At 70.2% G+C, this 51,632-nt stretch carries 41 protein-coding genes; 18 read left to right on the top strand and 23 right to left on the bottom strand.

The window, feature by feature from the left end:
• On the top strand, window positions 1-715 hold a 715-nt coding region (locus tag VGL30_RS06575; protein ID WP_331538047.1), incomplete at its 5' end, for a transposase.
• Between the two features lie 326 nt (window positions 716-1,041).
• Here the strand turns inward: VGL30_RS06575 and VGL30_RS06570 are convergent.
• Both VGL30_RS06570 and VGL30_RS06565 read right to left on the bottom strand, forming a co-directional pair.
• Entirely contained in the window at window positions 1,042-2,001 is a 960-nt protein-coding gene (locus VGL30_RS06570) for an aldo/keto reductase (RefSeq protein WP_331538045.1), read from the bottom strand.
• Window positions 1,998-3,554 carry a GMC family oxidoreductase gene (locus VGL30_RS06565; RefSeq protein ID WP_331538043.1) on the bottom strand — a complete coding sequence of 519 codons (1,557 nt, stop codon included), beginning with the start codon at window positions 3,552-3,554 and terminating at the stop codon, window positions 1,998-2,000. The genes VGL30_RS06570 and VGL30_RS06565 overlap by 4 nt, the downstream gene beginning before the upstream one ends.
• A 401-nt stretch (window positions 3,555-3,955) precedes the next feature.
• On the opposite strand from VGL30_RS06565, the gene VGL30_RS06560 reads away from it, so the two are divergent.
• The 4 genes from VGL30_RS06560 to VGL30_RS06545 all read left to right on the top strand — a co-directional run bounded on the left by VGL30_RS06560 (window position 3,956) and on the right by VGL30_RS06545 (window position 9,085).
• Complete coding sequence (locus tag VGL30_RS06560; protein ID WP_331538041.1) at window positions 3,956-5,008, top strand: glycosyltransferase family 2 protein; 1,053 nt, start codon at window positions 3,956-3,958, stop codon at window positions 5,006-5,008.
• A gap of 181 nt (window positions 5,009-5,189) precedes the next feature.
• Complete coding sequence (locus tag VGL30_RS06555) at window positions 5,190-6,305, top strand: glycosyltransferase (protein ID WP_331538039.1); 1,116 nt, start codon at window positions 5,190-5,192, stop codon at window positions 6,303-6,305.
• 127 nt (window positions 6,306-6,432) lie between these two features.
• Complete coding sequence (locus tag VGL30_RS06550; protein WP_331538037.1) at window positions 6,433-7,524, top strand: glycosyltransferase family 4 protein; 1,092 nt, start codon at window positions 6,433-6,435, stop codon at window positions 7,522-7,524.
• A gap of 55 nt (window positions 7,525-7,579) precedes the next feature.
• Window positions 7,580-9,085, top strand: coding sequence for a lipopolysaccharide biosynthesis protein (locus tag VGL30_RS06545; protein ID WP_331538035.1), 1,506 nt, complete (start codon window positions 7,580-7,582; stop codon window positions 9,083-9,085).
• Window positions 9,086-9,087: 2 nt separating this feature from the next.
• Here the strand turns inward: VGL30_RS06545 and VGL30_RS06540 are convergent, their stop codons facing one another.
• The 11 genes from VGL30_RS06540 to VGL30_RS06490 form a co-directional block, all read right to left on the bottom strand.
• Window positions 9,088-10,899, bottom strand: a complete 1,812-nt coding sequence (locus tag VGL30_RS06540) for an NTP transferase domain-containing protein (protein WP_331538033.1) — start codon at window positions 10,897-10,899, stop codon at window positions 9,088-9,090.
• Between the two features lie 144 nt (window positions 10,900-11,043).
• Complete coding sequence (locus VGL30_RS06535) at window positions 11,044-14,118, bottom strand: efflux RND transporter permease subunit (protein WP_331538031.1); 3,075 nt, start codon at window positions 14,116-14,118, stop codon at window positions 11,044-11,046.
• A 2-nt stretch (window positions 14,119-14,120) separates the two neighbouring features.
• The gene (locus VGL30_RS06530) at window positions 14,121-15,032 is read right to left on the bottom strand and encodes a hypothetical protein (protein ID WP_331538029.1); all 912 of its coding nucleotides are present in this window, start codon (window positions 15,030-15,032) and stop codon (window positions 14,121-14,123) included.
• Entirely contained in the window at window positions 15,029-16,432 is a 1,404-nt protein-coding gene (locus VGL30_RS06525; RefSeq protein ID WP_331538026.1) for a TolC family protein, read from the bottom strand. Before VGL30_RS06525 ends, VGL30_RS06530 begins: the two co-directional genes overlap by 4 nt.
• Window positions 16,433-16,563: 131 nt before the next feature.
• Entirely contained in the window at window positions 16,564-17,886 is a 1,323-nt protein-coding gene (locus VGL30_RS06520) for a HAMP domain-containing sensor histidine kinase (RefSeq protein WP_331538024.1), read from the bottom strand.
• Window positions 17,887-18,564 (bottom strand): response regulator transcription factor, encoded by a 678-nt coding sequence (locus tag VGL30_RS06515; RefSeq protein ID WP_331538022.1) that lies wholly within the window; start codon window positions 18,562-18,564, stop codon window positions 17,887-17,889.
• A gap of 60 nt (window positions 18,565-18,624) precedes the next feature.
• A complete protein-coding gene (locus tag VGL30_RS06510) occupies window positions 18,625-18,939 on the bottom strand; it encodes a PepSY domain-containing protein (protein ID WP_331538020.1) in 315 nt (104 codons plus the stop codon).
• A gap of 105 nt (window positions 18,940-19,044) precedes the next feature.
• Window positions 19,045-19,746: a phosphatase PAP2 family protein gene (locus tag VGL30_RS06505; protein WP_331538018.1), complete on the bottom strand. Its 702-nt coding sequence runs from the start codon at window positions 19,744-19,746 to the stop codon at window positions 19,045-19,047.
• 20 nt (window positions 19,747-19,766) lie between these two features.
• On the bottom strand, window positions 19,767-21,992 hold the full coding sequence (locus VGL30_RS06500; protein WP_331538016.1) for a TonB-dependent receptor: 2,226 nt from the start codon (window positions 21,990-21,992) through the stop codon (window positions 19,767-19,769).
• 316 nt (window positions 21,993-22,308) lie between these two features.
• A complete protein-coding gene (locus VGL30_RS06495; RefSeq protein WP_331538014.1) occupies window positions 22,309-23,592 on the bottom strand; it encodes an Nramp family divalent metal transporter in 1,284 nt (427 codons plus the stop codon).
• Window positions 23,593-23,759: 167 nt separating this feature from the next.
• On the bottom strand, window positions 23,760-24,251 hold the full coding sequence (locus VGL30_RS06490; RefSeq protein ID WP_331538012.1) for a DUF7700 domain-containing protein: 492 nt from the start codon (window positions 24,249-24,251) through the stop codon (window positions 23,760-23,762).
• A gap of 364 nt (window positions 24,252-24,615) precedes the next feature.
• Between VGL30_RS06490 and VGL30_RS06485 the strand changes: the two genes are divergently transcribed.
• The 3 genes from VGL30_RS06485 to VGL30_RS06475 all read left to right on the top strand — a co-directional run bounded on the left by VGL30_RS06485 (window position 24,616) and on the right by VGL30_RS06475 (window position 28,017).
• Complete coding sequence (locus VGL30_RS06485; protein ID WP_331538009.1) at window positions 24,616-26,931, top strand: TonB-dependent receptor; 2,316 nt, start codon at window positions 24,616-24,618, stop codon at window positions 26,929-26,931.
• 85 nt (window positions 26,932-27,016) lie between these two features.
• On the top strand, window positions 27,017-27,469 hold the full coding sequence (locus VGL30_RS06480; protein ID WP_331538053.1) for a YaiI/YqxD family protein: 453 nt from the start codon (window positions 27,017-27,019) through the stop codon (window positions 27,467-27,469).
• Between the two features lie 77 nt (window positions 27,470-27,546).
• On the top strand, window positions 27,547-28,017 hold the full coding sequence (locus VGL30_RS06475) for a cytochrome c family protein (RefSeq protein WP_331538007.1): 471 nt from the start codon (window positions 27,547-27,549) through the stop codon (window positions 28,015-28,017).
• A gap of 14 nt (window positions 28,018-28,031) precedes the next feature.
• Here VGL30_RS06475 and VGL30_RS06470 read toward each other — a convergent pair whose 3' ends face one another.
• Window positions 28,032-31,211: an efflux RND transporter permease subunit gene (locus VGL30_RS06470; RefSeq protein WP_331538051.1), complete on the bottom strand. Its 3,180-nt coding sequence runs from the start codon at window positions 31,209-31,211 to the stop codon at window positions 28,032-28,034.
• A complete protein-coding gene (locus VGL30_RS06465; protein WP_331538005.1) occupies window positions 31,211-32,290 on the bottom strand; it encodes an efflux RND transporter periplasmic adaptor subunit in 1,080 nt (359 codons plus the stop codon). The genes VGL30_RS06470 and VGL30_RS06465 overlap by 1 nt, the downstream gene beginning before the upstream one ends.
• Before the next feature lie 249 nt (window positions 32,291-32,539).
• Between VGL30_RS06465 and VGL30_RS06460 the strand changes: the two genes are divergently transcribed.
• From VGL30_RS06460 to VGL30_RS06450, 3 genes are read left to right on the top strand one after another with little or no spacing between them, the layout of a single operon-like run.
• The gene (locus tag VGL30_RS06460) at window positions 32,540-33,655 is read left to right on the top strand and encodes a DUF2336 domain-containing protein (RefSeq protein ID WP_331538003.1); all 1,116 of its coding nucleotides are present in this window, start codon (window positions 32,540-32,542) and stop codon (window positions 33,653-33,655) included.
• Window positions 33,656-33,689: 34 nt separating this feature from the next.
• Window positions 33,690-34,472: an NAD kinase gene (locus tag VGL30_RS06455; RefSeq protein ID WP_331538001.1), complete on the top strand. Its 783-nt coding sequence runs from the start codon at window positions 33,690-33,692 to the stop codon at window positions 34,470-34,472.
• A gap of 51 nt (window positions 34,473-34,523) precedes the next feature.
• On the top strand, window positions 34,524-35,018 hold the full coding sequence (locus VGL30_RS06450; protein ID WP_414694963.1) for an Hpt domain-containing protein: 495 nt from the start codon (window positions 34,524-34,526) through the stop codon (window positions 35,016-35,018).
• 5 nt (window positions 35,019-35,023) lie between these two features.
• Here VGL30_RS06450 and VGL30_RS06445 read toward each other — a convergent pair whose 3' ends face one another.
• On the bottom strand, window positions 35,024-35,809 hold the full coding sequence (locus VGL30_RS06445; RefSeq protein ID WP_331537997.1) for an NUDIX hydrolase: 786 nt from the start codon (window positions 35,807-35,809) through the stop codon (window positions 35,024-35,026).
• 56 nt (window positions 35,810-35,865) lie between these two features.
• Complete coding sequence (locus VGL30_RS06440) at window positions 35,866-37,014, bottom strand: DUF2336 domain-containing protein (RefSeq protein ID WP_331537995.1); 1,149 nt, start codon at window positions 37,012-37,014, stop codon at window positions 35,866-35,868.
• 141 nt (window positions 37,015-37,155) lie between these two features.
• Between VGL30_RS06440 and VGL30_RS06435 the strand changes: the two genes are divergently transcribed.
• The 6 genes from VGL30_RS06435 (at window position 37,156) to VGL30_RS06410 (ending at window position 44,183) form a co-directional block, all read left to right on the top strand.
• Window positions 37,156-38,103, top strand: coding sequence for a LysR family transcriptional regulator (locus tag VGL30_RS06435; RefSeq protein ID WP_331537993.1), 948 nt, complete (start codon window positions 37,156-37,158; stop codon window positions 38,101-38,103).
• Window positions 38,104-38,252: 149 nt separating this feature from the next.
• Window positions 38,253-39,233, top strand: coding sequence for a Rieske 2Fe-2S domain-containing protein (locus VGL30_RS06430; RefSeq protein WP_331537991.1), 981 nt, complete (start codon window positions 38,253-38,255; stop codon window positions 39,231-39,233).
• Window positions 39,234-39,295: 62 nt separating this feature from the next.
• Entirely contained in the window at window positions 39,296-40,486 is a 1,191-nt protein-coding gene (locus tag VGL30_RS06425; protein WP_331537989.1) for an amidohydrolase family protein, read from the top strand.
• A gap of 38 nt (window positions 40,487-40,524) precedes the next feature.
• Window positions 40,525-41,355 (top strand): acetoacetate decarboxylase family protein, encoded by an 831-nt coding sequence (locus tag VGL30_RS06420; protein WP_331537987.1) that lies wholly within the window; start codon window positions 40,525-40,527, stop codon window positions 41,353-41,355.
• A gap of 19 nt (window positions 41,356-41,374) precedes the next feature.
• A complete protein-coding gene (locus VGL30_RS06415; RefSeq protein WP_331538049.1) occupies window positions 41,375-42,190 on the top strand; it encodes an SDR family NAD(P)-dependent oxidoreductase in 816 nt (271 codons plus the stop codon).
• A 190-nt stretch (window positions 42,191-42,380) separates the two neighbouring features.
• Window positions 42,381-44,183, top strand: coding sequence for a hybrid sensor histidine kinase/response regulator (locus VGL30_RS06410; protein WP_331537985.1), 1,803 nt, complete (start codon window positions 42,381-42,383; stop codon window positions 44,181-44,183).
• Window positions 44,184-44,385: 202 nt separating this feature from the next.
• Here VGL30_RS06410 and VGL30_RS06405 read toward each other — a convergent pair whose 3' ends face one another.
• Window positions 44,386-45,228 (bottom strand): transglycosylase SLT domain-containing protein, encoded by an 843-nt coding sequence (locus VGL30_RS06405; RefSeq protein WP_331537983.1) that lies wholly within the window; start codon window positions 45,226-45,228, stop codon window positions 44,386-44,388.
• Window positions 45,229-45,334: 106 nt separating this feature from the next.
• On the opposite strand from VGL30_RS06405, the gene VGL30_RS06400 reads away from it, so the two are divergent.
• On the top strand, window positions 45,335-45,484 hold the full coding sequence (locus VGL30_RS06400; protein ID WP_331537981.1) for an energy transducer TonB: 150 nt from the start codon (window positions 45,335-45,337) through the stop codon (window positions 45,482-45,484).
• On the opposite strand, the gene VGL30_RS06395 is transcribed toward VGL30_RS06400, so the two are convergent.
• The 5 genes from VGL30_RS06395 to VGL30_RS06375 form a co-directional block, all read right to left on the bottom strand.
• Window positions 45,468-46,499 (bottom strand): FAD-dependent oxidoreductase, encoded by a 1,032-nt coding sequence (locus tag VGL30_RS06395; protein WP_331537979.1) that lies wholly within the window; start codon window positions 46,497-46,499, stop codon window positions 45,468-45,470. The two genes, VGL30_RS06400 and VGL30_RS06395, sit on opposite strands and share 17 nt — an antisense overlap.
• Before the next feature lie 47 nt (window positions 46,500-46,546).
• Entirely contained in the window at window positions 46,547-47,362 is an 816-nt protein-coding gene (locus tag VGL30_RS06390) for an RNA methyltransferase (RefSeq protein WP_331537977.1), read from the bottom strand.
• Window positions 47,359-49,467 carry a M13 family metallopeptidase gene (locus tag VGL30_RS06385; RefSeq protein ID WP_331537975.1) on the bottom strand — a complete coding sequence of 703 codons (2,109 nt, stop codon included), beginning with the start codon at window positions 49,465-49,467 and terminating at the stop codon, window positions 47,359-47,361. The genes VGL30_RS06390 and VGL30_RS06385 overlap by 4 nt, the downstream gene beginning before the upstream one ends.
• 73 nt (window positions 49,468-49,540) lie before the next feature.
• Window positions 49,541-50,209, bottom strand: coding sequence for a bifunctional 4-hydroxy-2-oxoglutarate aldolase/2-dehydro-3-deoxy-phosphogluconate aldolase (locus VGL30_RS06380; RefSeq protein WP_331537973.1), 669 nt, complete (start codon window positions 50,207-50,209; stop codon window positions 49,541-49,543).
• A gap of 241 nt (window positions 50,210-50,450) precedes the next feature.
• Window positions 50,451-51,098: a hypothetical protein gene (locus tag VGL30_RS06375; RefSeq protein WP_331537971.1), complete on the bottom strand. Its 648-nt coding sequence runs from the start codon at window positions 51,096-51,098 to the stop codon at window positions 50,451-50,453.
• Between the last annotated feature and the right edge of the window lie 534 nt (window positions 51,099-51,632).

Below are 51,632 nucleotides of genomic sequence, written 5' to 3'. Positions count from 1 at the left end.
CGGCAGCGGGATCGTCGGCTACAACGTCCAGAGCGCCGTCGACGCCGAGCACCATCTGATCGTCGCCCACGACGTCGTCATGGCGCCGACGGACCGCAATCAACTCACCTCGATCAGCGCCAAGGCGAAGGACGCCATGGGCGTCGAGCGGCTCGATGTACTGGCGGACCGGGGCTACTTCGCCGGCGAGGAGATCCTGGCGTGCGAAGCCATCGGCGTGACGCCGTACGTGCCCAAGCCGCTGACCGGCAACGCCCGGGCTGAAGGCCGCTTCGGCAAGCAGGACTTTAGCTACGTCGCCGACCAGAACGCCTACCGCTGTCCAGCCGGGAACCTGCTCCCGTACCATATGACGACGGTGGAGAAGGGGCTCACGCTGCACCGGTACTGGGATCTGGAGAGCTGCCGCGCGTGTGCGATCAAACCTCAATGCACGACCAGCCTCAACCGGCGGATTATGCGCTGGGAACATGAGGAGATCGTCGAAGCCATGCAGCGCCGGACGGACCTGGCGCCCTACGCCATGCGCGCCCGACGGCGGATCGTCGAACACCCCTTCGGGACGATCAAAAGCTGGATGGGCAACCCGCACCTGCTGATGAGGCGGCTGAAGAACGTGAAGACCGAGATCGGCCTCCACGTCCTGGCCTACAATATGAAGCGGGTGATGCGGATCCTCGGGACCGGCCCGCTGATAAAGACGATGAGGACCTGAGCCTCGCCGCGCCTACGTCTGGCCTAGCGGGCGCCAGCGCAGAGTTTTTACACGGCTTCCGTCACCTGCGGCCCAAGCCTAAAGGCCGAGAAGCGCCAGAGTCGGCCTTAGCGGATTGCCGCGGCTATCTCGTCGCACCAGCCGAAACCGGAACAGCCTGGATTGCCCTTTACCGCAAGGGCATTTGGGAATCGAACCGGCACAGCCAATCTTATTGGGGGTATTACCTAACGGCATCTCAGGTATTTTTATATAATTATTTCAATATCATATTTGCCTTAAATCGGTGCTGCAGCCGGCGCCGTCCGCCCATCTCGTGAAATATTTCACGGCGGTCCGTCTGCAGTAAGGAGCTTCTTGAACTCGATTGCCGCTCGCTGGTGCCGGCCGCTGTCCGCCGCGGCGACGTTGGCGAGGATGTGCTCCTCGTTACTGGAATAGACCAACGTCATGCCCCGGGGATTTTCGCTCAAGGCCCCTGCCAGGAGCACGCCCGACAAATCATGGAGGCTCGTCAAATCCACACCGGTCGCATCGCTCCAACGCGTGGCCAGGGCGGCGTCGCGGAGGAACTTGCCATGCAGCCCCTTCAGGTCCCGGGTAAGCACCCAGAACAGGATCTCGAAGGCGTCGTTGATACGCGGGCCGTCGGAGACGAAATCCCAATCGTATTGCACGACGTCGCAGAACTCCGGCTTGCGAAGGTGAACCTGCCTCGCTCTCTCGGCCGCGCCCCCGATGCCGAAAGCTCCGATGCGCCCCGCCTGAACTTCGCTGCGCAGCAGGTCCAGCAATCCGTCGCGCTCAAGGTCGCTCGCGTCCGCCTCGTGCATCAGGAACATCTCGACGTGCGAGCGCCCAAGGAGCCGGAGACTGTTTTCCAATGACTGGCGAGCGTCCTCCGACCGGAACGACGCCTTGGCGGTGACGCCCCCGGAGTCGGGCGCGGTCGTTCGCCCGCGCATCATCTTGCGGACGCGCCGCACCGTCGGCCCAAGCAGAGCGCGCGCAACCTGGATGTGGAGGGGGCGAGCGGACGGCGGAAGCAAGCCGTACTTCGTCGTCACCGTCGCATCGGGCCGCAGCTTGAGAAAATCGCCGAGGAAGCGCTCGGCCGCGCCGTCGAGATAGAATGGCGCCACGTCGAAATGGCGTATTCCCGCGTCATAGGCGGCGGCCAGCAGCCTGGCGATCTGCTGCTCGGTCATCCCGGGCCAGAACGCGCAGCCATAGCCGAGCTGGGAGGTGAGCCGCGACGACCACGGCAAGGCGATCTGCCTGGTCAACGCCCCGCTCCGGAAGTCAGAGCGCTATCGAGATGATCGCTCAGCCGCACGGCCAGGGCGATAATGGTGTGCGTCGGATTGGTGAACCCCGAGCTGGGAAACACGGCGGAACTACAGAGGAACGCGTTCTCGATCCCGTGCAGGCGAAGGTCGGCGTCGACCACGCCGTCTCGAGCATTTTCAGCCATGCGGGCGCCGCCACAATGGTGGAACTGGTCCGTGCACTTTTCGACAATCCTGTCCGTGAACAGGTCTGGGTCGAGAACCACCTCGCCGGCGCCGCTGCGGGCGAACGCCTCCTGGGCGACCTTGGCATACACGCGAATGGTCTGGAGCTCCTGCTCCGAAATCTGCCAATCTATGTTGGCCCGCCGCAGGCCCAGCTTGTCCCGCTTGTTTGAGAGCGTGATCCTGCTTTCCGACTTCGGCGACTGCTCGCAATAGACCGAGAGCTTCGGTCTGGCCCACGGCAGCGCGTAATTGGGATCCTTTTTTATCTGAAAGTGGTGCCAGATGGCGCCTGGCGCGCGCGGAGCCATCTGCAGAAATTCGCCGATCCCCACGGCCGCGGCAGGTCCGCCCAGCACCTTGATCCCCGTCCTCAGCGTCGGATAGACGCCGTCCTGGAACTCGATCATCCCGTTCACATTCAGCACCTCGTACTTGCGCTGAGCCTCCGCCGTCAGCTTGACCTTGGGAAGATATTTCTCGGCCAGCCGGTACGGACCGAACGGCCAATTCGGCTGACTGAGGTCGGCGCCTTTGAGGTCGCCCGCAAAGCACTGGATGTGATCCTGGAAATGCCGTCCGACGAAGCCTGATGCATTCCACGGGCAAAACGCCTGGTTGAGCAGAAGCCGGGAAGTCTCAATGCCGCCGAGGCAGAGGATCACGTACTTCGCGTTGAGGCTTGCCTCTTTCCCTTTCAGGGAGCGGAACCTGAGTTCCGCTATGCTGCGTTCGTCCTCGGAGGGAAGCATGGTCACAAGGTTCGCGTGCAGGACCACCGTCAGCCGTGGCCCGCGGATCATTTCCGAGAACAGGCGAGCGAACTTCTTCTCAGGCGTGTACCGCGAGAACGACATGTGGAGGTCCTCGCCCAGGGGCGGAGGTTCCAGCCCCACGCTTGCCCAGACCGCCTCGTCTTCCTGCAGTTGGCCTGCGACCCCCTCGATCTCCATGGCCCGTCGATAGTAGGGCTGCAGATCGGACTTGCGGATGGGCCAGCCACTGCCCTCGACCCATTCACGCGGGCTAAAGTCGAGCTCGTCAAACTCCATGATCTGGCCGGCCCAGGCCGAGGTGCTCCCCCCCAGCGCGCGAAAACGGCCGGAGTGGGCGCCGGCGAACTTATTTCCCCGAATATAGCTTCGATTCAGCGCCTGAGACCGGCGTTCCCAGCGACTTTCCCCGCCGCCTTCGACAAGCAGCACGTCATGCCCGCGCCGCGTGAGTTCGTGGGCCAGCACAAGGCCAGCCGCCCCCGCACCGACGATGCAGACCTCGAAGCGCCGACCCGCCGGGAAGTCGTCCTTGTCGAAATCGAACAGCATTCTCTACCCCCGGCGCCGCGAACCGCTGTCGAGGCGACTCCTGTCCGCGGCCATCCTTGCCCAGCCCTATCTGCAACGCCAGGGTTCCTGCAACCATTGCGAAAGGGCCCCACGCCTGCCGGCAACCTCTTGATTTGTCGGACGCCGGTCGTCGCAGCGGGGGTGCGGCGCGTCCCCAGGCGACGCCTTTTCAATGAAGACGCGAATGTGTTGGCGCCGGGCGACCGTACATTCTAGCTCTGCGGCTCCTCGTCCGAGAGGTCCCAATGTCCGGCTGCCTGCACCTTGGCCCTGGCCCTCGTTCACTCGATCGACCCCATGTCACGGACAATGGTCCCTGCGGAGCAGGACGGGCCGCGCTTGGGCCGCCCGCAGATGAATTTGCCGTCCGGACGCGCGCCATGAGCCACCCGACCGATATGCCTGCGCCGGCCGTTTCGGTGGTCATCCCGGTCCACAACTGCGAGCGCTACGTTGCGGAGGCTGTCCGCAGCGTCCTGCGGCAAACGAGGACTGACTTCGAGCTGATCGTCGTCGATGACGGCTCCACGGACGGCACCGCCGAAATCGTGTCGTCGTTCGCCGATCCCCGCATCCGGCTGATCCGCACGCCCCGGGGCGGCATTTCCTCGGCGATCAACGCAGGGATCTCGGCAAGCCGGGCAGACCTGATCGCCCGGCTGGACGGAGACGACGCCATGGAGCCCGAGCGGCTGCAGCGACAGGTCGACTTCCTGGAGGCCCGGCCTTGGCTGGGGGGCGGCGCCTCCTACTACTGGGTAATGGATGAGAAGGGAACGCTGCGGGGATCCGAAGAACCGCCGCTGGTGACCGTCGCCGATCTCGAGCTTCAACTCAGCCACCGCGGGCGGCTGATCTATCCGCACCCGACCGTAATGATGCGGCGACACGTGCTCGCGCGAGTTGGCGGCTACGATTCCCGGTACGACAAGTGCGAGGATGTAGAGCTGTTCATGAGGATGTACGAAGCCGGCTGGCCTATGCTGGTGCAGCCCGAACGACTGACCCGCTTCCGCGTACACGCGAGCTCGACGACCGCCTCCAGCGTCCGGGTTCAGTATTTCCTGAACGAGGCCATATTCGCCAATTTCCGCCGCCGAAGGCGGGGCGACGCGGACCTCCCCGTCGAACATTACATGGCCGCCGCGCACGCCTCGCCTTGGCGCTGGCTCATAACCGAAGGACGCATCCTTTCGCGCCGCCTCCAGCGCATGAGGACGGTCGCGCTCATGGCCGACCGCCGTTTGGCGGGGACCCTGGCCCTGGTCGCCGCCGCCGCCGTCGACCCCATCTCCACCACCGGGGCCCTTCGGAGGAAGCTGAAGCGGATAGAGCGCCAGAGCCTTTCCCCGTGGCGAGCCGAAGCGCCCGCGCCGATCGCGTCCGGCGTCGCCGGCCCGGCCGTCACCGGGCCTGAGACAACGTCGGTCTGAAGCCGGGTCCCACGACCCATGTCATTCCTGGTCTGAGCATGATCGCGGTGAGCCGAAGGCGCCGGGCCTCTCTGGTCCCTGTCTTGCAGATCGCCCTCCGCAAACGGCAGTCGAGACAAGAATGGCGCGCCCCAACTCCGACTCGGACGCCCGGCCGCCAGCCGCCCGGCGACTGAGGATATTGTATCTTACCCAGGTCGACTGCTCCCGGCCCTACAATGGCTCGACGTCGCGCATCCATGACACCCTGGGCTTTCTGACGGCGAGGCACGAAGTTCACTTGGCCTATGTCGGGATTCCGCTGGGCCAGGTGGGTTCGGAAGTGCCCCCGCAGTTGCCGAGCGGCCTCGCGAGCGCCGTGGAGGCGACCCGCGGAGGATTCGTCTCGAAATTCTTCAACATCAGGCTGTTTCGAGCTGCGCAGCGCCTGGTCAGAAGCAAGAGGTTCGACCTGGCCATTGTGGAATTCGGCGAGGCGGGCGTCTACGGCCTGGCGCTCCGGGCGTTGCACGGGCTTCCGTTCGTCTACATGTCGCAGAACGTGGAGTGTCAGCTCCACCTCCAGCGCGCTCGCCCGACCTTGTTGCGGCGGGCGTTCGCCACGTTCCTGGCCCTTATCGAACGACTTAGCGCACGATACGCCGAGCTGGTCACCACGGTGACGGCGGCCGACGCCGCGGTGTTCCGGAAGTGGGCGCGGAGCGGCGGCCAGGTGCAGGTCGTGCCGGTGGGTTTTCGGGCGTCTCGCTTCAATCCGGCGAACGCCCGGGCCGAGGATCCGCCGAAGCTGGTTTTCGTTGGCAACATGGACTATTCGCCCAACCTCGACGCCGTCCGCTTCATCGTGGATGAAGTCATGGAGGGCGTGCTGAAGCGGCGCCCGGACGCGGTTTTTCAGTTCGTCGGCACGCATCCGCCGGGGCTCGAAGACACGGCCCCCCGGGCGGAGTTCACAGGCTTTGTCGACGACCTGGCCGGGCATCTGAAGCAGGCGCGTCTGGTCCTCGTCCCGGTCATGGTCGGCGGCGGAATGAGGATGAAGACGGTCGAGGCGCTCGCCTGCGGAAAGATGGTGATCGCCAGCGGACGCGGGGCGGATGGGATCGATCTGCGTCGCGTTCGCCGCATCCGGCTGGTCGAGCCCGAGGTCTTCGGGAGGACGATCCTTGAGGAACTGGAGCAGGGCGTGGCCGACGACGACATCGACTTTCCCTATCTGCGCGCAGAGTTCTCGACCGAGGCGACGCTCGATCGCTTCGACAACGAACTGAGGAAAATCGCCGCCTCGCGGGCCTGAACCCGTACCGGCTCCCCTCGCTGACGCTTCGCCGGCCGCCTCATTTTGCCGACCGAAGACCTGAGGGCTGGCCTTGCCTGCGGCGTCGGTGCAGAAGGACGCAAGCCAGCGGGGCGGTGGCGAACCCATGCGGATCGCTTACATCATCAACTCGCTGGAAGGCGGCGGCGCGGCGGCGCCGGTGCCGGCGGTCGTGCGGGTCATGGCGGCCAGCGGCGCCACGGTCGAGGTTTTCGCCCTTTCACGCCGGGACGGCCGCGCGATCCCCGGCTTCGACGCCGCGGACGTCCGCTGGTCGGTTTCGCCCGCGGGCAAGTCGCAGCACCTGAGGGCGGCCAGCTGGCTGTGGGGCGAGCTTCGCCGCTTCCGGCCGACCTGCCTGTGGACCTCGCTCACCCAGGCCACCCTGATCGGCCAGGCCATCGGCCGGATGCTGGGCCTGCCCGTGGCGAGCTGGCAGCACAACGCCTTCCTCAGGCCCGGCAACCTGGCCTTGCTGCGCCGGACGCGCGCCCTCACCGCGCTCTGGGTGGCCGATTCCGAATCGGTTGCGGAGCTGAGCTCCGCACGGCTGGGCGTTCCGGCCGGGCGAATGGCGGTGTGGCCGCTGTTCGAAGCCAGACCCGACGCGCCCCAGGCCGCACCCTGGCGACCCGGTGAGACCTTCCGCCTCGGCAGCCTCGGGCGCCTGCACCCGAACAAGGGGTACGACGTGCTGATCGACGCCCTGGCGCGCCTGCAGGCCATGACGGACACCGATCTTCCGCCTTTCGAAGTGCTCGTCGGCGGTGAAGGCGGGCAACGCGCGCAGCTGGAGGCGAAGGCCGCGGCGCACGGGGTGACGCGCTTCCGCCTGGCGGGGTTCCAGCGCGATCCGGGCGCGTTCCTGGCCGGCCTGCACGGCTACTTGCAGCCCTCGAGGGCGGAAGGGTTGTGCATCGCCGCGCATGAGGCCATGCAGGCGGGGCTGCCGGTGATCGCCGCCGATGTCGGGGAGATGCCCCGCAGCATCCACAACCGTGAGGAAGGGTTCGTGACGCCGTCGGAAGACGCCCCTGCGCTGGCCGACGCCATCGTGGCGATCCTCAAGGATCCCGGCCGCAGCCGTCAGATGGGACAGGCGGCCCGGCAGCGCGTGCTCGAGCGGTTCGGCCAGGACCGGTTCGCCGCCGCCGGCGGCGAGGCGGTCGCCCGCCTCGCCGCCATGAGCAAGGCCTAGGCGCCCTCGCCGGCGGCATGGCGCCGCGCCGCGCTGGAGAACGTAGGACGATGGTTTGAGCGACGCGGTGACCTCGCCCGGCGATTCTCAAGTCGACAGAAAGGCGATCTTCCGCGGCGCAGGCCTCGCGATGACCGGCTTCCTGATTCGGCCGCTGTCGCGGGTGCCGTTCCTGCTGATCGTCGGCCGGATCTATGGCGAGTCGCAGTACGGCCGGTACGTGTTCGCCCTGGGCCTCTTCGAGGCGCTGGCCGCCTTCTGCCGCCTGGGGCTGAAGGACAACCTGTTCCGCTTCCTTTCCGAATATCCTCAGTCCGAACGGCAGGTGCTGGCGGAGGCCCTGGCGATCGGCGTGAGCCTGTCGGCGATCGGCGCCGTGCTCGTCGCGGCCGTCGCACCGGCGGTCGGGGACGCGCTGCACGCCGCGCCCATGTGGCGCATGCTGGGCGTCCTGGTCCGGATCCTGCCGGTGTTCGTGGCCGCCGACCTGCTGTTCGCCGCCACCCGCTTCCAGCGCGCCGTGGGCTACGAAGTCGTCGGCCGCTCGATCGTCGAGCCGTTGATGGTGACCGCCGGCGCTTTTGCCTTCGGGATGGCCGGGTTCGGCGCCGAGGGCCTGCTCATCGGCTACATGGCCGCCCAGGCCGCGACCCTGGCCCTGGCGGCGGTTGGCGTGGCGCGCCGGTTTCCCAGGTCGGACGCGCCGTTCCGGTTCGACGCCGCGCGGATGCGGACGATGGCGGCCCGGTCGCTGCCCACCGGCTTCGCCGACTGCGTGGGACTGGGCTTCAACGCCGTGGGCGTCCTGCTGATCGGAAACCTCATCGGGGAAGCCGCGCTCGGCGTCTACGGCATGGCGCTCAACCTCGAGACGGCGCTCAGCAAGGTCCGGCAGGCGTTCGACATGGTCGTGGTGCCGATCATCAGCCAGGGCGTCGCGGCGGAAAAGCGATCCTATGTAATCGACCAGTTGCAGATGGTCGGCCGCTCCATCCTCACGGCCCAGCTCCCGCTGCTGGCGGTCTGCGTGCTGTTCGGGGCGGACCTGCTGGGGCTGTTCGGCAAGGGCTTCCAGCAGGGCGCGCCGATATTGGCGCTGCTGGCGTTGGCGGCGGTCATCGACGGCGTGCTCAACCTCGCCCAGGTGCCGCTGTTCCTCAGCCGGCCGAAATCCAACCTGGCGATCGCCCTCGTCGCGCTGGCCGTCAACCTGGGGCTCGGCGCCCTGCTGGCGCGGCGCCTCGGGCTGCCGGGCGTGGGCCTGGGCGTCGTCGTCGCGCTGGCCGTGGCCGGAACCGCGCGCCAGTTGATGATCAGGCGCCTGTTCGGGCGCAGCCTGCTGACCCCGGCGTTCTGGAAGCCCCTTGCGGCGACCGCCGGCGCGGCGTCCGGCGCGGCCGTCATCCTTGCGTTGCTGCCCGGCACCCCGGCCAACCACGGCCTGGCCGCCGCCAGCCTCGTACTTGGCTACGGCCTTTTGCTGGCGGCCGTGGATCGGGACCTCCGCAACAGGGCGCTCGCCTGGGCGAGAACGCGCCTGCAGCCGAAGCGAAGCGCCTGAGCCTATCCGGCGCTCGACTTCGAATGCTCGATCTCGGCCTGCTCGAACGCCAGAGTGTCGTCGACATCGATCCAGAAGCGGCTTCCGATGTCGAACACCCGCGCCTTGCCCTGGTCGGCCAGGCGCTGCATGCCGCCCGAGATGCCGCCGCCGCCCGCCTCGGCGTCCTCCCGGATCGCCGCGAACAGCGACCGCGACGCGAGGAAGATCCCCGTGTCGTAGGCGTTGTACTGCGCCAGGCCCTTGCCGATCCTGCGGATACGGCCGTCCTCGGCGACGTCGACCCGCGTCACGTCCTCAGCCTGCACCAGCGGGTTCTCCAGCCGACGGTCGACCGCCAGGACCACCTCGTCGCGTCCCAGGGGCTGGTGCAGCAGGTCGCGCAGGATGGTCGGGTCGAACAGGTGGTCGCACATCAGGAGCACGAAGCGATCGCCGACCAGCGGTTCGGCCGCCAGCACGGACAGGCCGTTCGGCCTGGTGAAGTCCGCGTTGCGCACATGGGCCAGATCGAGGTTGCGGCGCACGGCGAAGGCGTCGAGGAAGCCTTCCAGCCTTTCGCCCTCATAGCCGGTGACGACCACCAGCCCCTGGACGCCGCCCAGCAGCGCGGTTTCAGCCACGCGCTCGATCATCGGCACGCCCACCAGCGAGGCCAGGGGCTTGGAGGCGGCAATGGCGCGCAGGCGGGAGCCCTGGCCGGCGGCGATCACCACCGCCTTCGGGGCGGAAAGGTCCGCGGAGCCGTTGATGAAGGCCTCCGTCCGGCGATGCGCCTCGTCGTCGGTGAACTGGATCGGCGGGTGCTTGCAGAAGTAGGACGACGGCCCCACCAGCATCCCCCCCTCGCCCCGGTCGAGCGCCAGCCGGCAGCAACGGATGGCGTCGATGACCACCCCGGCCGAATTGGGCGAGTCCTCGACCGAAAGCCGCACCTCGATGTTCATCGGCACATTGCCGAACAGGGCGCCTTCCAGCCGCAGGAAGCACAGCTTGTTGTCGTTCAGCCACGGCACGTAGTCGCTGGGCCCGACGTGGATGTTCTCGTCCTCCAGCCGTTCGCCGACCACCGCCTGCACGGCCTCGGTCTTGGACACCTTCTTCGAGGCCAGGCGGCCGCGATCCATCATGTTCATGAAGTCGGTGTTGCCGCCGGTGTTCAGCTGATAGGTGCGGTCGAGCTTGACGCCACGCTGGTGGAACAGGTTCGACAGGGTGCGGTGGACGATGGTGGCGCCGAGCTGCGCCTTGATGTCGTCGCCGATGATCGGCAATCCGGCGGCCTTGAACCGGCGTTCCCACTCCGGCCGGCTGGCGATGAACACCGGCATGCAGTTGACGACGCCGACCCCGGCTTCCAGGGCGCATTCCATGTAGAACCGGGTCGCCTCCTCCGACCCCACCGGCAGAAAGTTGATCAGCACCTCGGCGCCGGACGCCTTCAGGGCGGCGACCACGTCGGCCGCGGCGGGCTGCGCGGCGCCCGACACCACGAAGGTCCGCTTGCGCGGCATGCTTTCCATATGGTCCGCGACGCCGTCCAGGACGGCGCCCATCTGCACCTTGACCCCGGTCGCCGGCACGTCGGCGCAGAACACCGCCGTGCAGTTCGGCTCGGCGAAGATCGCCTCGGCGATGTCCAGTCCGACCTTGCGCTCGTCGATGTCGAAGGCGGCGACGAACCGGATATCCCCGGGCAGATATCCGCCCAGGTCCCAATGCATCAGCCCGACGCCCCTCTGCGCGGGATCGCGGTAGTAGGCCGCACCCTGAACGATCGAGCTGGCGCAGTTCCCAACCCCGACGATAGCCACCCGAATTTCCGGCATTTTTTCCGCTTTCCTGGCCACGACGCGCCGCCGCGGTTTCAACCGACGGCGTCATCTACCAACAGGACGCCGCCGTCGGCGACGATCCTCACTGCGCCGTCCGTGTACTGCAAGCCATTGTATCGAGGCTCACCGCGTCGGCGGCCGACCATAGCGCCAAGTCAGCGCCGGTAGGAGCACCAAACTTGCGATCGTCGAGGTCACCAGTCCGCCGAGGATCACGATCGCCATCGGCCCCTGGATTTCCCGGCCCGCCTGACCGGTGGAAATGGCGAGCGGCAGCACGCCCAGGCCCGTCACCAGGGCGGTCATCAGGATCGGCGTCACCCGTTCGCGGGTGGCGAGCAGCACGGTCTCCAGCGACCAGTCCCTCCCCTCCGCCTCCATCAGGTGGTCGAGGTGGGAGATCAGCAGGATGGCGTTGCGGGCCGCGACGCCGAACAGGGTGACGAAGCCGACCAGCGAACCCAGCGAGAGGCTGGCGCCGGTCAGGCCCACCGCAATGACACCGCCCACCAGCGCGAACGGCGTCGAGGCGAGGATCAGAGCGGTGGCCCGGCCGCTGCGGAAGGCGATCAGCAGCAACGCGACCACGCCCGCCGTCGCGACGCCGGTGTTGAACAGCAGCTCCCGGCGTGCCGCCGCCGCCCCCGCCGCGGCCCCGGCGTAGTCGAGGTACGCCCCGGTGGGCAGCCTGACCTTCGCGGCGATCGCCCGCCGCACGGCCTTGGTCACCCGCGCGACGTCGCCGGGCGCCGGATTGGCGGTCACCACCTGCCGGGCCCGCCCGCCCTCGTGGCTGATCGAGGTGCGGGCGTCGGTCATATAGACCCGGGCGATGGCGCGCAGCGGGACCACCAGGCCTGCGCCCGACCGGATCAGCAGGTCGCCGACCGCCTCCGGGTCCTGCCGCAGATCCGGCGGCGTGGTGACCGCCACGTCGACGGTGCGGAGACCCTGGTAGAGCTGCGCGGCGCTGGCGCCCTGGTAGGCGGTGTCGACCGCGTCCATCGCCTCGGCCGGCGAGACGCCGTAGCGGGCCAGCGCCGGGAAATCGAGGTCGACGCGCACGACCGGCGTCGACGGCGGGGTCTGCACCTTGACGTCCGCCGCGCCCGGCACGGCCTGCATCACCGCCGCGATCTGCCGGGCGACCTTGTCCAGGGTGTCGAGGTCCGCGCCGTAGACGCCCACCGCCAGCGCCGCGGTCTGGCCCGACAGCGATTCGCCGATCCGGTCGCCGAGGAACGTCAGCACCTCGGTCTGCAGGCCGGGATAGCTGTCGAGGACCTTGTGGATGCGGTCCTGGATCACGTCCTGGCGGGCGCCGGGCAGCTTGGGCTCCAGTTCGACATGGAACTCGCTGCGCTCGGTCCCGAAGGTGTCCTCGCCGCCTTCCGCGCGGCCCACCTGCTGCTCGACGCTCCGGATCCCGTCGATGGCCAGCAGGTCGTGGGTGATTCGCCGGCCATAGTCGCGCATCACCGGCAGCGAGGTCCCGGGCGGCCCCGTCACGCTGAGCACGAAGTGGCCCTCGCGGAAGCTGGGCAGCAGCTCGGAATTGAACAGCAGGAAGCCCGCGGCCGTCGCCGCGGCGGCCAGCACCGTCGCGCCGACGGCCCAGCGGGGCGCGGCCAGCGCCCGCGACAGGCGGCCCGCGTGCCAGTGCTTGGCCCGGGTCAGGACCGCCGGCTCGTCGTGCAGCCGCGCGCCGTTCAGCAGCAGCAGCGCCAGGGGCGGGGTTATGGCCACCGCCACCGCGAGCGAGGCCAGGGTCGCGATGATGAAGCTGGCGGCGAGCGGCGAGAAGAATGCGCCCTGCAGGCCGTGCAGCAACAGCACGGGCGTCAGCACCAGCGCCAGCATGATCGTGGCGTAGATCACCGGCGCCCTCACTTCGACCGACGCCTCGCGGATCACGTCGGCGATCACCCCGCCGGAGCCGGAGGCCCGCAGCCGCCGGACGATATTCTCCGTGCCGATCACCGCGTCGTCGACCACCACGCCGAGCGCCACGGCCAGCCCGCCCAGCGTCATGGTGTTCAGCGTCACGCCCATGGCGTCCAGCACGATGACCGCGGTCAGCAGCGCCAGCGGGATGCTGACGAAGGCGATCAGCACCGTGCGCAGGTCCCGCAGGAACAGGAACAGCACCAGGGCGATCAGCACCGCCCCGATCGCCAGGTCGTCGGCGATGCCGCCGAGCGCCGAGGCGATAAAGTTGGCCGGGCGATGCAGGCCGGCGTTCACCGTCACGCCTTGCGCCTTCAGGGCCGGCGCCATCTCGGTCAGGGCGGCCTCCGCGGCGTGGGTCGCCTCCAGGGTGTTGGCGCCGTACTGGCTGGAGAGGCTGATCAGCACCCCGGGCCTGCCCATGATCAGGGCGTCGCCGTTCAACGGCCCCGGCGCGTCCGACACCGTCGCCACGTCGCCGATCCGCGCCGGCGCGGCGCCGGCGACCGGCGGCAGCGGCGCGGCGGCCACCTCGGCGGCGCTGGTCGCCTGGCCGCGCGGCTCGATGAGGATGCGTTGCTGGGGGGTGTCGATGTAGCCGCCGCCGCCGGCCCCGGTGGAGGCCTTCACCGCCGCCAGCACGTCGGAGAGGCCGAGGTCGCGCGCGGCCAGGTCGTTCGGACGCACCTGCACCTCGATGCGGCGCAACTGGCCGCCGTAGATCGTGGCGCGGGCGACGCCCGCCGCCGACAACAGGCGCGGCCGCACGGTCCACTGCACCAGGTCGCGCAGCTGCATCGGCGTGAGCTTGTCGCTGGTGAAGCCGATCTTCAGCAGGTCCATGGTCGACGAGGTCAGCGGCGTGACCTTGGGCGCGGCGACGCCGGCCGGCAGCGTTCCGATCTCGCTCAGGGCTTCGGCCACCACCTGGCGGGCGCGGTAGGGGTCCGAGCCCTCGGCGAACACCACGGTCACCACCGAGAGCCCAGCCAGGGACTGGGAGCGCACCGAGGCGACGCCCGCCGCGCCGTTGACCGACTGCTCCACCGGCCGGGTGACCAGCTGTTCCACCTGATCGGCCGTCAGGCCGGGCGCCTCGGTCTGCACCTCGGCCTGGGCGGGGACGAAGTCGGGGAACACGTCGAGCTTGGCGTGGGTCAGCACCACCCCGCCGTAGACCAGCAGCAGGACCGCCGCGGCGATCACCAGCCGCGGGAACCTCAACGTCCAGCCGACGATGGCGGAGAGCATGACTAGTCCGCCGGATGCGAGGGGGTTTCGGCCGCGAAAAGCTGGGCGGCGCCGGACACCACCACGGCCTCTCCCGCGCGGAAGCCCGCCGCGGCGAACAGCCCGGCGGGGTCGGTCCGGCCGTCGACCACCACCCGGCGCTCGAAGCTCGCGGCGTCGCGCCGCACGTAGGCGAAGGTCCGCCCGCCGGTCCGCAGCAGGGCGGCGCGGGGGATCACCACCCCGTCCGTCGCAGCGCCGGTCTGCAAGGTCGCCGGCGCGACGGTCCCCGTGCCGAGTTGCAGGGCCTGCGCGCCCCTGACGATCCCCAAGACCCCCGTGGACTGAAGACGCGGGTCGCCGTTTCGCGCCGGACCCAGCAGGGCCGCCACCGCCCTGGACGCGCCGAGATCCATCTGCGCTGCGCCGCGCAGGACGGGGACGCCGCCGACCGCGTCGATCCGGACCAGGGCCGCGCGCCCCGCCGCGAGGTCGGCGACCAGACGGCTGCGTTGAGCGTCCGACAGGGCCGCAAGACCCGGACCCCATTCCAGCCCGACCCGCCGGCGAAGCAGCAGCAGCTTGGCGGCGTCCGCCCGCGCCTGGGCGGCGGCGGTCTCGGCCGTGCGTTTCGACACCGTGGCGTCGGCGGCGTTGAGCCCCCGCGCCCGGCTCGCCTCGGCCTGCGACGCCGCAAGCGCCGCCGCCGCCGCGGCGATGTCGGAGTCCAGGGTGGCGAGCGGCCCGGGATCCAGGACGCGGGCGAAGGCGCCTACGCTGGCCGAGCGGCGTTCCGCCACGAGCGGGGCCGTGACGACGCCGAGCCGCCGCTGGGTGGCGGCGTCGATCTTCAGCACTAGGCCGGGCGCGGCGTAGGCCGGCGCCGCCAGCACCAGCTCCAGCGCCAGGCACAGGATCCGCATCGAACGGGTCATCGGAGGGCTCCTGGGCGGGTCATGGCGGCTTGCAGGATGGCGGTCTCGGCCGGGTCGAAGGCGCGCCGCAGGGCGTCCTCCAGGTCGGCGGTCGCCGTCCAGACCGCACGGCGGGCGTCGAGGAGGTTCAGGTCGGCGTCGAGCGCCGCGGCCCGGGCCGCCAGGTCGTCGACACGGTCCGCCTCGCCGGCGCGGACGGCGCGAGCGGTGTTGGCGGCGGCGCGCCGCGCCGCCGGAAGCTCGCGGCTGGCGAGGCGGTCCAGGGTCGCGCGGGCGGTCGCGAGGGCGGCGGCCGCGGTATCCACCCTCGAAAGGACATCGGCCTGCACCGCCTCCATCGCGCGGCCGGACGCGGCGCGGCCGGCTTCAGCCTGGTCGATGGCCCGGCGGTTGAGGTCGTAGCTGGGCAGCGCCAGCGACAGGTTGAGCGGCAGCTTGGTCACGCCGTGGTCGTAGTTGTAGCCCGGTCCGATGCGGACCTCGGGATACTGCTTGGTCACCTCGAGCCGCAGGGCGTTCTCGGCGATGTCGTAGTCGGCGATGGCGCGCAGCACGTCGCCGCGCGACAGGGCCGCCTGCCCCCGCCAGGCCGGCAGGTCACCGAGGGCGGGCGGCTCGGCGACCGGCGCCAGGGCCAGGTTGCGCACGGCGGGGGGCGCGACGCCCAGCGCCTTGGCCAGGGCGACCGCCGCCTGGTCGGACCGGCCCCGAGCTTCAGCCAGCCGCCGCTCGCCGCCGCCCAGGTCGTTCTGGGCTACGAGCGCGGGCGCGCGGTCGTCCTCTCCGGCGGCCACGCGGCGCTCCAGCCGCTGCAGCCGTTCGCGCCGCAGATCGACCACACCCTCGGCCAGGGGCAGCTCGACGGCGGCGGACTGCGCGTCGATGCGGGCCTTCTCCAGCGCCGTGCGCACCGTCCAGGCCGCCTCGCCGACGTCGTACCAGGCCTGCAACGCCTGCAGGTCGGCGGTGGTCACCCGCACCCGCCGCCGGACGCCGGCGTCGACGGGGACGTCCGCCGCGGCGCCGTAGCCCCAGTGCGGCGTCTCGTCGGCGTATTCCCCGGTCAGCGTGAGGGTCAGGCCCGGCCCGAGCTTCGCCGTCCGCGCCGCGGCCAGCGCCGTGGCGTGCCTGGCCCTGGCCGCGGCCACCTGCGGATTGCGCGCCAGGGCGGCGGCCAGCAAATCCGCGCCGCTCCACACCGCGCCGGCCGGCTTCTCGTCGAGCCGGCGCGCCTCCAGGGCGGCGGGGTAGCGCTCCGGCGGCGGCTCCGGCGCATAGTGGATGCAGCCCGCGAGGCTCACCGCGGCGAGGCCGACGCTGGTCCAGCCGTGCTTCACCTGTCCACGACGACGACGGGGCGGCCGGGCGCGGCGGCCGGCGCGGCCGTAGACAGGGCGCACGCGGCCAGGCGAAGCGCGGTCAGGTGCGTCAGGGTCATCGTCCGCCTCCGGTCTTCAGTGCGTATAGGCGCCGCCGGCGCCGGCCGCGACGACCGGCGGATTGAGAATTCCCAACATTCGGCGCTCCGGTTTCACGCCGGCGCCGGAAAGGTCACGCAGGCTTCCAGTCCGGGGGCGGCGTCGAGCAGCCGGACCTCCGCGCCATGCAGCCGGGCGACGGCGGCGACCAGGGCCAGGCCCAGGCCGCTGCCCGCGGTCGAGCGGCTGCGCTCCAGGCGGTAGAACCGGTCGAAAAGGCGTTCCCGCTCGGGCTCGGGCACGCCGGGGCCGTTGTCGGCCACGGCCAGCGTCACCGCCTGGCCGCGGCAGGCCGCTTCGACCACGATCTCGGCGCCGGGGCCGGCATGGCGCAGGGCGTTCTCCACCAGGTTGACCAGCATCTGGGTCAGCAGTTCCACGTCCCCGTCCACCGGCGCCGGTCCGTCGCCGGCCAGCCGCAGCCGCTGTCCCGCTTCCTCGGCCGAGGGGGCGAAGGCGTCGACGACGGTCCTGGCGATGGTCTGCAGGTTGCAGGGCCGGAAGCCGGCGCGGCGCGCGCCGCTCTCGATCTGGGCGATGCGCAGCAGGCCGGCGAAGGTCTCCAGGATGGCGTCGAGGTCGGCCAGCCCTCCCTCCAGCGCCGCGCCGCGGTCCTGCGGATCGGCCAGGCCCGCCTCCAGCCTCTGCCGCAGGCGGGTCAGCGGCGTGCGCAGGTCGTGGGCGATGTCGCTGGAAACCTGTTTCAGGCTCTCCATGAGCGCCGCGATGCGGTCGAGCATGCGGTTGAAGGTGGCCGCCAGGCGGTCGAGGTCGTCGTCGGAGCCGCGCACCGGCACGCGCCGCGCGAGGTCGCCGTCGATGATCGCCTCGGCGGTGCCGGAGATCGCGGCCAGGCGGCGGTGTACGTCGCGGCTCAACGCGTAACCCCCGGCCACGCCCAGCACCACGACCCCGATGAAGGCCAGGCCGAACCCGCGCAGAACGGCGCCGTCCAGGGCCTCGATCCTTTCCTCGTCGTCGCCGACCAGCAATTTCCGGCCGCCCGGCAGGGCGACGCTCAGCAGGCGGATCGGCTCCTGCTCGCCAGTTCCCGCCACGCGCAGCGCCGACCAGCCGATGGCGGCGCGGGCGCCCGCCAGCCGCCCGGCCAGCGGCTCCCCCGCCGGGCCCTGCACCCCGAACTCGAGGGAACCCGGCGTCTGGTCGCGCTCGTGCACCGCCTCCACCACGCCGGTCAGGCCTTCGGAGCGGTACTCCTGCACCAGCGCCGCGGACTCCGCCCTGATCCGCGCGTCGAACTGCTCGGAAAGCGCGTGGCGGATCGACAACAGCGTGACGGCGCCCAGGATCACCACCGAAATGGCGAACACGGCGGTGTACAGCCCCGCCAGGCGAAGGCTTGTGGAGCGGAACATCTAGTCCGGTTCGCGCAGCACGTAGCCCGCGCCGCGGACGGTGTGGATCAGCTCGTGCGCATGGCCGCGATCCACCTTGCCGCGAAGCCGGCTCATATGGGTCTCGACGATGTTGGTCTTCGGGTCGAAGTGGAAATCCCAGACGCTTTCCAGCAGCATGGTGCGGGTCACCACCCGGCCGGCGTGGCGAAGCAGGAATTCCAGCAGCTGGAATTCCCGCGGCTGCAGGTCGATGCGCCGGCCGCCCCGGCTGACGGTCCGCTTCAGAAGGTCGAGCTTGAGGTCGGCGACGCCCAGCTCCGTCTGCACGTCCTGCGGCGGCGGGCGCCTGGCCAGCGCATTCACCCGGGCCAGCAGTTCCGCGAAGGCGAACGGCTTGACCAGGTAGTCGTCGCCGCCAGCGTTCAGCCCTTCCACGCGATCGTCGATGCCGCCCAGCGCGGTGAGGAGGAGAACCGGCGTCTTCACGCCGGCCGCCCGCGCGGTGCGCAGGATCGCCAGGCCGTCGATCTGCGGCAGCATGCGATCCAGGATGATCACGTCGTAGGATTCGCCGGCGGCCAGCATCAGCCCGTCGCGGCCGCCGGCCGCGACGTCGACGGTGTGGCCGGCCTCCGACAGCGCGCGCTTCAGATAGCCGCCCACCTCCCTGTCGTCCTCGACGATTAACAGCTTCATGCCGCGAACCTGCTCCCGACCGCTTTTCGCGGAAAGGGTCTCCGCCGCGGCTTGCGTATCCTAGTCAGGATGGGCTCCTTCGGCCTTGTTCTCCAGGACCTTGCCGGTCTGGGCGTCGACGCCGACCTCGTAGGTCCTGGCGCCGGACTTGATGTCGAAGGACCAGCGCAGACCGCTGCCGCCGGCTTCCTTTTCCAGTTCGCGGTCGATGATCCGCCCCGGGCGGGCCTTGAGGGCGATCGCCTGGCCCTGGACCAGGGCCACATGGGCGCGGCCGGCCAGCTCGTGTCCGGTGTACGGCTTCGGCGCGGCGGCCTGGGCCGTGGAGCCGCCGGCTAGGATCAGCACGGCGGCGAGGTAGGGTAAGCGTTGCATGAGAACTCCGATGCGCCCCACCGGCTTGCATGCAATCTGGCGCCGCGCACGTTCGGCGCGGATGGCCGGGGCGTTACGATCTCCCAACCCTGGGCGTGGCCCGCGTCAGGGCGCCAGGCGGGCCGCCCGCAGTTCGGCGGCGGCGGCGGCGCGGTCGGCGCGGAAGGCCGGACTGTGCAGCAGGTCCTGGCCGACCGCCGTCCCCAGCACCTGGCCGGCGACGATGTCGGCGCGGAAGTGCATGCCGCAGACCATCCGGCTCTCGGCGTAGTCCTCGGCCCGGGCCAGCAAGGCCGGGGCCTTGTCGGGCGCCAGGTCGGCCAGGACGACCGCCATGGAGAATCCCATGGTCGCGTGGCCGCTGGGGTATGAGGTCAGCGGCTCGTCCTCCCGCGTGCAGCTCCGGAAGGTCGGATCGACGATCCAGGGCCGCTTGCGGCCGAAGTGCGCCTTGGCCGCGTCGGCCGCGACCTTCTCGTCGTGGCGCACGTCCGACATCAGCCTAGCGGTCGCCGGCAGGGCCTTCAGGTCGAAGCCCGGGCCCATGACCGCGGCGAAGATCGAGGCGTCCTTGGTGACATCGTCGGACTTGGCGTGGGCCAGGGCGCCTGGAGACCGGGCGGCTTCGATCGCATGCAGCTCGGCGACCTCGGCCAGGGCGGGCGGCGACCCCTCGGCCGGCGGCGGCGGCAGGAACCGGCCGGCGTCGAGCTCGACCGGCGAGAGGAAGGTCGCCGCGTCGGCGAAGGCCGAGGTCGCCGCCGCCGAGGCCAGGGCTGCGGCGAGCAGGACGCTAAGAGGATGCATGCGACGGCTCCTGTACGGGATCAGAAGTTGACCTTGGCGGAAATCTGGAAGTTCCGCTCCGGCTGGAAGTAGTACTGGTCGTAGGGGACGGTCTTGCCGGGCTTGATCGAGGTCGCGCGCTGGCTGTCGAAGATGTTGTAGACCGCGCCTTCCAGGCGGTAGCGGCCCAGCCGGTACGTCACCGAAAGATCGGCGGAGTCGTAGGCGGCGATGCGGTAGGCGGCAGGCTCGCCCTCGGCGGCCCACTGCTCGCCGACGTGCTTGTCCGACAGCGAGATCGACCAGTCCTCGTTCTGGAACAGCACGCCCACGGTGGCGGTCGACTTCGGCGCGTTGGCGATCTGCATGCCGCCGGCGATGACCACCGGGACGCCCGCGATGGTGCTGCTGGCCCCCAGCGCCTTGGCCGAGTTGATCGAGCCGTTGGCGAACAGGAAGATGTTGTCGGTGGCCGCGAAGGTCACGGCGCCTTCGACGCCCTTGTAGCGCGCGCCGCCCAGGTTGTAGTTCACCGTCTCGGTGCCGACCGTCACCGTCTGCACCTTGTTGGTGAAGTCGATCCAGTAGACGTCGGCGTCCAGGGTCAGCTTGCCGCCGTGATAGACGACGCCGGCCTGGTAGTTGGTGGATTCCTGCGGCTTCAGGTCGGTCAGCCTGGGGTTGACCGCCTGGGTGGCGCTGATGTCCGGGATCAGGAAGCCGGTGGCGTATTGCGCATAGACGGCGAGGTTCTCGCGCACCTTGTAGTTGGCGGTGAGGAAATACAGCGTCTTCTTGAAGGTCTTGGAGTCGTGGAACGGCAGGCGCGACTTCTGATTGACGTCGGAGTCCACCGACAGCTTTTCGCTGACGTACTTCAGGCCGGGGGCGACGGTGAGTTGCGGGGTGACGCGCCACAGCACGTCGACGAACGGCTCGTACTGATCCCAGCCAGAGTTCTGATCGTACTCCAGGAACTGCGGCACGCCCGCCAGGACCTTCTGGCGATAGTCGACCGTGTAGCCATTGGGCCCGCGGCCGAGGGTGGCGTCGTAGTCGTAGCGGGCGCGGGGGCCGGTGTCGGCGTGCTCCCACCACAGGCCGGCCTTGATCACGCCGAACGGCAATTCCTGGTTCAGGTGCAGGATGTCGCCGTAGATCTTGTAGACGTTCAGCTTGGTGTAGCCGGGGACATGGCCGTTCACCACCGGCTTGCCGCCGGGGACCTGGGTGATCTGCAGCCCGGTCTTCGCGGCGATGTCGGCCGGCGACAGCGTCGGATCGAGCGCCGATTCCGTGTCGTTCTTGTAGTAGTACGAGTAGAGCGTGTTCTCGAGCTTCAGCGTGGAGGTCACGTCGCCGGTCAGCTTCGCATAGTTGAAGTAGGTATGCTTGGTGACCAGATTGTACTTGTAATAGTTCGGCGTCGCCGGATCGTTGTTGAGGGCGTAGTTCTTGCCATACAGCGCCACCTGGGTCAGCGTCGAGCCGGTGTTGTCGTTGGTGTAGACCTTGGTGTAGTTCCAGGTTCCCAGCACGGTGAGGTCCCAGCCCTCCCACAGCGGAAACACCGCGCGGACCAGCTGGTTGTAAGCCTTCGCCCCGCTGTAGCTCAGGTAGCCCTCGGTCGTCAGCTCCTGGAAGTTGAACAGGGCGTGGGCGCCGTTCAGCCGATCGATGTCGCCGGTGCTGAGCTTGGTCACCGCCATCCAGGTGTTCCACGATCCTCCGGTCACCGACTGGGAGCCGCCCATCACATGGCTGACCTCCGGCGAGAACAGGTTGATCGAGCCGCCGAAGCTGGCCACGCCGAGCTGGCTGGCTTCCCCCGGCCCGCGGTCCACCACCACCGCGCCGATCGTCGACGACGGGAAGAACGAGGTGGAGTGGTGCGTCGGGCCGTTGGCGTCGCCCCAGGGGATGCCGTCGTAGGTGACGTTGTACTGGCCGTCCTGGAAGCCGCGCAGGGTGGCCTTGGCCTCGCCGAGCCCCGGGCCGTTGGTCCCGGTCCCCGACACGCTGGGGGAGAGGTTGACGATCTGGGTGTAGTCGGACGTCGCCGGAATAAACTGGTCGATGGTCTTCCGGTCGATGATCGACTGCGGCTGCGTCGCGGCCAGGGACGTCTTCACCGGCGCCGCCACGACCGCGCCGGAGGGCGCGGTGATCACCAGCTCGTCCACCCGCACGCCGAAGTCGGCGTTTTCGGGGTCGATGTTCACCGTCGCCGCATCGTCCGCAAACGCGGCGCCGGCGGAGGTCGCCACCAGCAAGATCGCCAGCGCGGAACTGGTCAGCCAAATGGTCCTGGAGGCGCGAAGGCGCGCGGACGGCGAATGCATGTTGAAGTCCCCTAAATCACCGACCGGGTTATCCCCGGCCCGGCGTCGCTCATTGCTTTGGGGACTGTAGAAGCTTGGGGCTCTCAACCTTTCAAATGAAGATTTGACGACACCCGCACGACAGATTTAATGCCGGTTTCTACATTGGTAAAAATCAATCGTGGCGCCATGTCGAGCATATATCGCACCCCCTATTCATGGAGATTCGACCGCGAGCGGAACCGGCGCGCAGGCGCCACGCCTAGAGGGTCAGCAGCATCGCCGCCACCGCGGCGCCCATCAGCGCCGTAGCGACCCAGCCCAGCAGGGTCTGGCCGGGCGGGGTCACGAACGGACCCATCAGTGAGCGCCGGGTGGCGACGACCATCATCGCCGCCATGATCGGCATGGAGATCACCCCGTTGATGACCGCGCTCCAGAACAGCGCCCGGATCGGATCCAGCCCCAGATAGTCGACGGCGAGGCCCAGGATCACGCAGGCGGCGATGACGCCGTAGAAGCCGGGGGCTTCGCTCGCCCGCCGCTCGAGGCCGCAGCGCCATCCCCGCAGTTCACCCAGCGCATAGCCCGCCGACCCCGCCAGCACCGGCACGGCCAGCAGGCCGGCGCCGACGATCCCGACGCTGAATAGCCCGAAGGCCAGCGGTCCGGCGATCGGCCTGAGCGCTTCGGCCGCCTGGCTGGAGGTCTGGATGTTGGTGACGCCGTGCGCATGCAGGGTGACCGCCGTGGTCAGGATGATGAAGAAGGCGATCAGGTTGGAGAACCCCATCCCCACGATGTTGTCCCAGCCGATGCGGCGGAACTGCCCGCGGGCCTGTTCCGGATGGTCGAGCAGGCTGCCGGCGCCGGACTGCTCCTCATCCTCCACCTCCTCCGAGGTCTCCCAGAAGAACATGTAGGGGCTGATCGTCGTGCCCAGCACCGCCACCACCACCAGCAGCACGGGCGTCGTGAGCGAGAGCTGCGGCTTGAGGGTGCGCAGCGCCACCTGTCCCCAGTCGATCTGCACGGTGAAAATCACGGCCACATAGGCGAACAGCGCCATGGTCAGCCATTTCAGGAAGCCCACGTAGCGGTGGTACGGGACGAAGACCATCAGGGCCAGGGAGACGACGGCGAACCCGAAGGTGAAGAGGTGCTGGTCCTGGCCGGTCACCAGGCTGGCGGCCGCGCCCATGGCGGCGAGATCGGCGCCGATATTGATGGTGTTGGCGACGAACAGCAGCGCGACCAGCGCGCCCACCGCCCCGCGGGGGAAGACCCGCGTCAGGTTCCCGGTCAGCCCGCGGCCCGTCACCCGGCCGATGCGGGCGCTCACCGCCTGGACGGCGGTCATCAGCGGATAGGTGAGCGCCACCGTCCAGAGCATGTTCAGCCCGAACTGGGCGCCGGCCTGGGAATAGGTGGCGACGCCGCTGGGGTCGTCGTCGGCCGCCCCGGTGATCAGCCCGGGTCCAAGCCGCTGGAAGAAGGCCAGCCGCACCGGGGGCGCGGGACCACCACGGCGCTGATCGGTCGACATGCCCTGTCCTCTTCCGCGCCGGTGATCGCCTTGTAACATGCCGGCCGCCCTTAGCTTCGTCAGGCTCGCGCGCTATCGGCGCGCCCTGCGGCGGATGCGGCCTTGCTGTGCGCCGAGCCGCTGCCGGGCGGCCACTTCATCGCTGCAGATGCGCCCCGGCCTTCGCCCTACCCCGCCGCCGCCCGGGCGGCGTGCTCGACGCGGGCCAGCACGTCGTTGACGAGCCCCGGGTCGCAGGCGTCGGCGTAGGCGCCGCCGCCGGCTTCGCGCAGCATGGGGACCAGGCGTCCGCGCAGCGCCGTCAGGGTCCAGTCCAGCGGATCGCCGTTGGCGGCGGCGTCGAAGGTCACCACGACCTGATGGTCCTGGCCGGGCGTGATGTAGTGGTAGTGCGGCCCGTTGTCGAAGCAGTCGAACCGCAGGTACTCGTGGCCGTCGCGCCCGTAGACATGGATGGAGACGCCGCGGTCGTCGGCGCCGCCCTTTCGCTCGATGTCCGCCAGGCGACGCGCGTCCTGTTCGGAGAGGTGCTTGCCGACGATGTCGTCGTCAAGCCGGCGATACTCGACGCCGAAGCTGACCGCGCCGGCGTCGAACACCTCGGTGTTGGCGGCGATCGGCGCAATTGGCGGCACCAGCACCTTCCTGCCCACGTCCATTGGAACCTCCCTGCTCCGTCGTTGCGGGGCGCGCGGCGGAAGCGGCGCCCCTTCCCCCCAGTATCCTGCGCTGGTCCCGGCCTGTCCAATGTTCAGCGGGCGGGTCCCGCCCGCGCGCAGTCGCCGTGCGACTTCGCAGCAGGACCACAACCTTGAGGATGTATCCATGACTATCCGACCGCATCCGAAAGATGGCGGTCCGCAGTCGGCCGCCTCGGGAAACCGCCTTCATCTTTACCTGACAGCCGGCAGAGGCGGACAACCTGCGGTACGCTCTTCAATTCCAGTGACTCTTTTGATATCCTGTGAATAATTAGCAGAGCTACGGCGCGATCACGACGCCGAACATTGGGGGGTTACGGACATGATCGACACCATGATCGGACGCCGTGCGGCGTGGTGCGGCGCTTCCCTGGCGGCCATGCTGGCGGGTGCGCCGGCCCTGGCCCAGCCGGCGGCGACGCCTGCGGCGAGCCGCGCCTCGGACCTGGAGGAGGTGGTGGTCACCGCCCGCCGGCGGGAGGAGCGGCTGCAGGACGTGCCGGTGGCGGTCACCGCCTTTACACCGGAGCGATTGCGTGACGCCCAGGTAACCACGGCCCGCCAGCTGGTGGGCATGGTGCCGTCCTTGAACATCTCCAGCGGCAACCAGCGCGACTTCCAACGCTACGCCATCCGCGGCCAGGGCGCGACGGTGGGCTCCAACGAAGGCGTCACGGTCTATTTCGCCGACGCGCCGCTCTCGCAGTACGTCTCCGGCGGACCGGGCCTCTATTTCGACCTGCAGAACCTGCAGGTGCTGAACGGCCCGCAGGGCACCCTGTTCGGCCGCAACACCACCGGCGGGGCGGTCCTGTTCAGCCCGCAGCGCCCGACCAACCAGAACGAGGGCTTCATCCAGGCGGGCGTCGGCAACTACAACAACCGGGAACTGTCCGGGGTCGTCAATTTCGCCCCGCTGCCCGACGTGCTGAAGATCCGCCTGGGCGCCGACAGCCGCAAGCGCGACGGCTTCACGCGCAACCTTAGCGACGGCGCGGACCTCGACAACATCAACTACTACACGCTGCGGGCCGGCGTGCTGTTCACGCCGAGCGACAAGTTCGAGAACTCCCTGGTGGCCAACTTCACCCGGTCGTCCACCAGGGGCACGGGCATAATCGTCACCGACGTCAATCCGACCGGCCCGGCGCAGAGGACCTTCGGCCTGGCGCTCCTCCAGTCGCAACTGGCCAACCAGCAAGCGCTGGGCGTCCGGATTACGCAGGGCACGGCCGAGCACTGGTGGTACACGAAGACCCTCATCGCCGTGAACACCTCGACGCTGCAGCTGCCCTACAGCCTGACCTTCAAGAACATCGCCAGCTTCTCCCGCTCCCGGGCCTCCGGCGGCTTCGACAACGACGGCACGACGGCCCCCATCACCCAGTGGATCAGGAGCCCGTACCACGGGAACACTTCGGGCGTCGGCGAGTCCCGCAACGAGTACCTCACCGAGGAAGCGCAGCTTTCCGGAAAGTGGCTGGACGGCAAGCTCGACTGGGTGGTCGGCGGTTACTACCAGAACACCTATCCCTATGGGCTGCAGACCATCCAGGGCATTTCGCTCGGCACCCTCACCATTACGGAGTCGCACCTGAACTCGACGACGTCGGCGGCCTTCGGCCAGGCGACGCTGGACTTCGGCACGTTCTCGCAGGTGCTGAGCGGCCTGAAGCTGACGGGGGGCTACCGCTACACCTGGGATACGCGGCACTACAGCTCGACCGCCTGGAGGGAAACGCCCGGGCGGCCCTGCAGCACCATCAACAACGCCTTCTTCCCGAACTGCCTGATCCGCCTCGACGGCACGTGGAAGGCCCCGACCTACACCCTGGGCCTGGACTACAAGGTGACGCCGGACATCCTGGTCTACGGAACCATGCGCTCGGGCTACAAGAGCGGCGGGTTCAACGTGAACGCCAACCCCCTGATCCCCTCGTCCTTCGGCCCTGAGAAGGTCACCGACCACGAGATCGGCGTGAAGGCCGACTTCCACCTGGCCGGCATGCCCTTGCGGACCAACCTCGCCGCGTTCAAGGACGACTACCTGGACATCCAGCGCAGCGTCTTCCGGGACAATCCGATCCCCGGCGGCGGGATACTGACCTTCCTGTCCAACGCGTCCTCGGCCAAGATCAAGGGCTTCGAGGCCCAGGTCACCGCCCGGCCCGTCGAGGGCCTGCAGGTGGACTTCAACTATTCCCACCTCGACGCGACCTACGGCAAGTACCTGTTCCTCGACGCGCGCACCAACGCCATCACGGACATCGCCGGCACCCGGCTGCCGTTCACGCCGAAGAACAAGTACGGCGTCTCGGTGAAATACCGTCTGCCGGTGGACGAGAGCCTGGGCGACCCCAGCGTCAGCGCGGCGGTGAGCTACCAGGGCGCCTTCCGCACCACCGACCAGATCCAGCCCGGGGACACCCTGGGCGACTACACGCTGGTGAATCTCGGCGCGGCGTGGAACCGGGTCGGCGGCAGCCCGGTGGACGCGGAATTCTTCATGACCAACGTGCTCGACAAGAAGGCCAAGGCCGCGTCGCAGATCTTCTACTATGCGATCGGCGTATCCGCGGCGAGCTACATCGAGCCGCGGATGTTCGGCGTGCGGCTGCGCTACAACTTCGGGGGCTGAGGAATTCCGGCGGGGGCGCCGCCACGGTGCTAGGAGCAAGACCCCCGCAGACAGGATCGCCCCCGTGACCGACGCCGCGAGAGCGATGGAGATCTTCATCGACGCCGACGCCTGCCCGGTGAAGGACGAGGTCTACAAGGTCGCCCAGCGCTACGGGCTGAAGACCTGGGTGGTGGCCAACAGCTTCATGCTGGTCCCGGCCTCGCCGCGCATCGAACGGGTGATCGTCGACGCCGGTCCCGACGTGGCCGACGACTGGATCGCCGAACGGGCGCAGCCCGGCGACGTGGTGGTGACCAGCGACATTCCGCTGGCCGACCGGGCGCTGAAGGCCGGGGCCCTGGCGCTGGGGCCGAACGGGCGGGCGTTCACCGTGGACTCCATCGGATCGGCCCTCGCCCAGCGGGCGCTGATGGAGCAGCTCCGCTCCACCGGCGACATCATGGGCGGTCCGAAGCCCTTCGACCGCCGGGACCGCTCGCAATTCCTGCAGGCCCTGGACGAGATGGTGAGCCGGGCGCGGCGGCGGCCGCGCTGACCTTGCATCGGCAGGCGCTTCGGCTAGCTTGCGCCGCGCATTTTCGAGGAGCGGAACCTATGCGGCGGTTGGGGTTGATGATGGTTGCAGCCGGCCTTTCCGCGGCGCTGGCGGGATGCGGCAAGCCCTCGCCTTCGTCCTCCGGCCCGCCTCCGCCGCCCCCGCCCACCGAGGCGGAGAAGGCCGCGGCGCTCGCCGCCCTGCCCGCCCCCTACAACACCGCCGACCTCAAGGACGGCGAGGCGAAGTTCGGGGTCTGCAAGTCCTGCCACACGATCACGCCGGGCGGGGCCAACATGACCGGCCCGAACCTCTACGGCGTGTTCGGCCGCAAGCCCGGCTCGGCGCCGGGCTTCGCCTATTCCGACGCGGTGAAGGCTGCGAGCTTCGTCTGGGACCTGCCCGACCTCGACAAGTGGCTGTCCTCCCCGAGGGGTTTCCTGCCGGGCGCCAAGATGACCTTCCCCGGCTACAAGGACCCCAAGGACCGGACGGACGTCATCGCCTACCTGGCCGTGGAGAGCGGCTACAAGCCCCCGGCGAATTAGGTCGCCGGCCCGCGTTACTCCGCGGCGTTGGCGGCGGTGATCTTCTCGTCCCGTTCGAAGGCCTCGATGCGGCGGGCCACGGCCTCGGGCGACATCGTGAAGCGGGCCAGCATGTTGTAGAACACCGGCACGACGAACAGGGTCACCATGGTGGTGAAGATGGCCCCGAAGAACACCACCACCCCGATGGTCTTACGGCTCTCGCCGCCGGCCCCGCCCCAGACGATCAGCGGGATCGCGCCCGCCGCCGCCGAGATCGAGGTCATCACGATCGGCCGCAGGCGCAGCGAGGCGGACTCGATCACCGCCTCGCGGATCGACAGCCCCTGGTCGCGCAGCTGGTTGGCGAACTCCACGATCAGGATGCCGTTCTTGGCGGCGATGCCCACCAGGATGATCAGGCCGATCTGGCTGTAGGTGTTGATGGACGACCCGGCGATCAGCAGGCCGAACAGCCCGCCCAGCGCCGCCACCGGCACGGTCATCATGATCACCGCCGGGTGGATCCAGCTCTCGAACTGCGCCGCCAGCACCAGGAACACCAGCACCAGCGCCAGGCCGAAGGCCAGGCCCACCGCGCCGCTGGCCTCCAGGTAGTCGCGGGCCGCCGAGCCCCACTTGATGGTGAAGCCCGAGGGGTGCTTGGCGATCTCGCCGCGGAAGAAGTCGATGGCTTGGGAGACGGGATAGCCGGGATTGAGCTGGACCGTCAGGGTGATGGCGCGCAGCCGGTCGACGCGCGAACGGTCCGGCGTGTCGCCGCGCACCCGGCTGGTGACCAGGGCCGAGAGCGGCACGGGCGCGCCGGCGGCGGTGCGCACGTACAGGCGGTTGAGGTCGCTCTCCGATTGGCGGCCGGCGCGGTCGGTCTGCAGGATGACGTCGTACTCCTGCCCCTGCTTGATGTAGGTGGTGACCTTCTCCGAGCCGAACATCGCCTCGAGCGCGTGGCCGACGGACTCGGCCGAGACCCCGAGAGCTGCGGCCTTCTCGCGGTCGAAGTCGACGATCAGCCGCGGGCTGGTGGGCTCGTAATCCAGGCGCGCCCGGGACATGCCGGGATTGGCGAGCGCCGCCGTCAAGACCGGCTGGATCCAGCGCTCGATCTGCGGATAGTCGTCGCCGGCGACGATCAGGTCGACGCTGTTGCCCCCTCCGCCTCCGCCGCCCCCCCCGCGCTGCAGGCCGCCCTGCGGGATGGCGATGGCGCGGATCGAGGTGACCGCCGCGAACTCCTTGTTGAGCTGCGCCGCCAGCGCCTCGGAGGTCATCTTGTGCTTGCCCTGGTCGGGCAGGGCGGCGTTGCCGAAGGCGGTGTTGAACTGGGCCGAGTTGAACCGCGGCTGGCCGACCACGTAGCGGTCCAGCACGCCCTCGCGCAGGTATCTCTGCAGGATCGGCTCGAGCCGCCGCACGCCTGCGTCCACGTAGTCGAACCCGGAGCCCTCCGGCCCCTGAATGTTGAGCTGGACGCGGCCGCGGTCCTCCTGCGGCGTCAGCTCCCGCGGCAGGACGCTGAACAGGCCGCCGGCGGCGAGGGCCAGGAGCAGCACCAGCGCGACGGCCACGACCGAGACGGCGCGGCGGCCCAGCAGGCTTTCCAGCGAGGCGCGGTAGGACTGGCGCACGACGTGCACCAGTCGTTCGACGGTGCGGGCGACCACGCCGGCGCCCGCCGCCGGGCGCAGCAGGCGCGAGGCCAGCATCGGTGAAAGGCTGAGGGCCAGCAGGGCGGAGAACCCCACCGCCGCGGTGATCGCCACGGCCAGTTCGACGAACAGCTTGCCGATGTACCCCGGCATGAACATCAGCGGCGCGAACACGCTCATCAGCACGACGGTGGTGGCCGCCACGGCGAAGAACACCTGCCGGGCGCCGCGCTGGGCGGCGATGATCGGCGGCTCACCCTCGTCGATCCGCCGCTGGATGTTCTCCACCACCACGATGGCGTCGTCGACCACCAGGCCGATGGCCAGCACCAGGGCCAGCAGGGTGAGCAGGTTGATGGAGAACCCCAGCGGCGCCAGGACGATGAAGGTGGAGAGGATGCAGATGGGGGCCACGATCGAGGGGATCAGGGCGGCGCGCCAGGTGCCGAGGAACAGGTAGTTCACGAGCGCGACCAGGGCGAGCGAGATCCCCATGGTGATCCACACCTCATGGATCGCCTGGGCGGTGAAGACGGTGAAGTCGACCACCACCTCCAGCTTGGTCCCCTTGGGCAGGGAACGGTTGACCTCGGCGATCAGCTTGCGCACGCCCTGGGAGATCTGCAGGTCGTTGGCCTGCGACTGGCGGGTGACGCCCAGGCCCACCTGCTCGTGACCGTTGGTGCGGAAGGTGCGCCGCCGGTCGTCCGGCCCCTCCTCCACCCGGGCGATGTCCCCCAGGCGCGTCACATAGGCGTCGCCTCTGGCGGCCGAGGCCACGCCGGCGGGCGCCGGCTGAGCCTTCGCCACGGGGATCGGCAGGCGGACGAAGTCCTCCGGCCGCGAATAGGTGCGGGCGACGCGGATGGTGAAGTCCTTGGCCGGGGCCTCCAGGGCGCCCGCCGGCAGCTCCAGGTTCTGGGCGTTCAGCGCGGCCTCGACATCGTCGATGGTGATCCCCCGCGCGGCCATGGCGGCGGGATCGAGCCAGATGCGCATGGAATAGAGCTGGCCGCCGTTCACGAACACCTGGGCGACGCCGGGCACGGTCGAGAACCGCTCGACGAGATAGCGGTCGGCGTAGTCGGAAAGCTGCAGCCGGTTCATCGTCGACGACGTCAGGCTGAAGAACATGATCGGTTGCGAGTCGGCGTTCGCCTTGGCGATCTGCGGCGGGTCGGCCTGGCTCGGGAGCAGGGAGACCACCCGGCTCACCGCGTCGCGCACGTCGTTGGCGGCGTCGTCCAGGTTGTGGTCCAGGGTGAAGGAGATGTTGATCCGCGAAAGGCCGTCGCGGGAGGACGAGGTGACACGGTCGATGCCCTGGATGCCGGCCACCTGGCGCTCGATCACCTGGGTGATCCGCTCCTCGATCACCTCGGCCGATGCGCCCAGATAGGTGGTGGAGATCGAGACCACCGGCGGGTCGACGCTGGGGAGCTCCCGCACCGACAGGGCGGCGAAGGCCGCCAGGCCCACGACGCAGAGGATGATCGCCGCCACCGCCGCCAGCACCGGACGCCGGACAGAGATGTCGGAGAGCATCATGACGCCGCGCGGGCGCCGGGCGGCGGCGCGCCCGCCGCGCCCAGGGGATGCACCGGCTGGCCGGGCTGGATCTTGTTGAGCCCGTCGGCCACCAGGCGCTCGCCGGCCTTTGCGCCTTCCTTCAGCTCCACGAAGCCCCGCTGGCGGGCGCCGGTGAGCACCGGGCGCTGCTCGGCGACGAATCCGCGGCCTTTCGCGGCGATCACGTAGACGAAGGCCGCATCACCCTGGACGGAGACCGCGGCCTCGGGCGCGGCCAGGCTCTGGCGCTGGCCATGGGCGACGGCCACGCGCACCAGCATGCCGGGCTTCAGCCGCCGGTCGGGATTGGCGAACTGGGCGCGGGCGGTCATCGCGCGGGTGCGCTCGTCGACGCGGGTGTCGAGCTTGGCGATACGGCCGGAGATGCTCAGGCCCGGATAGGCGTCCACGGCGCCGGTGATCGCCTGGCCCTCGTGCAGCACCGACAGGTAGCGCTCCGGCACCGGGAAATCGACGCGGATGGCCGACAGGTCGTCGAGGGTGACGATGGCCGCGCCCGGGTTGACCAGCGCGCCCGGCGCCACGTCGGTGAGGCCCACGACGCCGGCGAAGGGCGCGCGGATGTAGCGGTCGCCCCGCCGGGCCTGGGCGGCGTTCAGGTCGGCGACGGCCGAGAGGTAGGCGGCCTCGTACTGGTCCACCGAGGACTTCGCCGCGAACCCTTTGTCGGCCAGCGTCTTCCAGCGCTCGAACTCGCGCTCGGCCTGCAGGCGCTTGGCGTCGGCCTGGGCGACGTCGGCGTCCTGCTCGGAGCTCTTCAGCTCCACCAGCACCGCGCCGCGGGGCACGTACTGGCCGTCATGGAAATTGACCTTCTGGACGAGCTGGGTGGCGGCGGCGGTCAGGGTCACCGACTGGCGGCCCTTGGTCACGCCCAGCACCTCGATGGCGTCGGCGAAGCCCTGGGTCGTCACGGTGGCGACGCTCACCGGCGCACCGCCGTCAGCGCCGCGCCCCTTGCCCGCCGGCGCGGCCCCCGCCGTTCCGCCTTGGCCCAGCATGAGCTTGGCGCCGACCGCGACCACCATGAGCATCAGGATCGCGATCGCGCCTGCAAGAAAGAAATGGCGTCGCAACACCTTACAGCTCTCTCCATCGCCCCGGCCTGGGGCGGCGTCCGATAACGATTACCCATGCTCGTAAAGCCAAGCCATGCACCCCGTCCATAACAGAACGATGGCGCGGCGTGCCTACGCGGCGAACTATTGGCGCTGTTAACCATGTTTTCATGCGACGCGGTAACATTCACGTTCGGGGTTGTTCGCATCGACGGAGAGTTCCTGATGAACTTCGCCGCGGGCGACGACGGCCTCCTGCAGATCGCCCGCAGCCGTGCGCCGGCCGACCGCGAGCATCTGCTGCTGGCGCTGGTGGAGCTCTGCGACGCGCGCCGGAGCGCGCGGGTGATGTCCACCGCCCCGGTGCAGAAGCTGCTGAGCTCGATCTTCCTGGGCGTGGTGGCCGAGGCCGAGCGCGACATCCGCATCCGGCTGGCCGACAAGCTGGCCGAGGCGACCTGGGCGCCGCCGGCCCTGGTCAACCTGCTGGCGCTGGACGACATCGAGATCGCCCGGCCGATCATCGCGGCGAGCCCGGTCCTGCAGGACTCCGACCTGGTGCGGCTGCTGCTCGAAGCCACCATCGACCATCAGATCGAGGTGGCGCGCCGGCCGAAGCTGGGACCGCCGGTGGTGAGCGCCATCCTGCGGCAGGCCGAGCCGGCGGTGCTGACCGCGCTCGCCGGCAACGTCTCCACCGAACTGTCCCGCGGCGACCTGCATCAGTTGGTCGCCGTCTCGTGCCGGATCGCCTCCCTGCGCTCGCCGCTGACGCGCCATCCGCAGCTCACCCGGGACCTGGCGTACGAACTGTACGTCTGGGTGGGCCAGTCGCTGCGCCAGGCCCTGGTCGGCCGTTTCCACCTGGACGCCGAGGCGCTGGACGCGGCGCTGGGCGAGGCGGTGCGCGAGGCGCACGGCGGCCAGCCGACGGCGGGGCCGGCGGCGCACGGCGGCGACGGACGGCGCGTAGCGATGGAGCGGCGGCTGGTGGACAAGCTGGAGCATGCCGGCCAGCTCCGCCCCGGCTACCTGCTGCGGGCGCTCAGGGAACGCAAGCTGTCGTTGTTCGTCGAGAGCCTGGCCGCCCTGGGCCGCTTCGAGCCGCGGGAGGTCCAGCGGGCGATCGACAGCGACCAGCCGGAAATCCTCGGCCTGGCCTGCGCGGCGGTGGGCATCGACCGCAGCGTCTTTCCCACCATCCTCGAACTGGTCCGCAAGCTGAACGGCGGCCGGCCGCGCGGCGGGGCGGAAGGCGGGCGGCGCGCGGCCGGCGCCTTCGGCTCGTTCTCGCCGGCGGTCGCCGGGGCGGCGTTCCGCCAGGCCGTGCAGTCCGTTTGACAAGCCGGGCGGCCTGGCTCTTCCTGGCCGGCCCATGACCTGGCCCGACCCCCTAGCCACCCGCATCGCCTTCGTCGCCAGCGACCGGCCCGAGGCCGAAGAGGCCCGCCGCGAGCTCGTCGCCCGCTACGGCGAGCTCCCGCCGTCCGAGGCCGACGTGGTCGTGGCCTTGGGCGGCGACGGCTTCATGCTGGAGACCCTGCACCGGCACATCGGCCGGCCCTGCGCGATCTACGGCATGAACCGCGGCTCAGTGGGCTTCCTGATGAACGAGTACAGCGCGCAGGACCTGCCGGCGCGCATCGCCGGCGCCGAGCGCGCGGTGATCCATCCTCTGCGCATGTCGACGCTGGACGCCGAAGGCCGCACGCACGACGCGCTGGCCATCAACGAGGTCTCGCTGCTGCGCCAGACTCGGCAGACGGCGAAGCTGAAGATCACCGTCGACGGCAAGGTGCGCCTGGGGGAGCTGCAGTGCGACGGGGCGCTGATCTCCACGCCGGCGGGCTCCACCGCCTACAACCTCTCGGCCCACGGCCCCATCGTGCCGCTGGACGCCAAGGTGCTGCCCTTGACGCCGATCAGCGCCTTCCGCCCCCGCCGCTGGCGCGGCGCCCTCCTGGCCCACACCGCCCGGGTGACTTTCGACATCCTCGAGGCCGACAAGCGGCCGGTGAGCGCCGTGGCCGACAACTTCGAGGTGCGCGACGTGGTCCGCGTGCAGGTGGCGGAAGACCGCGGCCTCAGCCTGACCATGCTGTTCGACGCCGGCCGCAGCCTCGAGGAGCGCGTGCTGGCCGAGCAGTTTTCGGTCTGATCCCCTCATCGGTTTATTAACGCCTGCCCGGTACTTATTGGCGCAATCGACATGGAGGCCCGCGTGAGCCAGCAAAATCCGGGGCAGCTTATTCAAGTCCCCAACACCCTGCGCCTGAAGGTCGGCGGCCGGTTCGGCGCCATCGATCCCAGCGCCATCGCCAAGGCCGAAGCCGCCCTGAAAAGCCTGTCGGGCAACTTCGCCCAGTGGCTGCAGGACGAGGTGTCGAAGCTCGAGCAGGCGCGCCAGCGCGTGCGCGCCGAGGGCTCGACGCCGGAAACCCTGGAGTCGCTCTACCTGCGGGCCCACGACCTCAAGGGCCTGGGGGCGACCTACGAATTCCCGCTGATCACCCGCATCGCGGCCTCGCTCTGCAAGCTGATCGACGACAAGGAGAAGCGCACGGGCGCCTCCATGGCGCTGATCGACGCGCATATCGACGGCATCAAGGCCGCCATCCGCGACGACATCAAGACCGACGACCACCCGGTGGGCAAGGTGCTGGTGACCGAGCTGGAACGCCGGGTCACCGAGACCGGCGTCTAGCCTCCCTATCCGGCCATCGCCACCGGCACCTCGACCGCGCCGTAGCCGGCGTCGGGCGGCAGCACCAGGACGCGGCCCTCGGGGCGCTCCTCCACGCTGGGCTGGACGCTGATGAACGGCCGCGACCTCGCCCGGGAGATCGCGTCGGCGGCGCTGGCCGCCTCGCCAAGCAGGCCCAGGTTGGTGCGGGTGGGGAACACCACCTTGCGCTCGCCGGCGCGCCATAGACGCAGCGCCTCCCCGGGCCTCACCCACTCCAGGTCCACCGTCTCGCGCCCGTCGCAGACCCCGAGCTGATCGGCGGGGGCGTGGGCGACGTAGAACCAGGTGTCGAACCGGTGCGCCGTGATCGTCGGCGTGATCCAGCGGGCGAACGCCACCACGGCGTGCAGGTCGATGCGGGCGTCCAGGCCCGTCACCACGTCCAGGAACTTGGTCGTCCCGGCGTCCACCGCCTTGCGGACCTCGATCGGGCAGGCGTCGGCGCCGATCGCGCCGCCGTCGGCGCGGCGGGCCAGCAGCACGCCCACCTCCTCGAACACCTCGCGCACGGCGGCGATGCGCAGGCCGCGCTGGGTGTCGTCGTAGTCGCCCCATCCGTCGGCGTGGGCGGCCCAGTCCGGGTCGAGGTCGTCGTCGTGGGTCTTGCCGCCCGGAAACACCAGGGCGCCGCCGTGGGTCCGGGTCTTGTCGTGGCGCTTGACCATCAGCACCTCGAAGGCCGGGTCGTCGCGGAGAAGCATGACGGTGGCGGCCGGCACGGCGCGGGCGGGAGCTTGAGCGTCGGTCATGGCCGTAACTTGGGCCCGCCGGCCGCCGCGGGCAAGCCTCGCGGACGGTTCGCCGGTCAGGCGCTCTGCACCGTCCGGGCGGAACGGCGGGCGTCGCCAGTGATGCGGTCGACCTTGTCCAGCAGGTAGTCGACATCCTCGCGGCAGACGGTCTGCGCCTGGGTGAGGAAGCGCTGCAGCATGTGTTCCTGGAACCGCTCGCGGTCGCGGGCGCCGCCGTCCAACTCTATAGTGTGGAAGGTGTCGACGCCGGCGCGGAACGCCGGCAGCAGCCGCGCCGGCAGGCCGGCCCGCTCGTAGATGGCGCGAAGGCCCAGGGGCCCCGCGTCGTGGATCATCAGCCAGGTGCGGTGGTGCGGCACCCCGGCCAGCTCGGCGATTCCCCACTCGAAGAAGGTCATGTGCCCGTGCGCCAGGGCGCGCAGCAGCAGGGACGCGGTCAGGCGCTGATGCTTGTTCAGGTGGGCCACGAAGGCCTTGACGTCGGAGGTTCGGCCGGCCTGGTCCACCAGGTCGATCGTGGCCCGCTCCTTGGCGCCCATGGCGATCTGCAGGGCCGTGTCGGGCGACAGCGCGTGGGCGGTGACCAGGTGGTCCAGCACCTGGTCGCCCACCAGGTCGATCAGCTTCTCGGTGACCGCCGGCGGCAGCACGTTGCGATAGGCGACGGCGGCCAGCACGCGCTCGGACTGCTCGAAGCGGTCGATCACCTTCTGCAGGGTCTTCTCGCCGAAGTCGGCGTTGTCGTTGGCGCAGGCCGCCTCGACGGCGCGTTCGCTCCCCACTTCGGCGATCACCTCGGTGACGGCCTGCGACAGCTGCGGCCGCTTGGCGATGGCCACCTGCCGCACCGGCCCGCCCAGGCGGACGATCTCGGCCAGGTCCTCGTCGGTGAAGGCCGGCGAGAACGACAGCATCGGCAGGGAGACGCTCTCGATGTCGCGCGCCAGCCGCAGCGCCACGTCGCGCGGCACTGCCGGCGAGGTCTTCAGGGTCACGGCGACGGCGCGGCGCACCAGGTCGGCGGCGTCGCGGCACATCACCCGCAGGATGTCGTGGGCCCGCTCGCGCTCCTCGTCGGTGAGCGTCGCCCGCTCGATGGTGCGGCAGAGCTTGTGCGCCGCCACCGCGCGTTCGTCGGCAGTGGCGCCCTTCACCAGCGTGCGGATGTCTTCGTCGGTCAGCGCCGCGCGTGTCGTCGACATATCCCCCTCGACATCCTCCTGGATGGCCCCCGCGGATAATCTCCGGTTAGGCTTAACGATCGGTTTAGGGACTCGCAGTCCGCAGCCGTTCAGGCCGCAGCGTTTTGCGCCTATGGTCGAAGCGGCGGCGAAGGGGTGCGTATGACCTCGTGGCACGGGATCGACGAATTTCTCGCCGTGGTGGAGGCGGGAAGCTTCACGCGGGCGGCCGAGGCGCTGGGCGTGTCGAAGTCCTTCGTCTCGAAGGTGGTGAGCGACCTGGAGGCCAGGCTGGGCGCCCAGCTGATGGTGCGCACCACGCGGCGGCTGTCGCTGACGGCGGCCGGCGAGCTGTTCTTCGAGCGGTGCCGCGCCCTGCGCGGCGAACTGGGGGACGTCGAGCGGTCGATGGCCCAGTTCCAGTCGCGGCCGGTGGGCCGTCTGCGCATCGCGCTCAGCGACACCTTCGGTTCGGACTTCATGTCGGCGCTGCTGGCCGACTTCAGCGCCGTCCATCGCGACATCGCCATCGAGGCCATCGTCTACCTGCGCGAGACCGACCTGGCGCCCGAGCGGTTCGACGTGGTGATCCGCTACGGGGCGCTGGAGAACTCCTCGGCGCACGCGCGATTGTTCGGCTACATGTCCTACTGCCTGTGCGCCTCGCCGGACTATGTCGCCCGGCATGGCTGGCCCGCCTCGCCCCGCGACCTGGCCCGCCACAACTGCCTGAGCAACATCAGCGGCCAGTATCATTTCAACGGCGGCGTGCGGGTGCGGGTCAGCGGCAACTGGGTCAGCAACAGCGGCATCGCGCTGCGCTGGGCGACGCGCCAGGGCCTGGGCCTGGCGCACCTGCCGGTCGCCGTGGTGCGCAACGACCTGCTCGACGGGCGCATCGTGGCGATGCAGGACGAGTGGACCTTCTACGACCAGGAAGTCAGCGCCGTGTTCCCCTCCGGCATCACGCCCACCGCGACGCGGGCGTTCATCGACTACCTGACCACCCATTTCAAGCTGGGGAAGACGCGCCCGTCGGCGGCGTCGCTGCGCGCCCTTGCGGACCACCTGTACGGCGCCGCCCCAGGCGGCGGGATGGCCGCCGATTAGGCGTTCTGGGTGAACAGTACTTCCATCGGCGCGCGCTTCCGCATCCTGTCGCCAGCCCTACAATGCGGCGTCGAACCCCGGGGCCGGACAACGGCCCCGTCAAATCGGCCGGGACGAGGAAACCAATGCCGCAGGTCCAGCGCTTTCCGATGGGTATTCCGTACGGCTGGTTCTTCGTGGGCTACTGCGACGAGTTGGCGACGGGCGAGGTGCGGCCCCTGCACTACTTCGGCCGCGACCTGGTGATGTTCCGCAACGGGTCGGGCCGGGCGGTGATGCTCGACGCCCACTGCCCGCATCTGGGCGCGCACATCGGCTACGGCGGCAAGGTGGACGGCGAGCTGATCCGCTGTCCCTTCCACGGCTGGGGCTATGACGCCGACGGCTACTGCAAGGACATCCCCTACGCCAAGGTGACGCCGCCGGTCTGCAGGCGCGAGCCGGTGATCGGCAGCTATCCGGTCCGCGAGGCCAACGGCGTCATCTGGTGCTGGTATCACCCGCACGACATCCAGCCGCTGTTCGACGTGGCGGTATATCCGGAGTTCACCGACCCGGCCTGGGCCCGGCAGACCCGCTTCGAGTGGCGCTGCGCGATCAATCCGCAGGAGGTCGCCGAGAACGGCATCGACACCGCCCACTTCGCGTTCGTGCACGAGACGCCGGCCGTGCCGGAGGGCGCCTCGAGCTACGAGGGCCACGTCCGGCGCACGGGGTCCGACGGCTGGCGCGAGATCGACCTGCCGGACGGGGGCAGCAAGCGGATCGCCACCTCCATACGGACGGTGATGAACGGCGCCGGCCAGAAGATCACTATGCTGCAGGGGGTGGCCACGGTGTGGCTGCTGGTGCTGGTGACGCCGATCGAGGCCGACGACGCGGAGATACGCTTCTGCTTCACCCACCCGGTGGCCCAACCCGGCTCCGCGGAAGAGGCGGCGCTGCAGCAGGCCTGCGCCAGCATCGCCGGCGCCAAGGGCGTGATCGCCGACCTGCCGATCTGGCAGCACAAGATCCACCGGGCCAAGCCGCTGCTGTGCGACGGCGACGGCCAGATCCTGCGCTTCCGGCAGTACTTCCAGCAATTCTACGCCGCCGAGCGCGAGCCGGAAAAGGTCGCGGCCGAATAGGGTTGGAGACGAAAGTTAAGCCCGGTCCGGCGTCGCCGGCGGGCTTCCAGGGAGGAGCCGCTTTGGACCGTTACCTCGTCATCTCCTCAGACGGCCACGCCGGCCTGCCGCCGGAGCGATACCGCGACTACCTGGAGCCGAAATACCGCAGCATCTTCGACGAGCATCTCGCGCAGGCGATCAGGGAGCGCGAGGAAGCCGAGAAGTTCATGTTGATCAGCGAGTTCAACACCAGATGGCGGGCCGAGGCCGGCGAGGGCCTGCGCGGCGCCTGGGACCCGGACATCCGCAACAAGGTGCTGGACCGTGACGGCGTGGTGGCCGAGGTGCTGTTCCCCGACGGCATCACCGAGCGCAACTCCCCGCCGTTCGGCGCGGACCTGGGCATGCGGCCCGCCGGGGCCGATCCCGAACTGCAGTGGGCCGGGGCGCGGGCCCACAACCGCTGGATGGCCGAGTTCTGCGCGCATTCTCCGCTGCGGCGCATCGGCGTGGCCCTGGTCCCGGCGTTCTGGGACGTCGAGGACAACCTCAGGGAGATCCGCTGGGCCAGGCGGAACGGCCTGAAGAGCGTGATGCTGCCGGTGCTGGTGGAGGGCCAGGCCAGCTACAACCACCCCAGGTACGATCCGATGTGGGAGCTGATCCAGGACCTGGGCCTGGTGGTGAACTTCCATTCGGGGGCGGCGCCCGACTACGACAAGGAAACGCCCGGCTGGGTCGGGGTCTACGTCTGCGAATACCAGTTCTGGATGACCCGGCCGCTGTTCGCGATGGTGTTCGGCGGGGTGTTCGACCGCTTCCCGCGGCTGAAGGTCAGCTTCACCGAGGCCGGCGGCGACTTCTGGTGGCACTGGATGATGCAGTTGATGGACTTCCGCGCCGCCGTGAAGAAGGGCAGCGCCAAGATGGGCGACCACAGCCGCAACCTGTCGATGAAGCCCAGCGAGTTCTTCCGCCGCAACGTCTGGGTGGGCAGCTCCGCCCAGATGGAGGACGCCCGGATGGAGGACTATTACAAGATCGGCGTCGACCGGATCATGTGGGGCACCGACTACCCGCATCCGGAAGGCTCCTGGCCGGACACGCCGCGCCAGATGGCCGGCAGCCTCGGCGGTCTGCCGGAGCCGGAGTTGGCCGCGGTGCTCGGGCTCAACGCCGCGAAGCTCTACGACCTCGACCTCGCCCCGCTCAACGCGCTGGCCGCGAAGATCGGCCCGCAGACATCCCTGTTCAACCGGCAGGCGGCCTGACCCGCCCCGCCCCCACGATATCCAGAAGGAGAAACCAGATGGCCAAGCTGCGCTTCGTGCAGGACCCCGCCAGGCTTGAGAAGGCGCTGGCCGCGCGCCGCGCCGACCCCAAGCCCAGCGACTCGCAGATGATCCGCATCTTCTACGAGACGGACCCGGAGATCGTGGCGGCCCTGCTGCCCCGGCCGCTGAAGCCGGCGTCGCGCCCGGAGATCATGCTGCAGTTCTCGCACGTGGTCATGCGCCCGGCGCCAGGCGTGGAGATCCCCTGCGCCAACGCCACGGTGGCCGTGCTGGCCAACTATCAGGGCCGCGAAGGCTGGTACGTGCTGATGATGCCGATGGAAGGCGAGTGGGTGGTGATCAGCGGCCGGGAACGCTTCGGCGAGCCCAAGAAGCTGGCCGACGTGGCCTTCACCAACAGCGACGGCAAGGTGACGGCCTCGGTCACGCGCCACGGCGTCACCTTCATCGAGGTGGAAGCCAACCTCGCCGACCCCATCCAGCCGAAGACATGGACGGAGCACCTGTTCTGCTACAAGGGGCTGCAGAACATCGAGACCAACTTCGGCTTCGACGGCGACTGCTTCCTGACCCAGCTCAACTGGGACCGGGAATGGCGGTCGGGAAACAACCTCGCCGACGCGAAGATCACCTTACGCGAATCCGCCGTCGATCCGATCGTCGACGTACCGGTCCGCAAGATCGTGGGCGGCGTCTACGGCAAGGGCTCGGCCATCACCGGCGGCGAGATCCTGCAGAAGGTGCCGGGGGAATGGCTGCAGCCGTTCTACTACGGGCGCTACGACGACAACGCGACGGGCGGCATCGAGGTCGCGCTCGCTTCGGAGCAACTGGCAGTTGCGTAGCTTTGCACGCCGCGTCGCCGTGGTCAGCGGCGGCGCGAACGGCGTCGGGCGCGCTCTGGGAGCTCAGCTGGCCTCCCGGGGCGCGCACGTGATCCTGACCGACATCAACCCCGCGCGCCTGGAAGAAACCGCCGCGGAGCTGCGCGGCCGGGGCGGCGACGTCATCGGCGTCGTCGCCGACGTCACCCAGGCGGATTCGGTGCAACGGCTGGCCGACGCCGTGTTCGACCGGCACAAGACGGTGCACCTGCTGTTCAACAACGCCGGCGTCGGCGTCGGCGACATGCGCGCGCCCTTCTGGGACCTGCCGATCAAGGACTGGCGCTGGGGCTACGACGTGCACGTGATGGGCGCGGTGCACGGGATCAAAGCCTTCGTGCCGCGGATGATCGCGGCCGGCGAAGAGGGTTTCGTGGTCAACTCCACGTCCTCGAACGGCGCGCTCACCTCCAGCCCGTCGACCCCGGTCTACGCGTCGTCGAAGGCGGCGCTGGCCAGCCTGACGGAGGTGCTGCGCGGCCAGCTGAAGCAGCACGCCCCGCAGATCAAGGTGGGGCTGCTGTTCCCCGGTCCCAGCCTGGTGAACACCGAGCTGCTGCGTTCGCCGCGCCCCGAAAGCTACGTCGACCCCGCGCTGCCGTCCCTGCCCGGCCGGCCGATGTCCGAGCTGGCGCAGCGGATGGGCGGGATCCCGATGACCGAGCCCGAAGACGTGGCGGCCTTCGCCATCGGCTGCATCGAGAAGGAGCAGTTCTGGATGCTGCCGGAGAAGACCGACACGAACGGCCTCGAAAAGCGCACCGCCGACATCCTGGCGCGGCGCAATCCGGACTGAGACCCCTGCCCTCCGGCGGCGGATGCGCCACAGGATGAATCCAACAGCCCGCAAGAGGCTTGCTCGCGCCTGCATCTTCCGCGCGAAGCTTGACCATTGGGCCATCTGGAAGCTGTGGATTAACGATCTTCGCTAACCCCCCGCCAACCGTGTCCCCGTATCCTCGGGGCCTAACCGTCGAGGGCCGCCCGTGAAAGTTGATTTTCCACCCGTCCAGGCCGCCGCGGCCCGGGGCGGACTGTCGGTGACCCAGCAGGCGCTCGAGGCGCAGACCGCGCTGCTGCCCTACGCCCTGGGGACGTTCGGGGTCAGCCTGCCGATCTACGTCTGGGTGGGCGCGCACGCCACCGACGTCCTGCCGATGACCGGTTCGCTGGCGATCTTCGCCTCCGCCTGGGCGGTGTTCTACGCGGTGGTCAACTGGCTGAAGCAGCCGGCGGCGCAGAACCTCGCCCGGCGCGGCCGGGTGCACATCCTGGCCGGGCTGTTCTGGGCGGTGGCCATCGCCCAGCTGGCGCTGTTCGCCGACCAGTCCGGGCCGGCGCGCGAGCCGCTGTTGCTGATCTCCCTGGCCGCCGCCGCCATCTGCATCTTCTTCACCGCCCCCTGGCTGCCCAGCCTGCTGATCGTGGGCCCGGCGGTGGCCGCCGGCCCGCTGATCGTGCTCTTCGTGCGCCCCGAGACCCAGGAGCTGGCCAACCAGGGCTGGGGCGCTATCGCGCTGGCCCTGGCCCTCGCGCTGATCCTCAACCGCATCCTGCGCCGGCAGTTCGCCATGGCCGCCGAGCGCGAGGTGCTGATCGCCGACCGCGCCGGCATGGTGGAGGAGGCCAGGCGTCTAGCGCAGTCCAAGTCCGACTTGGTGGCCACCCTCTCCCACGAGATCCGCAACGGGCTCACCGGCGTGGCCTACGTCCTGGCCGCCGCCACCGGCCGCGGCGGTCGCTCCGCGCCGTCGCGTGAGCAGCTGTCGGCGGCGCTGGACGCGGCCAACGACCTGATCGAAGTCCTGAACACCACGCTGGATTCCGAGACCGCCGAGGCCGGCCGCCTGGCGATCGAGACCCGCGCCTTCGAACCCGTCGGCCTGGTGCGCGACCTGGTGCTGCTCAGCCGCCCCAACGCCGCGGCCAAGGGCCTGGAGTTCACGCTGCACGTGGACCCGGAGCTGGACATCGCCCGCTGCGGCGCGGCCATCGCCGACGCCGCCCGCGTGCGCCAGATCGTCTCCAACCTGGTCGGCAACGCCCTGAAGTTCACCCTTCGCGGCCGGGTGGAGGCCCGCGTCGAGCGGGTCGGCGACACGCGGCTGGCCATCGAGATCGCCGACACCGGCCCGGGCCTGACGCCCGAGGAGATGGAGGCGGCGTTCGAGCCCTTCCAGCGGGTGGAGCGCACCAGCGCCGGCACCTCCGGCGCCGGCCTGGGCCTGTCGCTGTCGCGCCAGCTCGCCCGGCTGATGGGCGGCGACCTCCTGGGCCACAGCGCGCCGGGCGTGGGCAGCTGCTTCCGCCTGGAGCTGCCCTATGATCCCGCGGCCGCGGCCGAACCGGCGCCCGACGGTCTGGACGCTCCCGCGCCGGCGGCGGAAGGCCGGGCCCTGCGGATCCTGGTGGCGGAGGACGACGCGCTGAACGCGGCCATGCTGCGCGCCATCCTCGAACAGCTCGGCCACCAGGTGGTGCACGCCCTGGACGGCCGCCGCGCCGTGGAGCTGGCGCGGCTCTGCGACTTCGACCTGATCATGATCGACGGCCGCATGCCGGTGCTGGACGGCCCGCACACCATCGCCGAGATCCGCGCCCTGCCCGACGGCGCGGGCGAGCGGCCGGTCATCGCGGTGATCGGCGGCGACGCCGACGAGGCCCGCGAATGCGCCCAGGCCGGCGCCGACGCGGTGCTGCGTAAACCGGTGAGCGTCGGCGGCGTCGCCCGCGCCGTGGCCGACGCCGTCGCCGTCGAGCGCGCCGGCGGCATGCGCAACGTGGCGTAGGGCCAGGAAGCGAGAACCTGGGAGCCTCGCGCCAGTTCGTGACACACGGTCCTGATGTTTTGAAATTCTACCTTGCGAGGCAGAGTTAGCTCGGCTGAAGCTTGGCTATGCTGCGCATTCATTCCAGCACCGCTGGTCTACATGCTGGCAAGCCGGCCAGCCGAGGAAATCGGGCAGGTCGCGCCACATCGGCGGCGCCAAATCAGCTCTTGTCCTGCGCCCGTGCGTCGGCCAGCAGGCGCAGCATCTCGCTGGTGAACAGCGATCCGGCCAGGCCGGAGCCGGACGACCCCGACGAGCCCCCGGCCATGGGGTCGAGGCCCTGGGGGCCGCGCAGGATCATCTCCACCACCACGTCCTGGTCGCGCTGGCGCTCGCGGTTGCGGGCCGAGGCGTACTGGACGAAGCCGTCGTCCCGGGCGGGCTGCTCGGCGGTCGCCTGCCCGGCGCCGCCGGTGCGGGTGAGGTTGGCGTAGAGCTCGGCCACCGTCGCCGGCCGCCCGTCGCGGTAGAAGATCGAGCGGTTCGACTGGGCCGCGTCCGGGAACAGCGCGGCGGCCGCGGCCCCGGGAGTGGCGCGCGCCGCCTCGATCAGCCGCGCCGAGCCGTGCGGCCCCAGGAAATGGGCGGCGTAGAGCTCGCCGGAGGTGGGCGAGCGTCCCACCCGGCCCTTCAGATAGGCCGCGTGGTCGGAGGCCAGCTCGCCAGCCATCAGCGAGGCGGCGTGCGGGTCGAGCCGCAGGTCCATCACCGCCTTGCGCGCGTCGCCCGAGCCCACATGGTAGCGGCCGTCGGCGCCGCGGCTGATCAGGTCGGCGTAGCGGGCGTAGCCGTACTTGGCCCCGTGCTGCTTGAGCGTGGCCAGCCAGGTCTGCTCGACGAACTGGAACAGGCCCGCGGCCGAGGAGGTCGGCGCCTTGGCCCTGGGGTTCATGCCGCTCTCGCGGCCGGCGGTCTTCAAGAGGAAGCCGAAGTCGACCCCCGTCGCCTCCGACGCGCGCTGGATCGCCGCTTCGACGACGCCACGGATGCCCTGAACCGCCATGCCCCAGTCCTGAACCGACACGGTTAACGCAGCGCTAACCATAACCGCACGGGGCGGAGCCGCGCCGCCTTGACGCACCGCCCGCGGCCAGGTCGCCGATTGCCGGATGCTGCCCGAAAGCCCGGCCGGCGAGGGCTTCGGCGCGGCGGCCCTGCAGCTGTCCCGCGACTTCCGCATGAAGCCGCAGACCGAGGACGGCCGGCCGGTCGACGGCGCCGAGGTCCGCATCCCGATCCGCTTCACCCTCGGGAGCTGAGCGTCCGTCGCGGGTCGAGCCTGGCCGCGAATGGACCCGGCTCGGCTCCCGCCGCATAGGCCGCGACGGCCTGCGCCACCAGCGGCGCCAGCAGCCAGCCGTTGCGGCGAGCGCCGGCGGCGATGAGCACCCCCGGCGCGGCGCTCGGTCCCACGAGCGGCAGGCCGTCGGCGGTCGCGGCGCGCACGCCGACGGCGGCGGTCATCGGAGCCTCTGCCAGGAGCGGGAACAGCCGGGCGGCGGCGGCGCGCAGGCGGCCCACCTGTCCTGAGTCGACGCGGCGGTCGTCGCGCCCCGGCTCCATGCTGGCGCCGACCAGCAGGCCGCCGGCGGCGGGAACGGCGTAGGCGCCGGAGCTGCGCAGCACGGCGCCCAGCGCGCCCGGGCCGCGCAGGATGTGGCCCTTGATCGGCGTCAGCCGCGCCAGCTCCGGCGCCAGGCCGATGAGCATGCGCCCGGCGCCGGTGGCGACCACCAGCAGGTCGAAGCCGGCCGCGCCGTCGACGGCGGCTTGATGGAAGGCGACGCCCGCAGCCTCCCCCGCCCGGCGCAGGGCGGCCAGGGCCGCGGGCGCGTCCAGGCGCCAGTCGCCCTCGACCGCGAACCCGTGGCGGACGGCCGCGGCGAGGCCGGGCGCGGCCGCTTCCAGCCCGGCCCGGTCCACCGCACGGACGCCGGCGCCCAGGCTGCGAACGCGCTCCGCGGCCTCCTCCAGCCAAGCCGCGTCGCCGACGGCCAGGGCGGCGGTGCGGTCGAGCACGATCCCGGCGCGCTCGGCCAACGCCGGCCACAGGTCGCGGGCGGCGGTCAGCAGGTCGAAGTGCAGGCGGGCCAGCGGATCGAGCGCCGCCTCGAACGCCGGCGCCAGCATGCCGGCCGCCACCCCGGAGGCGTTGTCGCCCGGCGGCGCGGGATCGTGGACGGCGACCTCCAGGCCAGCGTCGGCCAGCGCCAGCGCCGTGGTCAGTCCCAGGACCCCCGCCCCGGCCACCAGCACCTTGCGACGTCCGCTCATGCGCCTAACGAGCGGGTCGGGCGGCGAAATGCAAGGGGCCCGGCGCCCTATCCCGTCCGGCTCAGGTGGTGCAGCACGATCCCGCTGGCGACGGCGACGTTGAGGGAATCGAACCCGCCGGACATCGGGATGCGCACCCCGCGGGCGCGGGCGAGAATTTCCACCGGCAGGCCCGGGCCTTCGGCGCCCAGCAGCACGGCGCAGCGCGGCGGGCGCGGCAGATCGGCCAGCGCCGTGGCGCCGGCGGGAGCCAGCGCCAGGGCCTCGAAGCCCGCCTGTTCCAGCAGGTCCACCACGTCCACGCCGGGCGCCAGGCGCACGAAGGGCGTGGTCAGGGCCGCGCCCACCGAGACCCGGATCGCCTTGCGGTACAGCGGATCGCAGCAGCCGGCGTCCAGCAGCACCGCGCCGGCCCCGAAGGCGGCGGCGTTGCGGAACACCCCGCCCACGTTGTCGTGGTTGGACAGCCCGACCATGACCACCGCCAGCGCCCGCTGCGGCAGGCTGCGCAGCAGCGCCGCCGGATCCGGATCGGCCGTCCGCCGGCCCAGCGCCAGCACGCCGCGGTGGATGTGGAAGCCCACCAGGGCGTCCATCACCGGCTGTTCCGCAAAGTAGACGGGAACCTGCGGCGGGACCTGCGCCAGCAGGGGCGCCAGCGCCTCGGCGCGGCTGGCCGCCACCAGCACCGACTCCAGCGGATGGCGGCCCGCGGCCAGCAGCTTCTCCAGCACCACCACGCCCTCGGCGACGAACGCGCCGCCGCGGCCGGCCAGGTCGCGCTCGCGCACCTCGCGGTAGCCGGCGACGCGCGGGTCCTCCGGCTCGGCGATGCGGACGCCGCGCCCCTGCCCGGCCGTCACCAGACGCGGACGCGCTTGTCGGGCGGCAGGTAGAGTTTCCCGCCGGGCTTGACGCCGAAGGCCTCGTACCAGGCGTCGACGTTGCGCACCGTGTCGGCGCGGTATTCGCCCGGCGAATGCACGTCGGTCAGCAGGGCGCGGCGCAGGGCCGCCTCGCGGTATTTCGACCGGTAGTTCTGCGCCCAGCCCAGGAACAGCCGCTGGTCGCCGGTGAAGCCGTCGATCACCGGCGAGGGCTTGCCGCCCAGCGACAGGCGGTAGGCGTCGGCCGCCACCGCCAGCCCCGCCAGGTCGGCGATGTTCTCGCCCAGCGTCAGCTCGCCGTTCACGGACAGGTCCGGCAGCGGGCGGTAGGCGGAATACTGCGCCGCCAGCGCCGCGCCGGACGCCCTGAAGTGCTGCATGTCCTGCGGCGTCCACCAGTTGTTCAGGGCGCCGTGCGCGTCGAACAGCGCGCCGGTGTCGTCGAAGCCGTGGCTGATCTCGTGGCCGATCACCCCGCCGATCGCCCCGTAGTTCACCGCCGGGTCCGCGGCGGGATCGAAGAACGGCGGCGACAGGATGGCGGCCGGGAAGATGACCGCGTTCTGCAGCGGCGCGTTCAGGGCGTTGACGTCCTGCGGGACCATGAACCACTCCTGGCGGTCCACCGGCCGGCCCAGCTTGGCCAGGTTGCGGCGGTATTCGAACAGCTCGGCGCGCTGCTGGTTGCCGTAGGAGTCGCCGGCGGTCACCTCCAGGCCGGAATAGTCGCGCCACCTGTCGGGATAGCCCACGCCCACCTGGAAGTTGGCCAGCTTCTCGTGCGCCCTGGCCTTGGTCTGCGCCGTCATCCAGTCGAGGCGGTCGATGCGCCGGTCGAAGGCGGCCAGGATGTTCTTGACCATCTCCTCGGCCTCCGCCTTGGCCTGGGGCGGGAAGTAGCGCTCGACGTAGAGCCTGCCCACCGCATCGCCCAGCGCCTCGTTGGTGCGGTCGACGCCGCGCTTCCAGCGGGCCGTCTGCTGCGGGGTGCCGGAGAGCGCCCGGCTGTTGAAGGCGAAGTTCTCGTCGACGAAGGGCCTGGAGAGGAACGGCGCGCCGCGCTCAATGGCGTGGAACGCCAGGTAGTCGCGCCACGCGGCGATCGGCTGCGAGCCCACCAGCCTGGCTATGCCGCTGATGGCGGTGGACTGCCAGGCGCCGAGCTGCGGCTGGCTGCTCAAGCCCGCGGCCTGGAAGTAGCTCTCCCAGTCGAGGCCCGGCGCCTTGCGGGCGAACTCGGCGGGGGTCCAGCGCACGTCGTTCCTGACGACGTCGGTGGACTCCACCCCGGTCCAGTGCACGCGGGCGATGGCGGTCTCCAGGGCCAGGATGCGCTGGGCGCGGGCGGCGTCATCGGGATAGCCCGCCAGGCGGAACAGGTTGGCGATGTGGCCCGCGTACTGCTCGCGCAGCTCGCGGAACTTGGGCGCGTCGGAGAGGTAGTACTCACGGTCGGGCATGCCCAGCCCGCCCTGCATCAGGTAGGGCAGGTAGCGGTTGGTGTCGTGCAGGTCCTCCACCACCCACAGGCCGAACAGCCGGTCGGTGGTCAGGTCCGTGGAGTTCAGCGCGTCCACGTCGGCGCGCAGGCTGGAGCCCAGCTCGCGGGCCAGGTCCTGGCGGGTCGCGATGGCGGCGATGCGGTCGAGCTCGGGCTTCAGCGGCCGTGCGCCCAGGGCCTCGACGGCCGCCTCGTCCATGAAGCTGGCGTAGTAGTCGCCGATCTTGCGGGCGTCGGAGCCGGCGGGCGCGTTCGCCCGGGCCGCCTCGCCGATCAGGTCGGCGGTGCGCTTGCTGGCGGCCTCGCGCAGGACCGCGAAGGTGTTGTAGCTGGAGCGGTCGGCGGGGATCCCGGTGGTCTTCGCCCAGGTCCCGTTGGCGTAGGCGAAGAAATCGTCGCCGGGCGCGACCGTCTTGTCCATCCCGGCCACGTCGAAGCCGAAGCTGCCGTACTGCGGCTTCGGCCCGGGCGGCGCCGGCGGCGCGACGGCGACAGGCACGGACCTGGCCGTGGCGCAGGCGCCCAGCGCCAGGGCGGCCAGCGCCAGGGCGGCCAGGCTGAGGATCTTCCAGGGGATCATGTCGCCTCCCGTCGCCGCGGGTTCGCCCGCGCGCTCCCTGTCCATATGGCCGTCCGGACGGCGGCGCCCAAGCCTAGGCGCGGATCTTGCGGATCAGCTCCACCGTCTGGCGCACCCGGGCCTCGACGCCCTTCCAGTCCTTGGCGTCCAGCAGCGGCTTGGTGACCAGGTTGGAGCCGATGCCCACCGCCACCACCCCAGCCTCGAACCAGGCGCGCAGGGAGGCCTCGCTCACGTCCACCCCGCCGGTGGGCATCAGCCGGGTCCAGGGCATCGGCCCCAGGACCGCCTTGACGAACTCCGGCCCGCCGGCCGCGCCGCCGGGGAACAGCTTGACGATCTCGCAGCCCAGCTCCTCGGCCAGGCCGATCTCGCTGGGCGTGGCGCAGCCCGGGCTGTAGGGGACCTTGCGGCGGTTGCAGACCCTGGCCACGTCGGGATTGAGCAGCGGCCCGACCACGAACCGCGCCCCGTGGGCGATGTAGAGCCCCGCCGTCGGCGCATCGACGATGGAGCCCGCCCCCATGACCACGCTGGGGTCCGCCTTGGCGAAGTGGCGGGTGACCTCGGCGAAGACCTCGGACGCGAACTCGCCCCGGTTGGTGAACTCGACGCACTTGGCCCCGCCGTCGGCGCAGGCTTGGATGACCGAGATGCAGGTCTCCACGTCCGGGTGCTGGAAGACCGGGATCACCCCCTGGTCCATCATGGCGGCCAGCACGGCCATCCGGTCCTTCACCATGCGTCGTCTCCGCGGGGCTCGCGCCTGTCTTCGCGCGATCCGGGGAGGAACGGAAGCGCCCTTTTCCTCCCATGTCCCGCAGAGGACGGGGGAGGTGGCGCGCCCTCCCCGGGTCCGGCCTGTGGGCCGGCCTCCGGGATGAACTCCGAGGGCGCGACGGAGGGGGCGTGCCGACACGCTGCGCACGACCAGGCCGCCGGCGCGGCCGTCCAAGCACGGCCGCGCTCGTTATCCGCTCCGGTTAGGGTTGGGTCACCTTGGTCGTCGTGGTGACCGAACCCGACGGGGCCGCCGCAGGACTTGTCGTGCGCCGTACCACATGCGTCCGCGTGGAACGACGGGCGCTGGCCGGCTGCTGGGTGGTGACTGTCGTCTCGACCTGCGTCGGCGGCGTCTGCGCAGTCGCTACCGCTGCGTTGCGCGCGGCCGCCGCGTCAGCCGCCGAAGTCGCCGCAGATTGCTGGGCGGCGTCGGCGCGTGAGTTGGCTTCCGCAGCCTGTTGCTGCGCGGTGGCCGCCTGGTCTCGGGCCGCAGAGACCCCTTCCCTCTGGGCGTCCTGCGCAGCGGCGAGGGACTCGTCCTTGCGCCGCTGCAACTCGCCGATCGCGGTGTCGGCAAGGGCGGACGCCCGGATGGCCTCTCTGATTGAAGGCGACTTGTGGCCGGCCGCCAGATCTTCCTTGGCGGTCGCCAGGGCTGCCCGCGCCTCGGCCGTCTCGCGCGGCGACTCGGTGCTGGCGCCGATGGATTCGGCCGTGTGGATCTTGGCCTCTGCGGCGGCGATGGCTTCGCGAGCACGATCAGCCTTGCTTGCCTGCGCCGGCGTGGTGACGGCCAAAGCCATGGCGCTTGAGGCGAGGAGTGATGCGAAGAGCGTTTTACGAGGCATGGAATTCTCCTGCCATCCTATTGGCGTGGTGTTGCAACGGCTGACGCTGACAAATGTTGCAAGCCCGCCAAAGATCTGGAGCGGCCTGACCTTCAGGGCTCGAAGCGACGACCCGCGAGGATTCTTCTCGCGCCGTACCGACGTCTACCCACCACCTATCTCGCACGTTGGCGCCGTCCGCCTGGCGAGGTTCATCGCCAACGCCGGCCAGCGGGCTATAGGCCAGCGGCGGAAATCGACCGATTGTGTTGAAAAAGGCCGTTCTTGCGCTTCGGCGTGGAATTTTCTGGCCCCTGGCGGCCGCCGCGAAAATTCATACGACGGGACTCGTTGTCTTCAAGGTTGGTGCAGGTCGATTTTGGCCTTTTTCAACACAATCGACCCTTGGCGGCGTTTGAGAATGTCCGCTGAGGGGCGGCGTAGCCATGCTGGTTGCGAGGCCGCCGTGCGGTTTCGGTCCGGTTCGCACTCGAAGCGGCTCGTGTCGGCGTCGCGGTCGGGTTAAGTCTCCCGCACCCTCGGCTTCAAAATCTC

Source organism: Phenylobacterium sp., from assembly GCF_036502675.1.
Lineage (GTDB): Bacteria > Pseudomonadota > Alphaproteobacteria > Caulobacterales > Caulobacteraceae > Phenylobacterium.
The sequence above is the reverse complement of the archived record's forward strand: the minus strand, read 5'-3'. Positions and strand labels throughout refer to the sequence as shown.

Coding starts and splice junctions, on each gene's coding strand:
- VGL30_RS06565 (WP_331538043.1), bottom strand. CDS start 3,554: ATGCTGTTCGATTTCGACAAGGACGACTTCCCGGCGGGTCGGCGCTTC.
- VGL30_RS06560 (WP_331538041.1), top strand. CDS start 3,956: ATGAGCCACCCGACCGATATGCCTGCGCCGGCCGTTTCGGTGGTCATC.
- VGL30_RS06550 (WP_331538037.1), top strand. CDS start 6,433: ATGCGGATCGCTTACATCATCAACTCGCTGGAAGGCGGCGGCGCGGCG.
- VGL30_RS06535 (WP_331538031.1), bottom strand. CDS start 14,118: ATGCTCTCCGCCATCGTCGGCTGGACGTTGAGGTTCCCGCGGCTGGTG.
- VGL30_RS06530 (WP_331538029.1), bottom strand. CDS start 15,032: ATGACCCGTTCGATGCGGATCCTGTGCCTGGCGCTGGAGCTGGTGCTG.
- VGL30_RS06520 (WP_331538024.1), bottom strand. CDS start 17,886: ATGTTCCGCTCCACAAGCCTTCGCCTGGCGGGGCTGTACACCGCCGTG.
- VGL30_RS06515 (WP_331538022.1), bottom strand. CDS start 18,564: ATGAAGCTGTTAATCGTCGAGGACGACAGGGAGGTGGGCGGCTATCTG.
- VGL30_RS06510 (WP_331538020.1), bottom strand. CDS start 18,939: ATGCAACGCTTACCCTACCTCGCCGCCGTGCTGATCCTAGCCGGCGGC.
- VGL30_RS06505 (WP_331538018.1), bottom strand. CDS start 19,746: ATGCATCCTCTTAGCGTCCTGCTCGCCGCAGCCCTGGCCTCGGCGGCG.
- VGL30_RS06495 (WP_331538014.1), bottom strand. CDS start 23,592: ATGTCGACCGATCAGCGCCGTGGTGGTCCCGCGCCCCCGGTGCGGCTG.
- VGL30_RS06490 (WP_331538012.1), bottom strand. CDS start 24,251: ATGGACGTGGGCAGGAAGGTGCTGGTGCCGCCAATTGCGCCGATCGCC.
- VGL30_RS06485 (WP_331538009.1), top strand. CDS start 24,616: ATGATCGACACCATGATCGGACGCCGTGCGGCGTGGTGCGGCGCTTCC.
- VGL30_RS06480 (WP_331538053.1), top strand. CDS start 27,017: ATGGAGATCTTCATCGACGCCGACGCCTGCCCGGTGAAGGACGAGGTC.
- VGL30_RS06475 (WP_331538007.1), top strand. CDS start 27,547: ATGATGGTTGCAGCCGGCCTTTCCGCGGCGCTGGCGGGATGCGGCAAG.
- VGL30_RS06470 (WP_331538051.1), bottom strand. CDS start 31,211: ATGCTCTCCGACATCTCTGTCCGGCGTCCGGTGCTGGCGGCGGTGGCG.
- VGL30_RS06465 (WP_331538005.1), bottom strand. CDS start 32,290: ATGCTCATGGTGGTCGCGGTCGGCGCCAAGCTCATGCTGGGCCAAGGC.
- VGL30_RS06460 (WP_331538003.1), top strand. CDS start 32,540: ATGAACTTCGCCGCGGGCGACGACGGCCTCCTGCAGATCGCCCGCAGC.
- VGL30_RS06455 (WP_331538001.1), top strand. CDS start 33,690: ATGACCTGGCCCGACCCCCTAGCCACCCGCATCGCCTTCGTCGCCAGC.
- VGL30_RS06450 (WP_414694963.1), top strand. CDS start 34,524: ATGGAGGCCCGCGTGAGCCAGCAAAATCCGGGGCAGCTTATTCAAGTC.
- VGL30_RS06445 (WP_331537997.1), bottom strand. CDS start 35,809: ATGACCGACGCTCAAGCTCCCGCCCGCGCCGTGCCGGCCGCCACCGTC.
- VGL30_RS06440 (WP_331537995.1), bottom strand. CDS start 37,014: ATGTCGACGACACGCGCGGCGCTGACCGACGAAGACATCCGCACGCTG.
- VGL30_RS06435 (WP_331537993.1), top strand. CDS start 37,156: ATGACCTCGTGGCACGGGATCGACGAATTTCTCGCCGTGGTGGAGGCG.
- VGL30_RS06430 (WP_331537991.1), top strand. CDS start 38,253: ATGGGTATTCCGTACGGCTGGTTCTTCGTGGGCTACTGCGACGAGTTG.
- VGL30_RS06420 (WP_331537987.1), top strand. CDS start 40,525: ATGGCCAAGCTGCGCTTCGTGCAGGACCCCGCCAGGCTTGAGAAGGCG.
- VGL30_RS06405 (WP_331537983.1), bottom strand. CDS start 45,228: ATGGCGGTTCAGGGCATCCGTGGCGTCGTCGAAGCGGCGATCCAGCGC.
- VGL30_RS06400 (WP_331537981.1), top strand. CDS start 45,335: ATGCTGCCCGAAAGCCCGGCCGGCGAGGGCTTCGGCGCGGCGGCCCTG.
- VGL30_RS06395 (WP_331537979.1), bottom strand. CDS start 46,499: ATGAGCGGACGTCGCAAGGTGCTGGTGGCCGGGGCGGGGGTCCTGGGA.
- VGL30_RS06385 (WP_331537975.1), bottom strand. CDS start 49,467: ATGATCCCCTGGAAGATCCTCAGCCTGGCCGCCCTGGCGCTGGCCGCC.
- VGL30_RS06380 (WP_331537973.1), bottom strand. CDS start 50,209: ATGGTGAAGGACCGGATGGCCGTGCTGGCCGCCATGATGGACCAGGGG.
- VGL30_RS06375 (WP_331537971.1), bottom strand. CDS start 51,098: ATGCCTCGTAAAACGCTCTTCGCATCACTCCTCGCCTCAAGCGCCATG.